Genomic DNA, 56,210 nt, shown 5'->3' on the forward strand with positions numbered 1-56,210 from the left:
CGTCTACTACCTGTGCGGGCCGCTGCCGTTCCTCCAGTCCGTCCGGGGCGCCCTCATCGAGCGTGGCGTCGCCCCGGCCGACATCCAGTACGAGGTGTTCGGCCCCGACCTGTGGCACGCCGACACCGAGTGAGGATCAGCGGCAGGCGGTCTCGTACGCCAGGGTCGGGGCGTACGCCGCCCACTCGGCCTCGGTGAGGCCACCCTGCCGCACGCAACCCTCCGCCAGGGGGTCGCGCAGTGTCATCTGCAGCGCGCTGACGTCCCAGACGGTGGTGCCGCCGGAGTCGGCGACGGCGAGCAGCGGCCCGCGCGGGCTGAACGCCACCGACGACGGCCGGCCCGGCAGCACCGTCACCAGCAGCGGATCGGCTTCCGGGGAGAGGCTCCACAGTTCGGTTCCGGAGAACCCGGCGACCGCCAGCAGCGAGGCGTCGGCGGCCAGGCTGACCGCGCCCGACCCGATCACGGTCCGGCCGCGGCGCTGCACCGACCGCACGTCCCGGCCGTTCCAGGTGACGATGTCGCGGTCCACGGCGACGACCGTCCCGCCGCGGGCGTCCAGGGCCCGGGTGCCGCCCTGGGCGGCGAGCATCGCGGCGGTGACCGGGCCGGTCGGGTCGGCCAGCCGCCACACGGTCAGCGAGGGGTTCGCGCCGCCGTTGTCACCGGCGATCACCAGATCGCCGGTGACCTGGTCGAAGACGGCGGCGGCCAGATAGTCGGCGGGGATCTCGGCGAGCAGTTCCGGGGTGGCGGCGATCCGGTAGACGAGCACCCGCGAGCCCTGGTCGAGGACGGCGGCCAGGCCCCGGGCCGGATCGATGTCGATGACGTCGCCGAGCAGCCTGCGGGGGTTCCCGCCGACGTCGTAGAGGGTTCCGGCGGCGAGGAGGAGGGTGCCGCTCACCCGTACCCGCGAAGCCCCGGAAGCCCCGGCCACCGCCTGCCGTGCCGCCGCCGGACGGCCCGCATCACGCAGATCCCAGAATTCGGTCCGGCCGCCGGCGGCGATCGCCAGCACGTCCGTGGGCGAGACGCCGACCAGGCGCGCCGGATCCGGCGGGGCGTCGAGGCGGGCCCGCCGCACCGGCGTGAACGGGGTGACCCGCCACAGCGCCGCCGACCGGGCCGCGCCCTGCCAGCCCGCGGTGAGCAGCCGGTTGCCGTCCGGGGTGAAATCCAGTGAGGAGATCCAGCCGCCGTCGCGGCGCAGCGTGCGCAGCAGCAGCGGATCGCCCACGTCGGCGAGGCTCCACAGGCCCACCGTCCGCTGTTCGCCGCCGGCCGCCAGCAGCGTCCCGGTCCGGTCGAACGCCACCCGTGTCGTCGTGCCCTCGCCGCCCGCGAACGTCGACAGCAGCCGCGGTTTCGCCGGGTCCGCCAGATCGTAGAGCCGCACCCCGTCACTGACCGTGGCCGTCGCGAGCCGTCTGCCGTCCGGGCTGAAGGCCAGGTTGATCACCGCGTCGGCGTCGGTGATCACCGACGCCTTCCGGGGTGGGCCGGTCACCGACCAGACCGTCAGCAGCTCGCCCTCGGCCACCCCGGCCAGGAGGCGCCCGTCCGGGCTGAGCCGCGCGCCGCCCCGGGTCACCGTCCCGCCCGGGGCGCTCCACACCGATCGCGGCTGTCGGCGATCGCGGACGTCCCACAGCTCGATCCGGTCGGAGACGGTCAGCAGCCGGGAGCCGTCGTGGCCGAACTGCACCGCGTCCCAGGCCTGCCCGGACAGCTCGGCCAGAGGATAGGCGCCGAAGGTGTCCCACAGCTGCAGCCGCGCCCCGGCCGTCGCGATGGTCCGCCCGTCCGGGCTGAACGACAGATCGGTGGTCTCCTCGCCGCCCATGTCCAGCGAACCGGCCCGGGTGAACCGGCTGCCCGCCACCGACCACAACCCGACGTCGCCCGCCCCGGCCGTCGCGACCATGCCGCCGTCCGGCCGGAACTCGGCGGTGTAGACGGCTTCGTCCGGGCTGAGTTGCGCCTCGTATCCGGTGGCCAGCGCCGCGTCCGTCGCCGCCCGGCTGCGCGCCGACTCCTCGATCGTCTGGGCGCTCACCGCCAGCCGCAGCGCCAGACCCGGATCGGTGTCGAGCATCTGCGCCGACCGGTCCAGCAGATCCCGCTGAACGAGGGCCCGGTCCTGCCGTTCGACCCGGTCACCGGCGCGGGCCAGCGCGATCGCGGTGCCCGCGAACAGGCTCGCGACCAGGGCGGCGGCCGTGGCCCAGCCGATCCAGCGGCGGGCCGGGCGGCGGCTGGCCTGCGCGGCCAGGGCGGCCCGGTGCAGTTCGGGGGTGACGTCCGGGCGGCCCGCCGACAGCAGGGCGTCCAGCAGCGCGGACGCCTGCGGCCGGCGGTCCGGGTCCTTCTCCAGCGCCGACGCGGCCAGCCCGCGCAACGGTTCGGGCAGGCCGGCCAGGTCGGGTGGCTGGGTGAGGATCCGGCCGATCGTCGCCAGCGGTGTGTCGGCGGCGAACGGGGTGCGGCCGGTCGCCGCGTACCCGACCAGGACACCCCAGGCGAACACGTCGGCGGGTGGGCCGACCCGGTCACGGGATCCGGTGTCCAGGCACTCCGGCGCCAGGTAGGCGAGGGTGCCGACGACCTGGTCCGGGCCGGTGAGCTCGGCGCTCAGGTCGGCGCCGCGAGCGATGCCGAAGTCGATCACCTTGGGCAGGCCGACGGAGAGCAGCACGTTCGCCGGTTTCAGGTCGCGGTGCACGACACCGGCGCCGTGGATGGCGACCAGGGCGGTGGCGACACCGACGGCGATGGCGTACGCCTCGGACGGGGTGAGGTGGCCACGGTCCCGGACCACCTCGGCCAGGCTCGGGCCGTCGACGTATTCGACGACCAGGTACGGCGGATCGTGCTCGAGATCGTCGTGCAGGACGGCGGCCGTGCAGAACGGCGGGACCTGCCGGGCCCGTTTGACCTCGCTGCGGAACCGGGCCAGGAACTTCGGATCGGGGCGGACCACCTTGATCGCGACCTGGCGGCCCTCGGGGTCGAGGGCGAGGTAGACGGTGCCCATGCCGCCGCTGCCGAGACGACCGGTCAGGACGTGATCGGCGATCTGATCCGGGTCACTCGCGAGCAGCGGGGTGACGGGCACGCTCCGTTACCCGTTTCCCGGATCCACAAGGATCTTCGCGTGCTTGCCCGGCTTGCGGAGCCGGTCGAACGCATCGCCGAGCTGCTCCAGCGTGACGACGCCGGTCAGCAACGGGCGTGGATCGATCCTGCGCCGGGCGATCATCTGCAGGGTCTCGTGGAACTCCGCCGGGTCGTAACAGAACGCGAACCGCAGATCGATCTCCTTGTTGCTCGCCATCGTCGGGCGGAACGTGTCCGGCTCCATGCAGACGCCGACTACCACGACCCGGGAGCGGATCGGGGCGTGCGTGACGATGTCCTCGATCACGCCCGGCACGCCGACACACTCGAAGACGACCGGGCCGCCGCTGAACCGCCGGGCCGCGCGTACCGCCTGCCACCAGGGCAGACCCGGAACCTGACGGAGCCGGTGCAGGGCGTCCAGGCCGGTGCCGTAGATCTCGGTGATCGGCTTGGTCAGCCCCGCCCACGGCTCGCCGGTGACCACGTCCGCCCCGCACCGGCGGGCCAGCTCGCGGCGGCCCTCGACGAGGTCGGTGGCGACGACCCGGCGTACCCCCAGGGCTTTCAGCATCAGGATCACCGCGAGCCCGATCGGACCGCAACCGATCACCACCGCGGTGTCCCGCCTGGTCACCGCGCCGCGGTGAACCGCGTGCAGGGCGACGGCGAGCGGCTCGGTGAGCGCCGCCAGATCGGCCGGCACACCGGCCGGCACCGGCATCGCGGCGTCCTCGGCGACCAGCATGTACTCCGCGTAGGCGCCCGGCGCGTGCTCGGACAGCCCGATCATGTGCACGTCGTCGCCGTGCCGGATCAGCGGCAGCGCGACGATCGCCTGCCCCTTCCGCCAGCGGCGCCGGGTGTCCGGTCCGTACTCGTCCACCACGCCGGTGAACTCGTGACCCATCACGACCCGGTGCTTCGGTCGCATGAAATCCGGATAGCCCACCTCGGCGGCCACGTCCGCGCTCGCGTCGGCATGCACCCGGACGTGCAGATCCGACCCGCAGATCCCGGCCCGCGTCACGCGCAGCCTGATCTGCCCCGGCCCCGGCACCGGCAACGGCACCTCGGCGACCGACAGTTCCCCGTCCTGCACGACCACGGCCCTCATAGGGAGAGTCTCGTGAGGACGGACCGCCCCCGTCAACGTCCCGGAACTGTCATACCCCGATGCGGAGAACCCCCGGCGCCGGGTTTCATCCCTGCGGGAGGACGCCTATCGGCCCGCGTCTGCACAACCTGACGGCATGAGCGCAAGCGAGAACGCCGAGCAGAGGCGCCTGCGGGACGCCGACACCGCCGCCGTGGACTGGCGGCGCTGGGGACCTTATCTGAGCGAACGGCAGTGGGGCACGGTCCGGGAGGACTACAGCGAGGGCGGGGACGCGTGGGACTACCTGAGCCACGACCAGGCGCGCTCCCGGGCGTACCGGTGGGGTGAGGACGGCATCGCCGGGTTCAGCGACGACCGGCAGCGGCTCTGCCTGGCCGTGGCGATGTGGAACGGCCGGGACCCGATCCTCAAGGAACGGTTCTTCGGGCTGACCAACACCGAGGGCAACCACGGCGAGGACGTCAAGGAGTACTGGTATTACGTCGACGGGACGCCGACCCACTCGTACATGCGGATGGTCTACAAGTATCCGCAGCGGGAGTTCCCGTACAACGATCTCGTCGCCACCAACCGGGCACGCGGTTTCGGGGAGTTCGAGTACGAGCTGGTCGACACCGGGATCTTCGCCGAGGACCGGTACTTCGACGTGGAGATCGAATACGCCAAGGCCGGCCCGGAGGAGATCCTCACCCGGATCAGCGTGCACAACCGTGGACCCGAGGAAGCCACCGTGCATCTGCTGCCCACGGTCTGGTTCCGCGCCACCGGCGAGCAGGCCCGGCTGCGGACCACCGGCGGATCGGTGGTCGAGGCCGAGCACGCCGGGCTCGGCACCCGCTGGTGGACCTGTCTCGGTGAGCACCAGCTGCTGTTCACCGAGAACGCGGACGGGCGCAAGGACGCGTTCGGGCGCTACCTGATCGACGGGGAGAAGGAGGCGGTCAACGCCGACGGGACCGGCACCAAGGCCGCCGCGGTGGTCACCCTGACGGTGCCGGCCGGCGGGACCTCCGTCGTCCGGACGAGGCTCGGTGACCAGCCGTCGACCGTGACCGACGAGGCCGTCGACGAGATCGTGGCGGCACGCCGCGCCGAGGCGGACGAGTTCTACGGCGCGCTGTTCGCCCCGGCCCTGAGCGAACCGGAACGTCAGGTGGCCCGGCAGGCTCTGGCCGGGATGCTGTGGAGCAAGCAGTACTTCGGGTACGACGTGGAACGCTGGCTGCGCGAGCACGGCCGGAACCCGTTGAACGCGCCCGGCATCCGCAACGGCGAGTGGTTCCACCTGGACGCCCACGACATCATCTCGATGCCGGACAAATGGGAGTACCCCTGGTTCGCGGCCTGGGACCTGGCCTACCACGCGGCCGCGTTGAGCCTGGTCGACGTGGCGTTCGCCAAGAGCCAGCTGGAGCTGCTGCTGACCCGCCGGTACCTGCACCCGAACGGGCAGATCCCGGCGTACGAATGGAACTTCAGCGACGTCAACCCGCCCGTGCACGCCTGGGCCGCCTACCTGGTCTACGAACTGGAGAAGGCCCGCACCGGCACGGGCGACCTCGACTTCCTGGAGCGGGTGTTCCACAAGCTGTCGAAGAACTTCACCTGGTGGGTCAACCGCAAGGACATGGACGGGCGCAACGTCTTCCAGGGCGGCTTCCTCGGCCTGGACAACATCGGCGTCTTCGACCGCAGCGCGCCACTGCCCACCGGCGGGCACCTGGACCAGGCCGACGGGACCGCGTGGGTTCTACGTCGGCGACCAGCGGTACAGCGTCTCGTATCAGCCCGCCGAGTCCGAGAACGGGATGTTCGGCGGCAACTCGAACTGGCGTGGCCCGATCTGGTTCCCGGTCAACGCCCTGATGATCCGGGCCCTGCTCAACCTGTACGTGGGCTACGGCGACGACTTCACCGTGGAATGCCCGACCGGTTCCGGCCGGCAGATGACGCTCTTCGAGGTGGCCCGGGAGATCTCCGGCCGGCTCACCGGCATCTTCCTGCCCGACGAGCGGGGGCACCGGCCCTGCTACGGCGGCAACGAGACGTTCGCCCGCGAGCACTGGCGGGAGCTGATGCTGTTCTCCGAGTACTTCCACGGCGACAACGGAGCCGGCATCGGAGCGGCGCACCAGACCGGATGGACCGGGCTGGTCGCGGTCTTCCCGAACCTGTTCGCCGGGCTGACCGGCCAGGACCTGATCGACAACGGGATGTCCGGGATCTTCCGCAAGGCGTCGGTGCGGAAGACCGACTAGGGGTACGGGGAGCCGGTGCTCAGAAGACGGTCAGCCAGTCGTCGCGGATGCCGGCGACCGTCCAGCCCTGGCTCTCCGCCTCCTTCAGCGCCTGCTCGGACCCGGCGACGTAGTCGAACTCCCGGATCGCGTCGTCGTGCTTGACGAGCAGGCGCAGGCACGGTTTGCCGGGATGCCGGGTGAAGGTGAGCATGTCGACGTCGCCGTTGGAGTTGCCCGCGGCGAACAGCGGCCGCCGGCCGGTCCGGTTCCAGATCCGGACCGGCTTCTGCGCCCCGTCGTCGAGGTAGTCGAGTGGTTGATCGACCACGCGTCGCGGCCCAGAACCGTTCGACGTCCTGCAGCGCCCGGTCGACGACCTCCGCCGGGGTGGCCGCCGACGAGATCGCGGCGCTGTGCGGCGGATCGTTCGGCCCGCTGCATCCGGCGAGCACGACGAGCGCGACGACGGTCGACAGGATCCTTGCGCGGTGGCCGGTCATCGGGCGTCCTCCAGCGTCGCCGGCTTCGCACGTTGGCACCCGTGGCCGCCGCTCTCTTCATCCCGCGCAGATGAGCCGGAACACCCGGGACGCCTGTCTCCCGGCCGCGGAGCCGGCCATGATCGATAGCCTTCGGGGTATGGCTGGAAAACTGGAGATCCTGCTGATGCGGACGGCGGACCGGGACGGCGTCGGCGTACCGGCTGTTCCACTCGGGGCGGACGGCGAGTGGGCGCTGGTGCCGCTGACCGATGAGATCGTCGCCGCGATCCTGGGCGATGCGGACGAGACCGAGGCCGTCGACGGCTTCTACGACCTGACCGCCGGGATCGCGGAGTGGGCGCGGCAGCGGTCGGTGCACGGTGACGTGGCCTACGCCCATGTCGAGTTCTTCGCCGGGACCGGCTTCCACGCGGCCGTCGCCTGGCGGGCCGGGGCCGTGGCGTGGGGGCCGGTGTTCACCGCGAACGCGACCGGCGAGGCCGAGGACCATTACGAGATCGTCGGTCGCGACGACATGGCGGTCAACGCGCTGCTGCGATGGCTGGGCGTCGACCGGGGAGACGCCTTCGACGAGTTCGCCGCCGTGGGCCTGGACCGGCACCGCTGGACCGACGGATGGGCGGCGGACGTCACCCGCTGATGTCACTCCCCGCGGCTCGGGACAGCAGGCCGTCCACGAGTGCGCGCAGCCCGTCGGGATAGGTGTCGCGGGCGGCGAGATCCGGCCATCGGTTGCCGATGCCGGCCAGATGCGGTGTCCGGGTGGTGTCGAGGCGGCTGAAGAAGGTGTCAGCGGCCGGTTGCTTGGAGTGGGCGCGGACGAGGATCTCGCCGACGGTGTAGTACCAGATGCTCCGGAAGATGTGAACGCCCTGCTCCGGCGTGCACCCGTGCTCGATGGCGCCGCCCACGACGCCTTCCACCATCCGCGCGGCCGCGGGGCCGAGGCGGCCGTGGGCGGTGAGCCGGCCGCCCGGTCAGGCCGGACATGCGGCACCGCGTCGGCAGCATCACCAAGACCTTCACCGCGGCCGCGGTCCTGCGGCAGGTGGAGCGAGGCCGGATCGACCTGGACGCGCCGGTCGGCCGTTACCTGCCACACCTCGTGCCCGGGGAGCGCGGTCGGCGGATCACGGTGCGGATGCTGCTCAACCACACCAGCGGCCTTCCCGACTACCTGCCCTACGCGGTTCCCCTCACTCCAGGCGTTCCCGGCCGCCGGATCGGCCGCCAGCCTGGACGACAACCGCTTCCGGTGGTTCAGCCGGCCCGAGCTGCAGCTACGGTCTCGGCCTGCACCGCTTCGACCTCCCGGAGATCGGAACGCTCTGGGGCCACGACGGCACGGTGTGGGGCGCGCAGACGATGGTGCTTGCCACCGGGGACGGCAGGCGGCAGCTGAGCGTGGCGATGAACCTGGTGCGGTGGAACCGCCCGGGCGGCGCGGAGCACCCGATCGACGCCGCGCCGTCGTCGCTCTACCGGACGGCGATGGCGAGCTGACCCGGGTCAGGACAGTTTCGCCGCGAACCCGTCCGTGGCGGTGATCAGCTCGTGGGTGATGCCGGGCTCCAGGGAGGAGTGCCCGGCGTCCCCGACGATCCGGAGATCCGCCTCCGGCCAGAGCCGGGCCAGGTCGTGCGCGGTCACCGGGGGACAGCACAGGTCGTACCGCCCTTGAACGATCACACACGGCAGATGCCGGATCCGGTCGACGTCGTCGAGCAACCGGGTCTCCGGTTCGAAGAAGCCGCCGTTGACCGCGTAGTGCGCGAGGATCCGGCTGCTCTCCAGCACCGCGTCGTCCGCGGTCAGGGTCGCCAGGATGTCCGGGTTCGGCACCAGGGACGAGATGATCGCCTCCCACCGCATCCAGGCGTCCGCGCAGCGCCGGGCCTCGTCCAGGTCGGCGCCGGTGAGCCGCCGGTGGTACGCCGCGAGGATGTCGTCGCGCTCGGGCTCCGGAATGGGCGCGACGAATCTCGCCCACTCCTCCGGCTGGATGCGGTCGAGCCCGTCCTGGTAGACCCAGCGCCGTTCGGCGGCGCGGACCAGGAAGACGCCGCGCAGCACGAGGCCGGTCACCCGGTCCGGGTGGGTCTCGGCGTACGCGAGGGCCAGCGTCGACCCCCACGACCCGCCGAACACCAGCCACGCCGCAATCCCCAGCGCCTCCCGGATCACCTCGATGTCATCGACGAGATGCCAGGTGGTGTTGTCGTGCAGCGAACCGGCCGGGGTGCTCCGCCCCGACCCGCGCTGATCGAACAGGACGATCCGATAGCGCGCCGGGTCGAAGAACCGCCGGGTGAACGGGGCCAGCCCACCACCCGGCCCGCCGTGCAGGAACACCACCGGGATGCCGTCCGGATCGCCGGCCTCCTCCACGTACAGCCGGTGGCCGCCGCCGACCTCCAGGAAGCGGGTCGCGAACGGCTCGATCGGCGGGTACAGCGTCCGGAGCTCCTCGGTCACGCATCGACCTTAGGGTTTGTCCGAGCCATGCCGCAGCCCTGGTCGATCCACCGGACAAGCCCCGGCGAACGATCACCAGGCGACGACGCCCTGCCGGCTCGGCTGCAGCGTACCGATCTTCAGAGTCTTCATGGTGATGCCGCTGGACTGGGGCGCGGCCGCCCGTGGCGGTTGTCCCGGGCTGGGCGTGAGTGCTGCCTCAACCCCGTTGAGACAGCACTCACGCCCAGCCGGACGGGCCGATGCCGCAGGTCGCCGGACGCAAACGCGGCCGCGGGTCAGAGGAGGATGGTGGTCCGGGCGCGGCGGGACAGGGTGGCGACCGCGGTGAGCAGGGTGAACAGCGCGGCGGCGAACCAGGTCATCACGGTGACGACGCCGGCGACCTGGGTGGCGACGCCGATCGCGAGGGCGGAGACGGCCAGGGCGGCGTAACCGATCAGGAAGATCCCGGCGAGGGCGGCGCCGCGTTCGGCGGGGGCGGCGAATGCGACGACCGTACCGATGGAGGCCTTGAAGAGCACCCCCGCGCCGACGCCGGCCAGCACGCCGCCGGTGAGGAAGACCGGCAGGCTCGCCAGGTGCATGCCGGTGACCAGGGTGAGCACCCCGGCGGCCTGGGCGGCCAGGCCGACGGCGGTCTTGGCGCGGGCGGTCAGGTGCGTGGTCAGCGTCTGCGCGGCCGCCGAGCCGCCGAAGACCGCGAAGACGATCACGCCGGCGAGCAGGCGCGACGAGTGGTGCAGGGTGCCGGCGACGAAACCGGGAGCGACCGAGGCGAAGAAGCCGAACACCGAGAACGCGGCGAACGTGCCGGTGGCGGCGGCCAGATAGCCGGGGCCGCGGCCGGTGGTCACCCGCTGCGGACGGTAACGGTAGGCGCCCGCGGTGCGCACGGTCTCCGGGCTGACGGCGACTGCCGCGATCCCGGCCAGCAGGAGGACCAGGAAGAAGAGGTACGGCGTACGCAAGGGTGAAGTGACGAACTGGGCCAGCAGACCCGCGGCCAGCGTGCCCACCCCGAGCCCGCCGATGTTCGCCGCCGTGGAGACGATCTCGAAGCGGGTGCCGGAGGCGCCCGGCCGGTGCGCCGCATGCAGTTCGTGCAGGTACGCGGTGGCGGTCGCGGTGATCATGCCGACGCCCAGTCCGGTGACGAACCGGGCGGCCAGCAGCACCGGCAGGGACGTCCCGGTCAGGAACAGCACCGCGGCGACCGCTTCCAGAGCCAGCGCCGGGATGAGGACCCGCCTGCGCCCGAGCCGGTCGGAGACGTGCCCGGCCAGCACCAGGCTGGCGACGACACCGACCGCGTAGGCCGCGAACACCACCGTGACCGTGAACGTGGAGAAACCGTAGAGCGGGTAGAGCGGCGCGGGCACGGTGGAGAACGCCATCGCGACCAGGAACGCCGCCGCGACCGCCCAGAAGCCCGTACGCGCCTTGAGAAGTTCCATGCGCCGACTGTGCGCCGACTCGATCATCACCGCCAACGAGAATTCTCGCTCGACCCGATCGCGATCGTTGATGATTGAGCGGTGGAACTGCGCCAGCTCGAATACTTCGTCGCCGTCGCCGAGGAACAGCACTTCACCCGGGCGGCGACCCGCCTGCACGTGGTCCAGTCCGCGGTGTCCGCCGCGATCAAGACCCTGGAACGCGAGCTCGGCACCCCGCTGCTCGACCGCAACGCCAAACGGGTCCGCCTCACCGGCGCCGGCGAGGCGCTGCTGCCACGTGCCCGGATCGCCCTCGACGCGGCCCGCGACGCCCGGGACGCGGTCGCCGAGGTCAGCGGCGGCCTGCGCGGCACCCTGCGGATCGGCACCCTCACCTCGATCCGGGTGATCGACCTGCCGGCGCTGCTCGGCGAGTACCACCGGCGGCACCCCGGCGTGCGCATCCAGACCGTCGTGTCGCCGAAAGGATCCGGCGGACTCCTCGAGATGCTGCTCGAACACCGCCTCGACCTGGCGTTCGTCTCGGTGCCCGGGCCACGGCCGGCCGGGGTGCACCTGACCGGGCTGGCCAGCTCGATCATGGACCTGGCGGTTCCGCTCGGCCATCCGCTCGCCGGGCGTGACGCGGTCGCCATCGAGGACCTGGCGGAGCTGGGGTTCATCGACCTGCCGGCCGGATACGGCAACCGGGACGTCGCGGACCGGGCGTTCGCGGCGGCCGGGGTCCGGAGGCACGTCACGATCGAGTTGACCGACATCGGAACGAGCGCGGAGTACGTACGACATGGGCTGGGTGTCGCTCTTCTCCCGAGATTCCTCCTCACGGGTGTCGAAGGGGTCGCGACGATGCCGGTCACCGGCGCCGACCTGCGATGGCCGCTGTCCCTCGCGGTGAGCGCCGACCGGCCGCCCGGCGCGGCGGCGCGGGCACTGGTGGCCCTGACCGCCGAGTTTCTCGCTAAAGTGGGCGCCCATGAAGTCGTTCCGGGTCTGGATCCTCGCCGTGGCGGTGATCGGGCTGCTCGGCGGAGGAGCCCTGATCGTGGCCGGTATGAGCAGTGACGAGCCGGCTACGGCGTCGGTGACCGGCGGCCCGCTCCCGCAGTCCGCGGCGCCCCGCGTGTCGGTCAAACCGACGCCGACCGGGCCCACCGCCGCTCAGCGCGCCGCTGCCAACCGGGCGAAACAGGTCAAGGCGCTGGACGCCGCGCTGAAGACCCTCGGCGGGAGCACGCCGGACTTCTCGGTCGCGGTCTACGACCGGAAGACCGGTCAGCGGTACGCGTGGCGAGGCACCGTCAAGTTCGACACCGCCAGCATCGTCAAGACCCAGATCCTCGCCTGCATGCTGCTGAAAGCCCAGGACGCCGGCCGCCAGCCGACCTCCGCCGAGATGACGCTGGCCAAGCCGATGATCCGGCTCAGCGACAACAACGCGACCACGTCGCTGTACCAGCGGCTCGGCGGCAAGTCGGCCATCACCAAGTGCAACAAGCGCATGGGCATGACACAGACCGTCGTCAACAGCAGCTGGGGCTTGACCAGGACGACCGCCGCGGACCAGATCGTCCTGCTGGAGTCGCTGGTCAACCCGAAGGGGCCGCTGAACGCGAGCTCCCGCAAGACGGCCTTCACCCTGATGAACACCGTGGACAAGGCGCAGGACTGGGGTGTGCCGGTGCTCGCCAGGACCGGCGAGACCAGCATCGTCAAGAACGGCTGGGACACCCGGTCGGCCGACGGCGGCCTGTGGGCGGTCAACACGATCGGCCGGATCACCTCGAAGGACGGCAGGGTCGACGTGTCGGTGGCGGTCCTCTCCCACAACAACTCCAACCAGCAGGCCGGCATGAACCTGGTCGAGAAGATCGCGAAACTGACCCGCCAGCACCTGAGATACTGATCGCCGAAAATGTCACGGGTGGGTGGGAGTATTCGCCGATGACGTTGAACTTCGCTGAGCACGGGGCCGGTGTCGCGGTGGTCGCCCTGCACGGGTGGACGGCCGATCACCGGCTGATGACCGGGTGCCTGGAGCCGTTGTTCGCTTCCCGGCCGGGCTATCGGCGGATCTACCCCGACCTGCCGGGCATGGGTGGGTCCCCGGCCCCACCCGCCGGCGCCGGTTCCGACGACCTGCTGGCAGCGGTGCACGACTTCATCGCGGAGACGGTCGGCGACGAGCCGTTCCTGTTGGCCGGGGAGTCCTACGGCGGCTATCTGAGCCGGGCGGTCGCCCGGGACCGCCCCGGGCAGGTGCTCGGGCTGGCGCTGATCTGCCCGATCGGGACCGAGGCGGACCGGTCGAAACGGACCCTGCCCGCCAAGCAGGTGCTGCGCCCCGATCCCGAGGGGGTGGCCGAGCTGGACGCACGGACCGCCACCGCGTTCGTGGAGATGGCGGTCGTGCAGAGTCCCGCGGCGGCCCGCCGCTTCCGGGACGAGATCATGGCCGGGCTGGATCTGGCCGACACCCCGGCGCTGAGCCGGGTCGAGCAGCGCTGGGAGCTGAGCCGAGCGCCGGAGGACGGCGATCCGTTCACCCGGCCGGCGCTGATCCTCACCGGCCGCCAGGACCAGGTCGTCGGTTACGCCGACCAGTTCCGGCTGCTCCCGCACTACCCACGGGCCACCTTCGCGGTCCTCGACGTCGCCGGGCACAACCTGCAGATCGACCAGCCGGGCCTTTTCAACGCCCTGATGCACGACTGGCTCGACCGGGTCGCCGCCGAGTCACCCTGACCGGGATCAGCCGGGAAGCAGCCAGCCGCGGGCGGGGGTGACCGGGGTCAGAGGCGAGTGTTCGCGTACCGCAGCATCGCCGTGCCGAGGAACTCCACCATTCGCGGGTGGTAGGAGTCGTGCCACTCGCGCATCTTGTCGTCCTCGCCGTACAGCAGGGCCATGCCCAGGTAGGCGTCCCGGCTCGGGGCGTAGAACCGGCTCGCGATCGCGTAGTGCCGGCCGATCAGCTCCTGCACCGCCTCGTCGTCCGGCTGCGCGCCGGCGGTGATGGCGGCCGCGATCTCGAGGTACAGGTCGTGCCAGTCCCGGTGGACCTGGTCCTTGTCGACGTGGGACCAGCCGTCGGTCGCGGCGAGACTCGCGGTCTGCTCCTCGGTCAGCGCCCGGCGGCAGCGGACGGCGTCGTCCCGGTCGATCGTGGTGATGCTCATGTGCGGTGTCATGCCCTGTCGTTAGACAACGGTGAAACCGCCGGCCTCGGTGGAGTCCGGCGGCAGCGAACCGTCGCACGTGGAGGCGGGGCGGGCAAACGGATTTTCCGGGGTGACGGTGAGTGGGGATCGCAGCCCGCAGCCCGCCGGTCGGCCCGGTGCCGCTGCTGCGTCGGCCGGGGGAGCAGGGACGGGGGTGGTTGCGGGTGGGTGCGGCGAACGGCGTACCGGAAACCGGTTTTGACCTGGGGTTCGGTGATGATTGACACGGCTGGCTGGTTCGAGGTGTAAGGACCCGGGCGTGCTACGGTCCGTCGGGGAGGACGCAGCATGCAAAGGCGCACGGATCTCATCGAAGATCTGATGGGACGGTTCCCGCACATCCCGCGTGAGGCGGTGATCAAGGAAGACCTGCTGCGGGGCGGGCTGGCGTTCGATGATTCGGCGCTCACCGACAACGAGAACGGTGATGTGAAGCCGAAGTCGTACTTCATCTTCTCGTTCGATCACCGGACGTTGCCGGAGCTCGGTGAGGCGGCGCTGCGGCGTCCGCCGGAGGAGATCGTGCTCACCGGCGGGCCGTACGGTCTGCGGCGCACCGTCGTTTCGGTGCGGGTCAATCCCTCGTCGCCGTACCGGGTGAAGCCGGGGGAGAACGGGCAGCTCCAGCTGTTCCTGGACGACCGGCCGATCGGTGACGTCGGGCTGCCGCCGATGCCGGACTATTACCGGCACACGCTCGAGAACGGCAAGTCGGTGATGGAGGTCGCGCCCACCATTCAGTGGGGCTATCTCGTCTATCTGACGGTCTTCCGGGTCTGCCAGTATTTCGGCGCCAAGGAAGAATGCCAGTACTGCGACATCAACCACAACTGGCGTCAGCACAAGGCGGCCGGCCGCCCCTACACGGGTGTGAAGCCGGTCGACGAGGTGCTGGAAGCGCTCGCGATCGTCGACAAGTACGACACCGCGAAGACGTCGCACGCCTACACGCTGACCGGTGGCAGTGTCACCAGCAAGGTCGAGGGTCTGGCCGAGGCCGACTTCTACGGGCGGTACGCACAGGCGATCGAGGAGCGGTTCCCGGGCCGGTGGATCGGCAAGGTCGTGGCGCAGGCGCTTCCGAAAGAGGACGTGCAGCGGTTCTACGATTACGGGATCCGCATCTACCACCCCAACTACGAGGTGTGGGACAAGTATCTGTTCGAGCGTTACTGCCCGGGCAAGGAACGCTATGTCGGCCGCGAGGAATGGCACCGCCGCATTCTCGACTCGGCCGAGGTGTTCGGCCCGCGGAACGTGATCCCGAACTTCGTCGCCGGTATCGAGATGGCCGCACCGTTCGGGTTCAAGACGGTCGACGAGGCGATCGCGTCGACCACCGAGGGCCTGCAATATTTCATGTCCCGAGGGATCACGCCGCGGTTCACCACCTGGTGTCCGGAGCCGACCACCCCGCTGGGCAAGATGAACCCGGACGGCGCCCCGCTGGAGTACCACATCCGGCTGCTCGAGGCGTACCGCGCGACCATGGAGGCGAACGGGCTGACCAGCCCGCCCGGCTACGGTCCGCCCGGTGCCGGTAACGCCGTCTTCTCGGTGAGCTCGTTCATGGACACGCTTCCGGCCGAGGACTGATCGAGGCGTCCCGGCCGTCTCGACAGGAGACGGCCGGGACCACGTCGGCGCCGGTCATCCGGCGTCCTTGGCCTCTTTCGGCCTCGCCCGGACGTGCATCCGCTCGCCCTGACGCCCGAGAATGCTGATGATCTCGACGGCGTGTTCGCCGGTGCTGCCGAACCAGTGCGGCAGCCGGGTGTCGAACTCGGCCGCCTCCCCGGCCCCGATCACGAAATCGTGGTCGCCGAGGACGAGCCGTAACCGCCCGGACAGCACGTAGAGCCACTCGTAGCCTTCGTGCGTCTTCGGCTCCGGCTCGGTCTGATCGGCCGGGATGATCACCTTCCAGGCCTGTAGTGATCCGGCGTGCGGGGTCAACGGCAGCACGATCCGCCCGTTCGCCTTGCGCGGCACCAGACGCACCCGCGGATCGCCGACCTGCTGCGCGCCGATCAGTTCGTCGATCGGCACCCGGTGCGCCTGCGCGATCGGCAGCAGCAGCTCCAGGCTGGGCCGGCGCTGGCCGCTCTCCAGCCGGGACAGGGTGCTCTTGGAGATGCCGGTGACCTCGGCGAGCGCGGTCAGGGTGATGTTGCGCTGGGTGCGCAGCCGGCGGAGCCGGGGCCCCACCTCGGCGAGCGCCGCCGCGATGCCTTCTTCCACGCCGCCATTCCACCCGCTGCGTCCCGTCGTCGGCAACTCCTGTTGCCGAAACCGGGACGTGTTGCGGAAACAGCAAAGATCTTTGCCACTCCGGCCGGGCCCGGCGCACGGTGTGCGGCATGAACGAACACGATGTCGTAGTGGTGGGCGGCGGGGCCGCCGGGCTCAGCGCCGCACTGGTGCTGGGCCGGGCCCGGCGCCGGGTAGCGGTCGTCGACGCGGGCCGCCCGCGCAACGCGCCCGCCGCCCACATGCAGGGTTTCCTGTCCCGTGACGGCATGCCGCCGGCCGAGTTCCTGGCTCTCGCCAAGACCGAGATCGCGGGGTACGGCGTCCGCATGATCGCCGGCACCGTCACCTCGATCACTCCCGGATTCACCCTCCGCCTCGCCTCCGGAAGCGTGCTCCGGGCCCGCCGGATCCTCGTCGCTACCGGCCTGCGTGACGAGATCCCGGACATCCCCGGCCTGGCCGAGCGGTGGGGCCGGGACGTGCTGCACTGCCCGTACTGCCACGGCTACGAGGTCCGGGACCGTCCCCTCGGCGTGCTCGGTGGCAGTCCCGAGGCGGTCCAACACGCCCTGCTGGTCCGGCAGTGGTCGGACGACGTGGCCTTCTTCGCCCACACCCACCGGTTGACCGGCGACGACCGCCGGCGTCTCGCCGCCCGCGACATCCGCGTCGTCGACGGCATCGTGAACCGGCTGATCGTCGACGGCGACCGGTTCGCCGGAATCGAGCTGGACCGGGGCAGTGTGGTCGCCCCGCACGCCCTGTTCGTCCGCCCCCGGCTCGTGCCCGGCGACGACCTGCTGACCGGCCTCGGCGCCGTCGTGGTCGACGAGCGGACCGGGCGTACCAGCGTCCCCGGCGTGTGGGCCGCCGGCAACGCCGTCGACCCCCGGGCCCAGGTGATCACCGCGGCCGGCGCCGGATCCGCCGCCGCCATCGACCTGCACGCCGACCTCGTCGAGCAGGACGTACGCGACGCCCTCCCGTTCTCCGCGGCCCAGGAACGCCGGGTCGCCGCCATCCTCGCCACCGCCTCGAACAAGGAGTGACCACCATGCCGAATCGTCCCAGCCGCCACCAGATGGCCGTCATGATCTGGCTCGCCGTCTTCCCGACCCTGGTCGTCCTGCAACTTCTGCTCGGCGGTCTGCTACAGGACACCCCGATGGTGCTCCGGACGCTGGTCCTGGCGACGATCGCCGTCCCGATCGTCGTCTACGGCCTCCTGCCGCTCCTGCAGAGCCTCCGCGCCCGCCTCTTCTGAGCGTGGTGATCTCGGCCGCTGTGCGCCATAGATCACCACACGGGTTCAGCATCCGGGTGGCGCCGTCGGCTCGCCGATGGCGGCCATCGCCTGGTTGAGCTCAGTGGTGGTGGCGAGCCTGGTGAACTCCCGTCCGAGCACCAACTCGATCGTGTCGTCGTCCCGATGCGGTTCGAAGCGCATGTCCACCTCGCCATGCACCGCCGCCCGCAGCAGCGTGGCCGTGCCGATGGACCGAGGGCCGTAATACAGCGTGGTGCGCGGCCCGAAACCGGTCTTCCCGGCGGGACCGGAGATCGCCGTGGTGCCGACCACCGTGAAGGACCGCGCACGCAGCTCCGTGGCGGTCTCCGCGGCGATCCCGGCGGCGCCGTTCACCTGGACCCGGACGTCGGCCGGGGCGTCCGGGAGGGTGGTCACGCAGGTGAGAGAGCTGCTCGCGGCCGGGGTGATGGACGGCGGTGCGGGCTGCTGCTGCGGCCAGGCGAACGCCACACCCGCCGTGACCACGGCGACCGCGCCGGCTGCCGTGGTCACGGCGGCCAGTTGCCGGCGGGCCCGGCGGTTGCCACGGGCGCGGATCTCGGCGGCGGGCGGCACCGTGAGGTCGCGTACCTCGGTGGCAAGACTCTGCAGTTGATCGTCAACCGGATGTGACATCGCTGGTCTCCTGTTCTCTGAGTAGGTCACCGAGGGCCGCGCGGGCACGCGAGAGCCGCGCCTTCACCGTTCCGCCCGGGACGCCGAGGCTCGTGGCGATCTCCTGGACCGGCATGTCGAGCAGGTAGTGCAGGGCGATGGCCTGCCGCTGCGCCGCCGGCAGCTTCTGAAGGGCCCCGACGACGGCGACCCGGTCCGGGGACGGGCCGCCGATCGCCTCGTCGGGGCGGCCCAGCCGGGACCGGGCGGCCAGCCGGCGCCGCAGCCCACGCCACCGGTTCGCCATCAGCCGCCAGGCGACCGACCGGACCCAGGCCTCCGGGTCGTCGTACGTAGCTATCCGGGACCAGTGCTGCCAGGCCCGGGCGAACGCCTCCTGCGCCAGGTCCTGCGCCTCGGCCCGGTCCCCGCACGCGGCGTACAGGTAGAGCACGACACGGCGGACCGTCGCGATGTAGAAGGCGTCGAAGTCGGCGCTGTCCTTACCCGCCATGGTTCCCGCTTCCCGTCGGTGTTCGCACACCTGAGAACACACCGCAGCCTGACATCGGGTTACATGCGGCACCGGGAAATCTGGTTCCCTTCCCGCAGCGCCGGATGCAGCGGGTCGTGGACCAGCTCGAACACCCCCCGTGACCTGAAGCCCTGTTGAGGTCAACCGGTACTCTTCCGGGCGTGAGGAACAGTCGGTTCGCGCTGGTGAGAGCGGATCTGGAGCACGGTGTCTGCCCCCTGCCGGAGGATCTCGCCGAGAGTCTGAAGGATCGTGGCCCGGTGACGGTGGTGCTGGACCATCGGGTGCGGGGTGTCACCCCGGCGCGGGAGACGTTCGAGTCGGAGGTCGTGCTCGATCCGGGCTGGCGGCTCACCGACGTCGTCTGGCCGCCGGACGCGCGCCCGGGTGTGCTGGTGAGCGTCTCGTGGAAGTCGGCCGAGGACTACGTGCTGCTGCGGACGACGGCGCTGGACGAGCCGATCCGGGTGGACGGCGTCGACTACTACCACCACTACGACCCGACGGTGATCACCCGGGAGTTCGATCCGGGGCTGTCGAACCGGGGTCAGGTGCTCAACGCGGTCCGCCGCCTGGGCCGGGTCTTCGACGACGGCAGCGCCGCCTTCCCGGAGGCCGAGCTGCCGGCGCACTGCGGTCTCGGGCGGGGCAAGAAGGGCACGTTCCTGCTGCGCAACGCCGTCGACCAGCTGCTCCGCGAGGGGTACGTCACCCGCGTCCCCGGCAGCACCGGCCCGGACGGCGAGCTGAACTATCCGGCAGTCGACGGCGAGGAGAACCTCGACCTGCTGTTCTATGCGCCCCTCGTCGAGGAGGCCCCGCTGCCGGGGTCCGGCGGGGAGGGCCACGGCGACGGCGCCGAACGCCGGGACCACTGGGTCAACGGTTTCGTCCGCCGCCTGCCGCCCGGCGCCCACGCCTCACGCAAGCAGTTCACCCTGCACCAGCAGGCGATCGAGAAGGAGGACATCGACGGGTTCACCCTGGAGCCGGGTTACACCTTCGTGAAGCGGCATCATCGCAACGGGTAACCGATCTCCGCGATGTCGTCGGCGAGGTACGCCACGGTCACGTCGGGGTTGAGGCGCTTGACGAGCGGGTCGGTGAGCGGCCGCAGTGCGAAGACCTCGGCGACCGCCTCGAGGTCCACGTCCTCCTCGTAGTAGTCCTCGGCGAACTCCTGGTAAGCCGCCGGTGTCCCGTCGATCAGCAGTTCGAACAGCCAGCCGACGTCGTCGCGGCCCCGCCCGTGCCAGACGTCGCCGCCGCTCCGCCGCCAGAAGCAGATGTTGGCGCCCCAGCTGAACGCGGGCTCGCGGACATGCTCGGCGAACTCGGCGGGCACGTCGTCGAAGAGACCCGGATCGGCGCCGCGCTCGTGGTCCAGCCCGCGGATGTAGGCCCCGGCAGGCGAGAACACGATCGAGTACTCGTCACCGGACCCGTTGCGCATCGACGCCATGTGTTCGCCTGGGCGCCAGCGGGAGTCGTACGAGTAATAGCGTGACTCCCACTCGGGGCTCAGGATCGCGTCGCACATCGCCAGCGCCCGCGACCGTCGCCGCAACTCCTCGATCTCCGGCAGGCCCAGCGCCACCTCAAGAATGTTCACCGGAACATCGTGGCACCCTTGTCCGATGAAAGCCCTCGCCGGTCTCGGTGTCGCCTGCGTGCTCGCCTCTCTCGGGCTGTTCGCGTCGCTGCACCTGCTGCCACCGTCCGCCGACCTGGACTGGTCCCGCCGCACCGTCAGCCAGTACGCGCTGATGCCGAACGGCTGGGCCTTCGACGCCGCGGTCCTGCTGCTGGCCGCCGGTTCCGCCGCGATCCTGGCCGCCCTGCGCCGGACCGCCCGGCTGACCGGGGGAGCGGTGGCCGCGCTGGCGCTGTGGGTGGCGGGTCTGGTCGGCGTGGTCTGGTTCGAGAAGCACGACTGGCAGGTCGGCCCCTCGATCAGCGGCGACGTGCACCGGGTGGCGAGCGTCGTCGCGTTCCTCAGCCTGCCGATCGGCGCGCTGCTCGCCGCCCGGCCGGACCTGCGCCACGGCGGCCCGGCCCGATGGGTCGCGATCGGCGGGGTGATCTCGCTGCTCTGCTTCCTGCCCATTCTGTGGGCGGTGGTGTCCGAGCCGTGGACCGGGGTTCGCTGGTGGCGAGCCATCCCGCTGGGCGGCGTGGAGCGGCTGCTGGGCCTGGCCGAGGTGGTGACCGTGCTGATGCTCGCCCGTTGGGCCGTCGAAGATCAGCCGAAAAGACCTACTTTAGAAACGGCGGTCTCTTGATGAGCCGGACTTTCCCGGCTCACTGGGCGAGGTGGTAAGAGGTCCTATCTTCGTACCTTTTATGAGTGCGGTATCGAACCCTGACTGTAGCCGCGGCGCTGACCGCCGCCTCCCTCTCCGGCGTCTCTCCCGCCGCCGCGGCGGAGGCCACCAGCACCGTGACCATCGGCCTGAACCCGGGCACGACCGCCGCGGAGGCCGTCCAGGCGCTGGACGACGCCCCGGGCGTCCGGGTGCTCGACAGCGAGCCCGCCACCGAGCTGGGCGCGGTCACCGTGACCGTCACCGGTGACGCCGCCGGCGCGCTCGCCGGCGACCCCGGCGTGGCCTACGTCGAGAAGACCCCGGTTGCGCGGATCATGCTGACCCCGAACGACCCGCTCCAGTCCCAGCAGTGGGGCAACCGCCTGGTCAAGGCGCCGGCCGCGTGGGAGGTCACGACCGGCTCGGCGGACGTGACCGTCGCCGTCCTGGACACCGGCGTCAACCCGGTCAGCGAGCTCGCCGGCCGGGTCCTGCCCGGCTACGACTTCGTCAACGACGACGCCGACCCGTCCGACGACCACGGTCATGGCACCGCCGCCGCCTCGGTGGTCGCGGCCGCCGGCGACAACGGGTCCGGTTTCTCCGGGCTCTGCTGGACCTGCCGGATCCTGCCGGTCAAGGTGATGAACGGGTCCGGCGAGGGCGGCCACGACGACATCGCGCAGGGCATCGTCTACGCCGTCGACCACGGCGCCGACGTGATCAACATGTCGCTGGGCGGGCCGGCCGGTTCGCAGATCCTCGCCGACGCCGTCGCCTACGCGGCCGCGCACGGGGTGCTCGTGATCGCCTCCGCCGGTAACGACGGCGTCAGCACGCCGAACTATCCGGCCGCCTACCCGTCCGCCGTCGCCGTCGCGGGATCGACCGAGACCGACGCCCGTTACAGCTGGTCCAACCACGGCGCCTGGGTGGACGTGGCGGCGCCCGGGACCAACGCGGCGCAGTCGAAGGACGGCAGCTACGTCTGGTTCTCCGGCACCTCGTCGGCCGGCCCGGTCGTCGCCGGTGTCGCCGCGCTCGTCCGGTCGGCGAACCCGCAGGCCACCGCCGCGCAGGTGCGGGCGGCCATCGAGTCCACCGCGGACCCGGCCGGTTCCTACGTGGCGACGGGACGGGTCGACGCCGACGGCGCCGTACGAGCGGTCAAGGTCACCGACGTCACCGCGCCGACGATCGCCTGGTCGTCGCCGGCGGTGTCCGGCACACCGCGCCGCGGCCGGATCACCGTCACCGCGACCGCCGCCGACACGTCCGGCGTCGCCACGGTGGAGCTGCTGCGCGCCGGGAAGGTCATCGGCGCGGACACCGCCGCGCCCTGGTCCTTGAGTTTCGACAGCGCCGGCCTCAACGGCACCCAGACCCTCACGCTGCGTGCCACCGACCGGGCCGGCAACACCCGCACCGCGAACCGGGCCCTGCTGGTGGACAACGCGGCCCCGACCATCGCGACGATCAAATCCACGGTGGTACGGAAACGCAACGTCACCATCGCCCCGGCGGTCCGCGACAACCTGGGCGTCCAGCAGGTCAAGGCCGTCGTCACCAACGGCGCGAAGAAGGTCACCCTGACCTCCACCACGAGTCCGTGGACCCTGAAGTGGACGGCACCGCGGGCCGCGACCTACCCCGTCACGGTGACCGTCACCGACCGGGCCGGCAACACCCGGACCCTCACGACGAAGGTGAAGTCGCCCCGGTAAGGGCCGTGTCAGGGCCGTGACAGGCCGGTGTCAGCCCGGCCCGCGAATCTTCGACGCATGACCTCAGCGATCGAAGTCTCCGGCCTCCGGAAGACCTTCGCCAAGACGGTGGTGCTGGACGGCATCGACCTGGACGTCCGGGCCGGCACCATCTTCTCCCTCCTCGGCCCCAACGGGGCCGGCAAGACCACCACGGTTAACGTGCTGACCACCCTGATGCGGGCCGACAGCGGCTCGGTCCGCATCGACGGCCACGACGCGGTCACCGAGGCCAAGGCGGTACGCGCCCGGATCGGCGTCACCGGCCAGTTCGCCGCCGTCGACGACCTGCTCACCGGCCGCGAGAACCTGCAGCTCATGGTCGACCTGCACGGTGGCCGTGGCAAACGGTCCGTCGACGAGCTGCTGAAACGGTTCGACCTGGTGGAGGCGGCCCCGAAACCGGCGGCGACGTACTCCGGCGGAATGCGCCGCAAACTCGACCTGGCCATGACCCTCGTCGGCGACCCGCGGATCATCTTCCTGGACGAGCCGACCACCGGCCTCGACCCGCGCAGCCGGCGGACCATGTGGGACATCGTCCGGGCCCTGGTCGCCGACGGGGTGACCATCTTCCTCACCACGCAGTACCTGGAGGAGGCCGACCAGCTCGCCGACCGGATCGCCGTGCTGGACCAGGGCCGCCTCGTCGCGCAGGGCAGCCCCGCCGAACTGAAACGGCAGGTCCCCGGCACCAACGTGCGGCTCGCGTTCACCGCCGCCGCCGACCTCGACGCGGCCGCGCGCCTGTTCCCCGACGCCGGCCGCGACGACGAGAGCCTGACCCTGCGGGTGCCCAGCGACGGCGGCACCACGTCGCTGCGGGCCCTGCTGAACCGCCTCGACGAACACTCCCTCAGCGCCACCGAGTTCGCCGTGGACACCCCGGACCTCGACGACGTCTTCCTCGCCCTGACCGGCCACAACACGAAGGTGGACGCCGAATGAGCCTCGTCATGCTCCGCCGCAACCTCAAGCACCTGCGCCGGAACCCCACCTCGATCTTCAACGCGGTGCTCATGCCGGTCGTGATGATGCTGATGTTCGTCTACGTGTTCGGGGACGCGTTCGACGTCGGCGTCGACTACATCGACTACGCGACGCCAGGCCTGATCCTGCTGGCCGTCTGCTACGGGCTCGGCGCCACCGCAACCTCGGTGAACACCGACATGACCAAGGGCATCATCAACCGCTTCAAGGTGATGGACGTGCCCCGCGGCGCGGTCCTCAACGGCCACGTCGTGTCGAGCGTGCTGACCAACCTGATCGCCATCGCGGCGCTGATCGGGGTGGCGTTCCTGCTCGGTTTCGACCCGGCGGCGAGCGCCCTGGACTGGCTCGGCGCGATCGGCATCGTCCTGCTGCTCGCCATCGCGGCCGGCTGGTTCACCATCGCCCTCGGGCTGTCGGCGAAGACCCCGGAGACCGCGGGCATGGCCGCCGTGCCGCTGGTCATGCTGCCGTTCTTCAGCAGCGCGATCGTCCCGGCCGAGATGATGGGGCAGGGCGTCCGGCAGTTCGCCGAGTACCAGCCGTTCACCCCGATCATCGAGAGCCTGCGCGGGTTCCTCAACGGCGCGCCGCAGACCGCCGACCTGGTCGCCGCGGTCGCCTGGTGCGCCGTGATCACCCTGATCGGCTACTTCTGGGCGTCGTCGACGTTCAGGAAGCGAGCGTGACCCCGGTCAGTTGCCGCCAGTCGGCCTGACCGCCCTGACGAACCGCCTCGGTGAACCCCGCGTCGCCGAGGCGGTTTCGTGCCGCCTGCTCGATCCGGGCCGCGTCCACGCTGGACCGATCCGGCAGGCCACGGACCGCGTTCGCCGCGCCGAGCAGCCGCGCCGCCTGATCCGGCCGGTCCAGGCGCAGCGCCAGATCAGCGACACCCACCACGATCATCGCGACCATGTGGGTGTGACCGGCCTCGGCCGCCGCCGCACACGCCGCCACCCGATGGGCCCGCGCCTCGTCGACGTCGGCGGCGAGATAACCGCTGCGGTCGTGCAGGTGCGCCCGGACGTTCGCCTGCTCCGCCTTGCCGCCGAGCATCGACACCGCGGCGTCCAGCTGCCGGCGGGCCTCGGCCAGGTCACCGTCCAGGCGGGCCAGTTCCGCCTTCGCCAGGGCCAGCTCCGACAACGCGTCCGGCCAGTTCACCCGCGCCGCGAGCCGGTCCGCGTCGGCCATCGCCGCCGCGCCGGCCGCCGGATCGCCCATCCGCCGGAACAACAGCGCCTGCCGGGACCGCATCTCGATCACGTCCTCGATCGAACCGACCTCGCTCACCGCGGCGATCGCCTCGTCGTAGTACTCGCAGGCGGCCGCCAACTCACCACGGATGGCGATCCGGTCCGCCAGCTCGGTCAGCGCGAAATAGATGCCGAAACGCTCGCCCAGCGCCCGGAACTCGGCCAGAGCCGTCTCCAGGTACGCGTCCGCGTCCCGGCCGCCGTGCCCGGCCGCCACCCGCATCTTGCCGAGATGCAGGCGGGCGAGCGCCCGTACCCAGGGATCCTGATTCTCCAGAAGCGGTTCCCAGGCGAGCAGGAACTCCGACGGCTCCCGCAGCAGGCGCTCCAGCGGCTCGACCAGACCCAGGATCGGATGGCTGAGATCACTGCGCCGCGTCAGCTCAGCTGCTTTGTGGATCCACTCCGCGGCCTGCCGCTCGTCGGCCCGCCCCGAACCGGCGAACAGCACGATCAGCGCGTACACGTACGCCTGGATCTCGTCGGCGACCTCGCCGGGCATCTCGGTGGCCGCGGTGATCAGCTCGATGCCCTCGGCCTTGTGCCCGCTCAGCCACCAGTACCAGCCGGCCCTCGCCGCCAGCCGCATCGCCGGTTCCGCCTCGCCGGCCGCCAGCGCGCCCCGCATCGCCGCACCGATGTCGTCGTGCTCGGCCGCCAGCACGGCCAGCCACTCCAACTGCTCACCACGGCGCAGATGCGGGTCGGCGGTCTCGGCGAGCTCGGTGAAATACGCGAGATGGGCGCGGCGGGCCGCCTCCGACCCGCCGGCCTCGGCGAGCCGCTGGGCCGCGTACTCCTTGATCGTACCGAGCATCCGGTAACGCGGCGCACCCTCGCCACCGACCACCACCAGCGACTTCTCCACCAGCGAGGAGAGCAGATCGAGAACGTCGTCCGCACCCGCACAGACCCGCTCGGCGGCTTCCAGGCTCGCCCCACCGGCGAACACCGACAGCCGGCACAGCACCGACCGTTCCGCGTCGCTGAGCAGCTCCCAACTCCAGTCGACCACCGCGCGGAGCGTCCGATGCCGTGGCAACGCCGTGCGGCTGCCCCCGGTGAGCAGCCGGAACCGGTCGTCGAGCCGGTGCGCGAGCTGCTCCAGCGACATGGTGCGCAGCCGGGCGGCGGCCAGTTCGATCGCGAGAGGCATACCGTCCAGCGCCCGGCAGACCCGGGCCATCGTCGCCCACGCGGCGTCGTCGAGAACGAGATCCTTACGGACGGCGGCCGCCCGCTCCCGCAGCAGCCGGACGGCGGGGGAGGAGGCCGGATCGTCGCCGGGGTCCGGGACGGTCAGCGGCGCGACCGGCCACAACGCCTCGCCGGTGATGCCCAGCGGTTCCCGGCTCGTCGCCAGGATCCGCAGCCGCCGGCACTCGCCGAGCAGCCGGTGCGCGAACGCCGCCGCCGACTCGATCACGTGCTCGCAGTTGTCCAGGACCAGCAGGGCGTCTCGATCCCGGATCGCGGTGATCAGGCGTTCGGTGAGATCCGCGTGCGGCGCCTCACCGATCAGCGCGTCCCGCAGCCCCAGCCCGGTGATCGTCGCCTGCGCCACATCCCCGGGCCCCGACCCCGCCGTCTTCCTCTCGTCCAGTCCGCCCGAAATGCCCGATCCACCTGGATCGCCCGACCCGTCTGAATCGGCAGCTGCCCTTGAACGGCCGGATCCGCCTGAACCCCCGGATCCGCCTGAACCCCCGGATCCGCCTGAGCCGCCGGACCCGTCTGAACCACCGGATCCGCCTGAGCGGCCGGATCCGACTGACTCGCCAGGGCCGCTTGGTTTCGCCGGCCCGGCGCCGGGGCCACTGCCTTCCGGGCCGATCGCCGCGAGCTCCACCAGCCAGGCCCCGTCCGGCAGATCGTCCAGCATCGACCGCGCGGTCTCGGTGGCCAACCGGGTCTTCCCCGAGCCGCCCGGCCCGATCAGCGTGGTGAGCCGATGCCCGGCGACCAGGACGCGGACCGCCGCGACATCGGCCTCCTTGCCGACATAGCTGGTCAACTCCGCCCGCAGGTTTGTCCGCCGGTCCTCGTGCTGCCGTCCCGAAGCGGCGCGCAGCAGCGCCACGTGCAACGCCGACAGCTCCGGCGACGGATCCGCGCCAAGCGTGTCGGCCAGAGCCTCCCGGGTGCGCTGGAACAGGGCGAGCGCCTCGTTGCCGCGCCCCGCCGCGCCCAGCGCCCGCATCAGCGCGGCGACGAGCCGTTCCCGCACCGGATGCGCCGCCACCAGACCTGTCAGATCGTCGACCAGATCCGCACCGTGACCGAGATTGATCTCCGCGTCGAACCGGTCCTCCTGCGCCGTCAGCCGCAGCCCCTCCAGGCGGGTGACCGCCGCACCGAACGCGGCGCTGTCCGGCAGACCGACATCCTGCATGGCCGCGCCCCGCCACAACGCGAGCGCGTCCCGCAGCAGCCCCACCCGATCCGGATGACCCTTGCTCGCGGCGATCAGACGCTCGAACCGCACCGCGTCCACGTCGTCCGGCTCCGCCATCAGCCGATAGCCGTCGGTGTGCCCCTCGATCGAACCGTCCGGCAACGCCTTGCGCAGCCGCGACACCAGCCGATGCAGAGCGTTCGCGGCATCGGCAGGTGGCTGCTCCCCCCAGATCCAGTCGACGAGCATCCCCTTCGGGACGACCCGCCCGGTCTCCAGCGCGAGTGCGACCAGCAGGCCCCGCAGTCTGGCCCCCGGCACATCCACGGGAGTTCCATCGTCCGCACGAACCTCGAACGACCCGAGCATCCCGATCTGCACCCGCAGAGTCTGTCACATATGAATCCTCATCATTTCCCGTGCTTTCCCGCTGTCGTCCCGCGCTTCTCCACACGCCCTCGCGTACCTTCCCACCCCGGGCCGGAGTGGCTTGGCGCTCGTGTGGGTCGTCCGCGCGGGTTCAGGAGCAGCTTGGCGCTTTCGCGCTTCGGCGCGCGCTGGTTCGGAAGTGCTTCGACGTTTCCGCGGGTCGTCGCGCCGGTTCAGGGGTGGCTTGGCGCTTGTGGGTTGTCGGGCGCTGGTTCCGGTGGGGTTTGACGCTTTCGTGGGTCGTCGCGCGTCGGTTCAGGAGCGGCGGCGCAGACAGGGCAGGCGTCCGCGTTTGAGAGTCCGGTCCCGCGGCGGCCATGATCCACGCCTCGCATGCCGGAGACCTCTCGTCCGGGCCGCCGCATGATCCGTCACACGCAGCCGGTCCGCCAGCGGCACGACATCGCCCGCCGTCACGGCCCTCTCGTGCCCGGCGATCCCGGCGACCCCGGCGAATCCCCGCCCAGCCGACCAGACGAATCCGTGTCCAGCCGACCAGGTGGATCCATGTCCGGCTGGCCAAACGAATTGACGTCCCGCAATCCCGGCCCACAGATCCGGAATCGTCCGGCTCACCTGGCGAGACCTCTGCGGGAACGCCATGCCCCCGCCATGTCCAGCCGTCATCCGATCGAACAGCTTCCATGCCGATTCACGCACGCCGCTATTCGACGCGATCACACCGGGCCACGGCAAGCGATTATCCTCCGGCTACGTCTCTCCCTTTCGTACGGGCCACGAACAGCCCCGAGCCTGTCCTCCGCGAGGTGGCTGCCCACTCCCGGCCGAAACGCGGCCGCCGGGCTGAGGCGACCGGTCGCGGTCACCCCCAAGCGTGCCGATCCGAGGTCGACTACGGGGGGGATGTCCCATCAGCGCTGTAGGCGCCGGCTGTCGGGCGGGCATGTCGTGTGTGAGAGCCAGCCGGGGGGTTTCTGGCCGCCGTCGTCAGCGATGTCGCGGTTCGGATCGAGATCGTCGAGCTCGACGCGGACACGATCACCCGGCACCTCAGCGCCGAGTCGCCGTTGCACGCCGAGCCGCCGTTGCACGCCGAGCCGCCGTTGCACGCCGGGGAGCCGGTCACGGTCGGTTGCCGATGCGAGAGACGTGTGGTTGTCCGTGGCCGGAACGGTTCGGTGGCCCGTACCAGCAAGGGGGGAAGCGGGAGAAGGGCGCGGACGTCTTGACGGGAGCCGTGGATGTGGGGCTGCGGGTTGGTGGTGATCGGGGCAGGATGCCGGGGTGAACGTTTCCGACGGGAAATATGAAACGGCCTATGCGGGGCGGGTGCTGGGTGGGCGCTATCGGCTGATGGAGCCGATCGGCGCCGGTGGGATGGCGGTGGTCTGGCAGGCGCATGACGATGTGCTGGGCCGGGCGGTGGCGGTCAAACTGGTGGCGCCGTCGCAGGCCGGGGATGCCGGGTCGCGGGATCGGATCCGCAGGGAGGCTCGTGCGGCGGCGGCGTTGTCTCATCCGAACGTGGCGCAGGTGTACGACTACGGCGAAGTGGACGGTTCCGGTGGGGTGCTGCCGTTCGTCGTGATGGAGCTGGTGCCGGGCGGGACGCTGTGGGAGCGGCTGGCGGCGGGGCCGCTCGCCCCGCGGTTCGGGATGCGGATCGGTGCGGAGATCGCGGCGGGGCTGGCGGCGGCGCATGCGGAAGGGCTCGTGCACCGGGACGTCAAGCCGGGGAATGTGATGCTCGCGCCGACCGGGGCGAAGGTGGTGGACTTCGGTATCGCGGCGGCGGTCTCGCCGGAGCGACCGGAAGTGATCGGTGAGGTGCTGGGTACGCCGGAGTATCTGGCGCCGGAACGGCTGCTCGCCGACGCGGTCGTGCCGGCTTCCGATGTGTACGCCCTCGGGGTCGTGTTGTACCGGATGTTCTCCGGGCGGTCGCCGTGGAGCAGCGAGAACACCCGGCAGATGCTGAACGCGCACCTCTATGTGCCGGCGGCTGCGCTGCCGGATGTGCCGGATGTGCCGGAGGAGGTGGCGCGGCTCTGCGATCGCTGTCTGGCGAAGCACCCGGGGGACCGGCCGAGTGCGCGTGAGGTGGCGGCGGTGCTCGCGCAGGCGGCGGGCATGCGGGTCGTGGCGGACGAGCCGCATTCGTCTGCGGTCGCCGTCTCGGAGCCGACTGTCCTGGTCCGAGGGCTGCGCACCGAACCGTACAGCCCGCTTCAACGCCCGCCGGGTTCGGCGCCTCCCCGGATCCCGCCCCTTGATGCGCCCCTGCCACAGGCCGTCGACCCGGGATCGAGTGCCGCCGCCGCTGCCGGACCAGCCCAAGACCGCGCCGGTGGTTCCGTCTCGGCCCCGGTTGGTGGGTCGGTTCTGGACGCGGCGAGCAGTTCGGTCTCGGGTCCGGCTGGTGGTTCGGTTGTGGGTGCGGCGGGCGGTCCGGCTGCGGGTCCGGTTGGTGGATCGGCTTCGGGTGCGGCGGACGGACCGGTCGCGGGCGGGGCTGCGGAGCGGGCGCGCACACGGGTGATGTTGGAGCGGATCGGATCGGCGGGGGAGGGCGACGGTGGCGGGGGACGGCCGCCGGCGCGGCGGTGGGCGGCGGTGGCGATGGCGGCGGTGCTGGTGGCCGCCGGAGCCGCGGCCGGGGGATGGCTGCTGTTGAAGGATGCGCCGGAGAACGCCACGGCGCAGATGGTGACGGCTCCTTCCGCGTCGGCGCTGGCGCCGTCGCGTGCGGCGAAGGCTCCGGTGAACGTCCGGTCGGGTGGCACGGACGGGAAGGTGACCGGGACGCGGACCGCCGCTGCCGCTTCGCCGCGGACGTCGAGTCCGGTCGTCGCGGTGACCTCCACGACTGCCGGGGCGACGACTCCGCCGACCGCTGCCGCCACGACCACGACCACGACCGTGCCCACGACCGCCGCACCGGTCGAGCGGACTTTCACCTCGGCCGGGGGCACGGTCGTGGCGATCTGCCCGGCGCCGGACACGGCCCGGCTTCTGTCCTGGCCGGCGACGAAACCATACAAGGTGCAGTCGGTTCAGGCGGGTCCGGCGGCAGCGCCGGCGGTGACCTTCAAGCACGGCGGCGATGTGGTCACGATGACGGTTACTTGTGCCGGTGGGGTTCCCTCGCTCACCTAATGGCAGTCATAGTGCAATAATCATGACTGTCAATCGGGAGGGTCGATGGGGATTACTCGCCGAAGTTTGATCGTGCTACCGGCGGGCGCCGCACTCGCCGCTGCGCCCGCACTGCCGGCCGCCGCTGGGCGTCGAGCCCGACCACGGCCGGTGATCTTCATCCATGGCAGCGCCGGTTCCGCGATGCAGTTCCGCATCCAGGCGAAACGGCTGGCCGGCAACGGCTATCCGATCGGGATCATCGAGGCGCACGAGTACGATTCGCCGAACATCCTCACGATCCTCCAGCAGGTGTACGCCGGTCTGGACGCCCGGATCGAACGGCTGCTCGCCGCCTCCGGTGCCGACCGGGTCGATCTGCTCGCGCATTCGCTCGGCACTTACGTCACCCAGGGTTATCTCAACAGCTCTCCGGAGCGGGCCGCCCGCGTCGCCCACTACGTCAACCTGGACGGCCGGCCCGCCGCGGCTCTGCCGGGCGGCGTCGAGACCCTGGCGATCTGGGGCGAGGGTGATCCGGCCCGGACGGTGGTGGGCGCGACGAACGTCTACTTCCCGGACCAGTCGCACACGCAGACCGTGTCGTCGGCCGAGTCGTTCCGCGAGATCCACCGTTTCCTGCGCGGCCGCGACGCCTCCGCGCGGGTGACACCGACCGGGGTCGCCCACGTCTCCGGGCGCGCGGTCCTCTTCCCCAGCAACGCCGGCGTCACCGACGCGGTGCTGGAGGTTCACCGGGTCCAGGCGTCGACCGGTGGCCGGGACCGCCGGGTCTGGCGTGGCCCGCTCGGTGACGGCGGCACGTTCGGCCCGATCCCGCTGTCACCCCACGACCGGTACGAGTTCGCCCTGATCCGGGCGGAGCAGGCCACCCACCATTTCTACTTCGAGCCGTTCCGCCGGTCCGACTCGTTTGTCCGGCTGCTCACCAGCAGGCCGGGCGAAGGGCTCGGGGCCCTGGTCGACACCAGCGACCGGCACACCGCGCTCACCTTCCAGCGGCAGAAGGAGTGGTGGGGCGGCGAGGGCGACAACCTGTGGATCAACGGTCAGGACGTCCTGAACCCGGCGACGGCACCGCACAACCGGCGCATCATCGGGGTGTTCGCCTTCGACGACGGCGTCGACGGGGTGAGCGACCTGTCCGCGCCGTTGCCCGAGTTCATCGCCCAGACGTTCATCTCCGGGGTGGACCTCTTCATCCCGTCCTGGCACAGCGGGGCGCGCACCGTGTCGGTGGTCGCCCGGGAGCGCGGGGGCGGCATCACGAAGCTGCCGGTGCCGGCCTGGCCCTCCAGCGAGCACCGGGTCAGCCTGGAATTCGGCTGAGCGTCTCGACCGCCTCCACCACCTGGGGGAACTTGTCGACGGACGCCGTCACGTAACGGGAATCGAACTCGTCGAGGCGGCGGACACCGCTCTGCAGGCAGGCGATGAAAGCGATCCCGGCGCCGCCCGCCGCGACCGCGTCACCGGGCGAGTCGCCGACGTAGACACACTGCGCCGGCGACAACCCGGTGTGCGCGAGCAGCTCGTCGAAGGCCCGGGGGTCGGGTTTGCCGTGCCGGGTGTTGTCCCGGTGCCAGGCGCCGCTGATCCGGCCCGCCAGCACGTGATCGGGCTCCAGCATGTGGCGCAGCTCCACCTCGGCCCGCGAGGTCAGCAGCATCACGGTGCGGCCGGAGAGGACCAGCCGGTCGAGGGCCTCCAGGTTCTCCGGCGGGATCACGTCGAGGCGGCCTTCGGCGATGTGCCGTCGCATGGTGGAGTGGAACAGCGGCAGGAACCGCTCCAGATCCAGCCCCGGCGAGCGTCTCGGCATCGCCTCCAGCAGCGGCTCGCCCCAGTTGGCCAGGTGCAGCTCGCGAGACATCGGCGGCCGGCCCATCTCGGCCAGCACCTCGTTCTCCAGGTCGAACGACGTCGCCTCGGTCAGGCAGAGCGTGTCGTCCACATCGACGATGACGGCCTTGATCATGCCTAGAGGTTATCCGCCCGGCGGCCGCCGGCAGTAGCGCCGGCCTTGACCTCGAGTGCGCTGGAGGTTCTACGGTCGCGTCCATGAGTGTCGATCAGTTGAGTGACGAGGAGCTGGCCGGGCAGCCGGCCGCCTACTGGACCGGAATGGCGTACGAGGCGTTGATCGCCTTCACTCGCGCCCGGCAGGCCGAGGCGGGGTTCACCCAGCCGCAGTTCTGGATCCTGCGCAATCTGTCGGCCGGCGATCTGTGGCCGGACGGTTCCGCCCGGACGATCCCCGAGCTGCGGCAGGCGATGAGCACCTATCTGCGGGCCGAGGACGACCTCGACGCGGAGGCGTCGGGGCTGGCCGCGCAGGGCCTGATCGCGCGCGAGGGCCCGGATCGCTGGCGCATCACGGAGGCGGGGGACGCGGCCCGGCTGAAGATCAGCAAGCTCGCTCTGGGGATCCGGGCCCGCATCCACGACGGGGTCGACGACGCCGACTACGTGACGGCCTTGAAGGTCCTCCGCCGGATGATCGCCAACGTGCGGTCCTGAGGACGGCTTGAGAAAGGCAGTCGAATGACTGCATAATGCTGGTCATGGCCGGGGACATGGACAGGGTGTTCAGGGCGCTCGCCGATCCGACACGGCGGCGGCTGCTCGACAGTCTCCGCGTGGCGAACGGGCAGACCCTCGGGCGGCTCTGCGGCAGCCTGGACATGACCCGGCAATCCGTCACCCAGCACCTCGACGTGCTCGCCGAGGCGAACCTGATCAGCACGGTCCGGCGCGGCCGGGAGCGACTGCACTACCTCAATCCGGTTCCGATCCACGAGTTGCAGCAGCGATGGGTCGCCTCGTTCGAGGAGCCGCGATTGCGGACCCTCGACGCGATCCGGCGGCATGCGGAGGAGTCACCGATGAAACCGACCTTCGTGTACGTGACCTACATCCAGGCCACGCCCGAGCGGGTCTGGGAGGCGCTCACCTCGGCCGACCTGACCGGGGAGTTCTGGGGGCACAGCAACGTCTCCGACTGGCGGCCCGGCTCACCCTGGGAGCACCGGCGCATCGACGGCTCCGGGGACGCCGACGGGGGCGGCGTCGTCCTCGAGGCGGAGCCGCCGACCCGTCTCGTGATGACGTTCGGGGAGGCCGGATCCGGGCCGGGGCCGGCGGCGACCACGGTGACGTTCCTGATCGAGCCGTTCCACGACATCGTCCGGCTGACCGTCACCCACGAGAACCTGCAGACCGGCGACGACGTCACCGCCGTCTCGGCCGGCTGGCCCGCGGTGATGGCCAACCTGAAATCCCTGCTGGAGACCGGCCGTGTCCTCTCGCACGCGCCCTGGGAGATGCACGCGGACCTGCGCGCCGCCGGCTGACGGCGCGCAGGCCCGTGCGGTCAGGCGGGCTCGACGGGCATCCAGAGCTCGCACGTCGCGGTGCTGAAGTCGGCGGCGATCTCCAGCATCGCGACGATGGACGGGCCGGGCCGCAGCCGCCACGGGTTGGACGGGAACCACTCGGTCGCGGTGGCCGCCCAGGCGTCCTGCAGCGCCGACGGGTACGGACCGGAGGTCCGGAAGACCGCCCACTTGCCGGCCGGGACCTCGATGACGTCGAGACCGGCCGGGACCGGCGTGTCGGCGGTGATCGCGGCGCCGTGCAGGTAGGTGAGCTCGCTGCCCTCCGGGGCGTCCGGCTCGATGCCGTCGGTGACCTGCAGCAGTCCGGCCGGTTCGGTGCCGCTGAGGTCCTTGAGACGCTGGTGGGCCTCGGCGGGCAGCCCGGTGACGAACTGCCGGATGTGCGGATTCTCGCCGACGTGGATCAGCGGAACCCGAGTGGCGTAGCCGGCGAGCCGGACGGCGGGGCGGTCGGCGATGCGGGTGTCCATGGGGACACTCCCTTCGACGGTCAGGCGGAACCTGATCTGTGGTTGGGTGCGAAGGGGGCCTCCGTCACGGCGTACCTCACCCGGTCCTGCTCCGTGAACCGCGCGGAACGCGCGGCCGAACGCCTCAGCCGAGCCGTAACCGTGCCGGACCGCGATCGTCAGCAGGTCGTCCTCGGCGCGGACGACCTCACCGGCGGCGACGGTCATCCGGCGCCGCCGCACGTACTCCGACAGCGGCATCCCGGCCAGCGACGAGAACATCCGGCGCAGGTGGTACTCGGTGGTGCCGAGCTCGCGGGCGACCGCGGGCACGTCCAGTTCCGTGGTGAGCCGCTCTTCGGCGATGTCGACGAGACGGTTGAGTGCCGAGATCACGAGGCCTCCTTTCGACTACCAGCCTGGCCGTCCGGGCCGGCCCGCCGCCCGATCGTTGCTGCCCGATCCGGTCAGGCGGGGGAGTCGTAGACCCGGCGGGACTCCTCGACCTTGGGGAGATTGTCGTTCGCCCAGGTGGCGAGGTGGGCGAAGAGGGGGCCGAGACCGCGCCCGAGGTCACTGATCTCGTATTCCACCCGGGGCGGGACCTCCGGGTGGTAGGTGCGGGTGATCAGCCCGTCGCGTTCGAGCTGGCGCAGCCGCTGGGTCAGCACCTTCGGCGTGATCGTGGTGATGCGGCGTTCCAGTTCGACGAACCGCATCCGGCCGAACTCGTGGAGCGTCCACAGGATCGGGGTGGTCCAGCGGCTGAAGACGATGTCGACCACGGGAGCGATCGGGCATGCCAGTTCGGGGGCGGGGGAGGACTCGGTCACGCGCATCCCCGAAGGATAGTCACTTTCCTCTAGGTACCTACTATCTCCAGGCTGTTAGCGTCTGCCCGACGTTGATCCATCGACGACAGGGAGTCGATCGTGTACGTGGTGACGGGGGCGACAGGCAATGTGGGCCGGCCGCTGGTGCGGGCGCTGGCAGCCGGCGGCGTACCGGTGCGTGCGGTGTCCCGGCAGGCGCCCGGGAACCTCCCGGCCGGAGTGGACCATCACCGGGCCGACCTGGCCCGACCCGAGAGCCTGCGGGACGTGGTGGCCGGCGCCGACGCGTTCTTCCTGCTGGTCTCCGGGGCGGGCGCGCACCTCGACGCGCCGGCGATCCTGGACGTGGTGAAGGCCGGCGGCGTTCGCCGGATCGTGCTGCTGTCCTCACAGGCCGCGGGCACCAGACCGGATTCGGTGTCGCACGCGCCGCTGCGGGCGCTGGAGGACACGGTCCGGGAATCGGGACTGGACTGGACGGTGCTGCGGCCCGGCGGCTTCGCCTCGAACGCGTTCGCCTGGGCGCCGCAGGTGCGCGAGACACGTACCGTCACCTCGCCTTTCGGGAATGTCGCTCTTCCGGTCGTGGACCCCGCCGACATCGCCGAGGTCGCGGCGGCGGCCCTACGCGACCACCAGCACGGCGGCCGGGTGTACGAGTTGACCGGCCCCGAAGCGGCCACCCCGCGTGATCGCGCGGCCGCCATCGCGGCGGCCCTGGGCGAGCCGGTCCGGTTCGCCGACCAGCCGGCCGAGGAGGCCCGGGCGCAGATGCTCACCGTCATGCCCGCGCCGGTGGTCGACGGCACGCTCGACATCCTGGGCCACCCGACCGAACGGGAACAGCAGGTCAGCACGGACATCCCGGAGATCCTGGGCCGCCCGGCCCGCCCCTTCGGCGACTGGGTGCGCCGTCACCTCGACGTGTTCCGCTGACAGTTCGGCGCGGATGACCGGGCCGGGCCGAACCCCCCCCGCCCTGGTCTTCCTCCTCGCCGCCGCCGTCACGGCGGTGTCAGCGGTCCTGCTGGCCGTCCAGCCACACCCGCAGCGGATCCAGAACGGCCCGGAGATCGCCACTGTCGACGACGACCCGGGCCGCTGACCGGGCCGCCGGGCCAGCGTTGAACGCGATCGGCAGTCCGGCCACCGCGAACAGCGGCAGGTCCGACCGGCTGTCCCCGATCGCCGCGCACCGGTCCATCGGAACCCCGTACTCGGCGGCGAGCGCCAGCGCGTAGTCTCGTTTGCCCTGTTCGTCGAGGTGCTCGGCGACCGTGCCGATGTAGCGGCCGTCGAGCACCTCGAGGCGTGGCCCGCAGGCGCGGTCGAATCCGTACCGCTCGCACAGGTAGGCGCCTGTCGCGTCCCACGCCAGTGTCGCCAGCGCCGGCACCAGACCGTGCGCACGGCACCAGGCGACCGTCTCCTCGATGCCGTCGACCAGCGGCAACGTCGTCAGGAAGCCGCGCACCTCGGCCGGGGTGCGCCCGGCCCACCCCCGCGCGTCGACGATCGACGCCTCCTGGTTGGTCATGGTGCCGGCGTCGTACGCCGCCTCCACCTCCCGGCACGCCTCGGCATGCCCGAGCAACTCGGCGAGATGCTGCCCGCTGCTGCCCGGCGTGAGGGTCCCGTCGACGTCGAAGAACACCATCCCCCGCATCGCCCGTTGCGGCCCGGTGTGATCGATCACCGCCACCACGCTACGGGCTGCAGGTGATGATCACACGATTACGAGTGCCCGGTCGCCGACCCGATCTCGTCCCGGGACTCCTCGTCCGCCTTCACCTTCGCGGCCGGGTGCCGCGGCAGCCGCGCGACCTCGTCGTCCCGCTTCCGGAACGCCGCCGCCAGCTTGTCCCCGTGGATCTTCTTGGACTCGTCTTGCAAGTGCGCCTCTCCCATACCCCCATCGTGAGCCCGTCCCGCCCCGGAAACCGGCGAATCACCGCAACGCCTGCTCCAACCTGAGGCCCCTTCATACGCTTCCTCAGAGGTCGCCCGTGTCGTTGAGGAACAGGCAGGTCAGGGCGGACTGGGCGGGCTTGCCCTCGACGGAGGCGAGGATCCGCGGGTCCGCGCCGGCCGGCATCACGCAGGAGCGGCGGGCGTGGTCGATGCGTTCCAGCGCGGACGTGATGTCGTCGCGGCGGTCCGGGCAGCGGTAGCTGACGTCCAGGTGCACCTTGCCGAGGCTGCCGTCGTCGGCGTTGAGCGCCACCCAGTCGGCGAACTCGTCGCCGTCCCAGCCGCACGCCATCCCCGCCACGTCCTCGATCCTCGCGAAGCTCGCCGCGGTCAGTTCGTGCCCGATGTCCGCTTCGAGGGCATGCCGGTAGGCGGCCGGGTCGTACACGAACGGGGTACCGGCGGCAGGCGACGGCAGGCCCGGAGCGGCCTCGGTGTGCTCCGCGTACAGGACACCGCCGGTCAGGGCCGCGGTCACCCCGGCGATCCCCAGTGCGCCGAGCATCGCCGCCGCCAGTGGGCCGCGCCGCTCCCGCGGACGCACACGAACGCCTCGGTAGCGTCCCTCCATACCGTCGCATCCTTCCGTCGCCCGGCCGATCCCCCTACTTTCAGTCGGCCGAAGTGCTCAACGACTAAGCCCCGGGTTGAGGATCACTAGGCGTTCCGTCCCCGGAGTGCTGCAATGTCCGGATGGAGGACGACGTCAGTCGCCCTTGACGTTGACGACCTGGCGGAGGGTGTGGCGGATGTCGACCAGGTCGGCGGCGTCCCGCATGACCACGTCGATCGGCTTGTAGGCCTGCGGGATCTCGTCCAGGAACGCGTCGGTGTCCCGGTACTCGATGCCCTTCATGGCCGTGCGCAGCTGCTCGCGGGTGAAGGTCTTGCGGGCCTTCGACCGGGAGTACGCCCGTCCGGCCCCGTGCGGTGACGAGTTCAGCGACGCGGCGTTGCCCTTGCCGACCACCACGTACGACGCGTCGCCCATCGAGCCGGGGATCAGCCCGGCCACGCCCTTGGCGGCGTTGATGGCGCCCTTGCGCGACAGCCACACCCGCTCGCCGTAGTGGGTCTCCTGCTCGGTGTAGTTGTGGTGGCACTGCACCCGCTCCAGCTGCCGCACCGCGGTCCCGGTGTGGGCGGCGACGCAGGCGATCAGCCGGTCCATCATCTCGTCCCGGTTGACCAGGGCGAAGGTCTGCGCCCACCGCAGCTCCCGCAGGTACGCGTCGAACTCGTCGGTGCCCTCCTCCAGGTAGGCGAGGTCCCGGTCGGGCAGGTCGATGCGCCGCTGTTCCATCAGGTTCTGCGCGACCCGGATGTGATGGCTCGCGATCTTGTTGCCGACGCCCCGGGATCCGGAGTGCAGGAAGAGCCACACCGCGTCCTTCTCGTCGTGGCACACCTCGATGAAGTGGTTGCCGCTGCCGAGGGTGCCCAGTTGCAGGGCCCAGTTCTTCGCGTACGTCCCCGGATCGAATCCGGCGGCCACGGCCTGGGCGGTCAGCTCGTCCACCCGCTGCCGCGCCGACGCGGTGAGCTTCGTGTTGTAGGCGCCGGCCGACAGCGGCACCGCCTGCTCGATCGACGTCCGCAGCCGGCTCAGATCGCCGCGCAGGTCGTCGCGGTGGAACTGGGTGCGGACCGCCGCCATGCCGCAGCCGATGTCGACGCCCACCGCGGCCGGGATGATCGCCCCGAGGGTCGGGATGACCGATCCGACGGTGGCGCCCTTGCCGAGGTGCGCGTCCGGCATCAGCGCGATGTGCGGATGGATGAACGGCAGCCGGGACGCCTTCTCGGCCTGCCGGAGAGTCTCCTCCTCGAGGATGCTGGCCCAGTTGATCAGACGCTGGTTGATCTGCTGCATCCCCGTACCGTACGGGTCCGCCGAAGGGATCCGAGACCGATTTATGCCGTCCGCGACCACTGCTGGTTGGCGCCCGTGTTACAGGTGTACTGCTGGACGTCGGCGCCGTCGGCGGTGTTCGACGAGACCACGTCCAGGCACTTGCCGCTGTGTCGGGCCCTGAGCTGTCCCCCGCTGAGCGACCATTGCTGGTTGGTGCCGTTCCCGCACGCCCACTGGATGACGTTCGCCCCATCGGCGGCCGACGCGTTCGCCACGTCCAGGCACTTGCCGCTGTGCTGGGCGACGATCCGGAAGTATCCGCTGCCGGCGTCCTGGAACTCCCAGCGCTGGTTGCCGCCACCGTTCCAGGCGTACTGCTTGACCTCGGCGTTGTCGGCCATCGACGCGCTCACCACGTCGAGGACCTTGCCGCTGTTCTGGTTGGTGAGCCGGTAGTAGGTGGCCGGGTTTCCGGTGACGGCGCCGGCCGCGGCGTCGATCGTGACCGTCGGATACCAGGAGAGCGACATCGACGTGCTCGACGGGAAGGCGATCGGCAGCCACACGTACCGGGAGTCGTTGACCGGCCCGGACCAGGCGCCCGCCCACCGGTCGCCCATGTAGAGGAAGCTGTTCCCGACCGGCAGCACGTAGGCCGGCTGGGAACCGAAGGTGGTGGAGTCGCCGACGTTCGTCCACCCCGACCAGGGCCCGCCGATGCTGGTGGCGGTCGCGTACTTCGCCTGGTTCGGGTTCCACCCGGAGGTGCCCGAGGTGAGCAGGAAGTAGACGCCGTTGCGTTTGAACATCGCCGGCGCCTCCCGGGTCGCGTTGTCCCAGAAATTGCCGACCAGCGTCGCCACCTGCAGATAGTCGGCGGTGAGCCGGTAGATCTGCAGGTCCCGGTTCTCATCCGCCGCGGAGATCATGTAGGCCGTGCCACCGTCGTCCCAGAGCGTGATGTCCCGGGACATGTGGTTCAAAGGCCGGAAGCTTCCGTGGTACGTGTAGACGCCGTCCACTGTCGCCGACGAGGCGACCGCGGCCCGCGCTTCGCCGTAATCCGTCCCGTTCTCCTTGTGCATCCACATCACGTACCGGCCGGTGGCCGGGTTGTAGATCACCTTCGGCCGCTCGATCTTGGCGCTGCCCAGCTCGGCCGCCGACGACGAGGTCAGCACGTTGTTGCGGAACTCCCAGGTGCGCAGATCCGCCGACCGGTAGACCGAGACGGCCTTGAACGTGTCGTCGGCGTTCCGGTTCTCCCCGAACCAGTACCAGTAGGCGCCCACCCTGATCACCCCGCCGCCGTGGGCGTGCACCCCGGCGCCGGACGTGTCGGTGAACTGGACCCCGTTGGTGACGGTCACCGGCGCGGCCTGCGCCGGCGCGGGAAGCAGCGCCACGACCAGTGCGGTCACCGCGGCGACAGCGAGAAGCCTCATCCGGACACCCCATCGATGCGTAAGAATGTGCGTAACGTCTTCGTAAACGGTCGGAAACGGTGATGCCATGGTGCGATCCCGCTCGGTCGCAAACGCAACCAATCGAACAGCCCTGTTCCAGGTCCAGCGGCACGAGCGGCTGCTCACCGAACTCCGGCGCAACGGCGCCGTCCGGGTCAGCGACCTGGCCCGTGACCTGGGCGTCAGCGAGCTGACCATCCGCCGCGACATCACCGCCCTGGCCGCCCGGAACCTGGTCCAGCGCGTGCACGGCGGCGCGACGCTCCCGATCCCGCTGCCGGCCCGGCCGGCCGCGCGGCGGACCGCGTTCACGATCGGGATGGTGGTGCCGTCGCTGGACTTCTACTGGCCGCCGATCGTGGCCGGGGCACGGGCGGCCGGCGCGGCGCTCGGGGTGAACGTGCAGTTGCGCGGATCCAGCTACGACCCGGCGGAGGACCGGCGGCAGATCGGCCGGCTCATCGACGCCGGCCAGGTGCAGGGGCTGCTGCTGGCGCCCCGCCTGGACGGCGACGACGCGGACCGGATGCCCGGCTGGATCGCCCGGCTGCCGGTGCCGGTGATCCTGGTCGAGCGGCAGCCGCGCCGGTGGACGGGCGGGCCCCGGCCGGTCGAGTGGGTGCGCAGCGACCACGAGCTGGGCCTGGAGATCGCCGTTCACCACCTCTACGAGCAGGGCCACCGGAGGATCGGCCTGCTGGTGTCCGAGGGGAGCCCGACCTCGGCGTACCTCCGCACGGGCTGGCGCCGCGCCTGCGCGGACCTGGACCTGCCCGCCGACCTGGTGAACGTGCCGGTGAAAGGGTTGACCGCGGTGGTCGTGCACAGTGACCCGGAAGCGATCGCGGTCGCGCGCGACTGCGCCGACCGGGGCATCCGGGTGCCCGACGACCTGGCGATCGTGTCCTACGACGACGAGGTGGCGCACCTGGCCGAGCCGGCGCTGACCGCGATCCGGCCGCCGAAGAACCACGTCGGCCGGCTGGCCGTCGAACTCATGGTGTCGCGGCTGCTCGACGGCGACCGCCGGCCCGCCCAGGGAGTGCTGGTCGCGCCGGAACTGGTGGTGCGGCAGTCGTCGCTGTCCCGCCGTGTTCGGGTGTGAACGGTTCGGTTCGGTTCCTGGCGGCCGGTGCCGTCGCGGCGGTCCCATGTCGCCATGAAGCGGATCTGCGCGGCGCTGGCCGCGGCCCTCCTGGCCCTGATCACCCTCGACGCCCCGGCGCAGGCGGCCACCACCGGCTTCCGCGGCGTGAACTGGGCCGACGAGCGGGACAACTTCGTCGACGGGGTGCTCGTGCTCGGCGGCCTGACCACCAGCGACAGTTACGCCACCACGGTGGCGAAGGCCAACGGGATCCTGACCGGTTTCCAGAACAACCTCGGCGCCAACACGGTACGGCTACCGGTGAACCACGCGACCGTCACCGGCGCGTACTGGAACTCGTACACCGGTGTGATCGACGCGGCCACGGCCAAAGGCATGAAGGTCATCCTCAGTTACTGGGAGAGCGCGAGCTCCCGCAACGGCACGATCGACGATCTCGGCCAGTTCTGGTCGCTGTGGCAGACCATCGTCACGAAGTACGGCGGCAACGCGCTGGTCCACTTCGAGCCGATGAACGAGCCGTACGCCTACACCGACGACGCCTGGAAGAACCTGGCCGCCCAATGGCTGGCGAACCACTCGTCGGTCCCGCGCGGCCGCGTGATCATCTCCGGGGCCGGTTACAACCAGCGGCTCACCACGATCGGCAGCGACAGCCGGTTCGACGGGACGCTGATCTCCCGGCACACCTACCAGTTCTTCGACACCGCCCGCACCACCGAGGACTCCTGGCGGGAATCGCTGCGAACCAGCGTCGGCCCGTACGCCGACCGGGTCGTGATCACCGAGTTCGGCGCCCCGATGACCGACGGCCGCAACTACGACGCCCCCACCACCGGCGACAGTTTCGTGGCGTTCATCCGCGGCACCGCGGCCGAGGCCCGCTCGCTGGGCCTGGGTACCGTCTACTGGCCCGGCGTGCGGCCGAACGACTGGTACCGGCTCCAGGACATCACCGGCTCCGGCACCGCGCTCGGCCTCACCACGACCAGCGCGTCCGGCCGGGACCAGCTGCGGTACTCGTGGGGCCTGGACGGCGGCGGCAACGCGCCCACCGTGCATTACCGGGTCACCGGCCAAGGCGGCGGCAAGGTCCTCGACCTGGTCGGGGCGTCCCTGGCGAACAGCGCCGAGGTCAAGCAGTACACCTGGAACGGCGGCCTGAACCAGCGCTGGGCCTTCGAGGACCTGGGCGCCGGCTGGCTCCGGATCGTCAACCAGAACAGCGGCAAGTGCCTGGATGTCGCCTCCGCCTCGACCGCCGACGGCGCCAACATCATCCAGTACACCTGTGGCGGCGGCACGAACCAGCAATGGTCGTTCAGCGGCGGACAGCTCAAGGCCCGGCACAGCGGCAAGTGCCTGGACGTGGTCGGCGCGTCCACCGCCGACGGCGCCGACATCCACCAGTACACCTGCGGAACCGGCGCCAACCAGCAGTGGACCCGCACGGTCGTCTGATCGGTGTGTGTAGTCCGGTCGTCCTACGCGAATTGTGGGTGCGAGCTTTCGCTGACATGACCAGGCGAATCCCCTCGCAGGATAGGACGACCGATCTCCAGCGATCACGGGATGCGTTCGGGCCGGCCCGAACGACCGTCCGGGTGAAACCGCGCCGGGAACCTGCGGTCAGCGGCCGGCGCCGACAAGGTCCCGGTACGGGGCGACGGTGACGCCCTCGACGAGCAGGCGCGGGTCGTCGTCGAAAGCGTCCGGGTCGATCTCGGACGGCTCGACCGCGCCCATCGACCAGATCCGGAAGCCGGACCGGAAGACATAGCCCATGTCGTGACGCTCGGCGCGATGGCCGCGCGCCTCCAGCTCGGCGACCACCTCATCCATGAACCGGTAGGTCACCTGGACCCCCTGGAAGAACACCTCCTCGGCGCCGCCGTCGTTGCCGACCTCCACCATCTCGGCGGTGTCGTCGGCCCCGTAGGTGACGATCAGCACCGGATGCGACGGGTAGACCGCCAGGCGTTTGCCGCCGGGACGCAGTGCGGGCCCCACGCGGCTCTCGATGACCGCACGACTCTCGCCGACCCGCGCCGATGTCACACCCACACCCGCCAGAATCTCCATGTCGGGCATCATGGCAGCACCCCCTGACATTTTTCGGTGGGCGCTTTTCAGAGCATCGTGACCGTACGGGATCCGGTGTCGTAGCTGCGGGCGGCGATCAGCCGGCCCGCAACCGGCGGGATGTCGGCGAGCAGCGCGCACGCGGCCTTCTGCTGATCCGGCGGGACGTTCAGGGCGAGGCTGACGTGCGGGATCCAGCGGCCCGGGGCGTAGTGCGGATGTTCCGAGCCGACGGCCTGCCAGACGTCGTTCTGCAGGCGGCGCAGAGCCGGCGTGTCCGCCACCTCACGGGCCAGCGCCCGGCCCAGCAGCCGGACCGGTCCCAGGACGGTGTCGAGGGGCAGCGGCAGGACTGGCAGGCCGGCCAGCGAGACCGCGGACACCAGCGTGACGTGCGGGCGGTTCGTGACGTGCCGGTGCCGGGCCAGGCTGGCCAACCCGGCGGCGTGCAGCCGGTCCCACAATGACCGGACACCGGCTTCCAGGGCGTCGTCGAGAAGGAGTTCCACGGTGTGCATCGCCAGCCAGTGTCACCCGGGCACGGAACGTCAGCTCACGTAATACCGGATCTGCACGGCGCCGGCGCTCGTCGGGCTCGAGGCCATCCGTCATCAAGGCGGAACCCATGGCCGGAAGGGAACACCTCAGCGGGCGAGGTCGGCCAGCGAGAGCAGCAGGTGCATCGTCTCCGGGTGCCAGAAGTCGGAGTGGGCTCCGACCGGGAACGTCCTGCTGTCGTACAACCACGTCGCGTCCACGTTGGTGAGGCGGGTGGGAAAGTCCCGCTGCCGGTACGCCTCGGTCACGGGTTTGAGCCGCGTCCGGTGGGCCGCTGCCGGCCAGGTGGATCCGACGGCGCCCACCGCCGGCCGGCGTTCCATGACCCGGTGCCAGAGCAGGTTCGCCATGTCGTGCCGGGAGTGGGTGAGCGCCACCGGGCCACGGATCGGGGCGCTCCCGTTGAGCAGGGGCGCGAACCTGTCGCTGAACACCACCGACGGGGCCGCGACCTGCAGGCCGAGGTAGGTGTCCACGTTGAACGGGTACGCGCTGGTCCACCGCCAGCCCAGCCGGGGAGCCGTATCGGGCCAGCCGGCCTGGATGATGGCCTCCCCGAGGAAGCGGCCGCCGAAGGAGTGCCCGACACAGTGCAGGTATTGGCCGCGGCTCGTGGTGAGCACCGGACCGGATCTGCCGGGCTTCTCCCGTATCGCGTCGATATATCCCAACATGCTGGCCAGAACGTTGCCGGCCGATCCGTCGCGGCTCATGGCGTGGGCCCGTTCTCTCATCTTCCGGTACGGCCCGAGAGAGGGCCACCGGACTCCGACGAAGGCCGGCTTGAACCGGGTGAGGTGCGGATAGCGGCCGGGGTCGTCCCGGTGTGCCGCCATCACCATCTGCCGGAAGCGGAGCGCCGCGTGCTGCGCCCGCTTGGTGGGCACCAGCCACCCGTGCACGAAGACGAAGATGTCACTGACGTCCGCGTCCAGGGTGAGATGGGTGGCGAGGAAGTCCGGCGCCTTGGCTCGTGGCACCACCCGGCCGCCCGGCTGGAGCAGGCTCCCGTGTCGGTCCAGCGAAACCGTCAGGAACGTCATCGGGCTTCCTGTCCCCGCTCGCCGGCGGTTTCGAGATCAAGATAGGTGTCGAGCCCTCGATGCATGGTCAACGTGTAACCGAAGGGGTTGCGGTACTCGTCGGCGAACTCTCGGACCGTCCGCAGCATGACGTCGCCGACCATCTCGCCGGCGAGCACACCGATGAAGAACCTGCGCGCGAACTCACCCGCGAACGCCACCGGGAGGTCGACATGGGGCCCGATCAGGCATCGCGCCCCCAGCATCAGCAGGATGCCGCTGAAGGACTTATGGAACGCGGAGTGCATCTGGCCACCACGGCACGCGTTCATGAAGATCAGCGGACCGTTGTCACGGGGGTGGTCGTCGTGCCATCGCCGCAGGTCGAGCGGGGAGATGGGATTCTCCCGATCGGTCAGGGTCAGTCGGGGCGGCTCGGTCACGTGAAAGTCGTCGACGTGGGCGTGAACCCCGAAGTAGGCGAGGTGCTCGCTGAGGCCGTCCCTCTCCATCGCGGCCCGCAGATCGTCGCGTTCCTCCCGCAGATCACGGTGGGACGTCGTCTCGAAGAACCGCACCATGTCGGCCACGAAGTGGCACCGGAACTGCTTGTCCAGACCGGTGTCGACATTGATCGCGGCACGCAGGACACCCCGGACGGTGATCACCGGCGGAGAACGTCTCGGCTTCGCCGGGGAGTGTTCGACGTAGTGGCCGTACCCGAGGAAGTTCGTGTGCTCCCAAGGCGCGCCCGCATCCGCCATGTTCACGCCCGGCGGAGGGAGGTACATCATCCCCCAGGGGGCGAAGAAGTCGTCGCTGATCACGATGAGTTTCTGTTCCCCACTGCGCAACGCGGCCCGTAGCGCCTCCCCGAGCTTCCGCATGTCGTCCGTCCGCTCGTATGCCAGGAAGATGTCTCGGAAGAGTTCCCAGCCTCCGCGCGCCAGTGCCCTCATCGCGGCGTCGAGATCGGCCACTCGATCGCACCGGGAAAGGTCGTAGACACTGGCGAAAGGGTAGAAATCGGGCGAATCATTGTCTCCTTGATACGTCACCAGGCGGTCGTTCCACAGACTCTGCAGCTTCGTGACCTCGGTGTACAGATCTCGCTCGCTGAGCTCGGACTCACCCTCGTAGTAGTGGACGCCCGCGGCGTTTTTGACGGTCAGATGGAAGCCGAACTCATTGCCGCCACTGTGGATCTTGGTGATCCTCAAGATCAGGGAATGGTCCCGGTCGGCGCACCGCCGGGGCCCGGGGGTCGGAACCCGGGCAGGGGGACTCAGATCCCTGGAGTTGATGCGCTTGAGCACGGGGTCGAGTCACCTGTTTGGGCCGAGGACATCCATCGGAAAGCACTGCAGGTCGTGCAGCAGAGTCCCGTCCCGTAGCGACAAGACCTGGCATCGCATGATCAGCGAGCCGATCCGCTCGGGAGCCACCTCGAAGGACACGGATACGGGCTCGCCTCTTCCGCCGATGTTAGCGCTGCGGCCGGCCGGGCGCACCGACGCCCCCTCGGCGGTCAGCTGGATCGACACATCGAAGTGCTCCAGCGACGCCGGGTCCTCGAACAGCCCGCCGGGGTCGACACGGATGGTGACCGGGAAACCGGAGCCGACCCGGGGCGTCGCGGCGCTGGCGTCGTCGCTGTCGACGAGCAGCTCCACGGCCCCACCGGGGCCGCTGTGATCTCGTACGATCCTGTCGCGTTCCGCCGGGGTCAACCCGAGTTCCGACTCGAGTTCCCGCACCGAACGGTGATCCATCAACCCGTGGTAGGCCGCCAGGGCTCGCCCGAGCATCTCCTTCCCCTCCGGCTTGTTCCTCTTGCTCGCGATCTCGCCGCGCAGCCTCAGCAGGCGGGTGTGCAGGGGCCCGCCGATGGCCGTCGCGAACGGATCGAGATCCGCGAAGACCTGCTCGGCAGCGGCCAGCTCGTAGACCGCCGCGTCGAGGTTCCCGGAGTGGAGCAGGGTCCGCGCCAGCAGGTACCGGGCTCGAACCTCACCCATGCGGTTGCTCAACCGGATCTGTGACCGCAGCGCGATGACCGCCGACAAGGTGGCACGTCTCGCCTTGTCGACGGCCTCCTTACGGGAGGAGTGGATCGTACGGCCGGACCCGTCGCCGCGCAGGTGCGCTGCCCAGTCCAGGTGGAGCCGGGTCGTCCGGTAACCGATGGTCGCCATCTTGCGCGCGTCGGCCCGGAACTCCTCGGTCGCCGACTCGAGCTCCGTCGCCGCGTTCATCCACCGGTTCTGGTCCCGATGTGCCTGGGCGTACGACAACCCCAGCCGGAAGGCGAGGCCGTCACTCGAATGCGGGAGCAGCTTGATCTCCAGTACGCCGTCGGTGTCCAGCGACACCTCACGCTCGAGCAGTTCATGCCGCATGATCAGGTCGTCTTCCCCGGTGGCGGCCACCGTCTCCCGCGCCTCGGCCAGCCGGGCGGCGGCGTGCCGGTACTCACCGGCCTGGATCAGCGACTCGGCGATGGTCAGTTCGGCGACGGCCCGACGCAACGCCAGCCGCGGATCCGAGGCCACGGCGTCCGTCGTCCTGGCGACGGCTTCGAACAGGTCCTGGAAGGCGCGGGGATACCGCTCGATGGCGGAGAAGAAGGTGCCGCGGGCGAGCAGCACGTCGATCACCGCGGTCCGGGCCGACGAGGACTCGGCAGCGCGTAACGCCCTGCCGAAGGCCGCCGTGACCACCGGCACCTCGACCCGGTCCGGCACACAAGTGCCGAGCCAGCGCGCGATGCGCCAGGTCATGCCGGCCCAGCCGCGCTGATAGGACTCCTCCATCGCGGCGACGAGACTGCGGTACTCGGCCCGGACCCAGGGTTCCGGCCGGTAAGCGATGTCGCGCAGCACCGGGGGATCGACGATGAAGTAGCGTGATTCCATGTCGGGGCGCTCGGCGTCGTAGCCGTCCCGGTAGATCCGGAACAGCACCCGGTCGATCGCTTCGAGGTAGGCCTGGAGCAGTTCCTTCCGGGCTTTCTCGATGGTTCGCTCGTCCGCGGACCGGTCCAGTTCCCAACGAGCGTAGAGGCGGACGAACGGGTTGAACGCGTATCTGTCGATCCCGGTGACCGGGTCCGGCCCGACGGAGTCGACCAGGTTCATCTCCTTCAGTTCGGCGACGATGTTCTCCGCCTCGGCGTAGGGCACCTGGAGCAACGGGCAGATCACCCAGGGGACGAAGGTCTCCGACTGCACGAGGGACAGAAAGCGGAACGCCTCGGCGGCGCGGTCCAGCAGCACGCGGTACTGGCTGCTCAGCCGTTCTGCCGGGATGCGGCCGCCACCGCGGAGCGCGGTGAGACGGGTGCGCGGGTCACGGATCCGCTCGGCGAGGTCCCGGACGTCCAGCGAGTGCCGCGCCGCGAGGTCGGCGGCGGCCCGGAGGGCGATCGGCAGGTGGCCGCACGACTCCGCTACCTCGATCGCGTATTCGAGGTCGCGCCCGCCGGTCCGAACACCGCAGGCGTTGAGCAGCGCCACGGCCTCGATGTCGCTGAGGTCGTCGACCTCGATCCGCTTGGCCTGGGTCAGGGCGGGCAGGTTGATCCGGCTGGTGATGACGAGAAGGGAATGTGGCGCGCTGACCAGAAGGTCTCTGAGCTGCGACGCGTCCCGGGCTGCATCGAGCAGGATGATCATCCGGCGGCCGGCGACGGTCGAGCGGTACTGACGGACCCGATCCTCCACCCGGCCCGGAATGTCACTCTCCGGGATCCCGAGCGACAACAGGAAGGCGTCGAGGATCTCACCGGGCGCCCGAACCTCCCCGGCCTGCCCGAGGTTCGCGTACAGGCTGCCGTCCGGATAACTCTTCCGCAGTTCCTGGCACACCTTCAGCGCCAGCGCGGTCTTTCCCACGCCCGGTTTGCCGTGCAGGATCAGCAGGCGAGGACTCCGCTCGCCGGGAGTGTCGTCCGCCTTCACGAGTTCGTCGTGCCACCGGCGCACCGCGCCGAGCGCCGCCCGGCGACCCCGGAAGGTACGCGACGGTGGCGGGATGGGGCGCACACGCGCCGGTCCGGTGGGGCGCCGGGTCATCGGCCCGGTGAACGGATGCACGCTGTGCTGCTGCCGCCTGGCTATGTTGATCGCGTGGATCATGTTGATTGTCGCGACGGCCGCGGTGGACAGCACGAGCGTCCAGGACAGACCGAAGACCGGCACCGCGACGGCCGCCAGCACGGCCACGATCAAATAAGCCGCCCATGCCTCCCGAGCGCCCGCCGGGCGTTTGCTCCGGATCTCTGACGGCAGCTCAGGCATGCCCGGAGGATTCCGCGGATCGACGGCTGGGCAGCGCGCCCAGCAACACGGACCGGGCTCTCGGGAGGTAGAGGAGTAGGGCGGCACCCCGGACCCGCGCCGCCCGCCACCCGTCACCCACCTGGCCGAGTAGACGTGCGGCGGTCCGCAGCGTGGCTTGCGCGTCGCCGGGACGCCGAGATCGTCGCTGGATGTCGGCCAGCACCAGCGCCGCGTCCGCGTCGATCCAGGCATCCCCGCAGGTACGGAACGTCTCTACGGCCTCTTCCGCGGCGGCCTCCGCGTGCAGCAACTGGCCGGTCATCACATGGATCCGGGCGAGGAGGGAGCGGCAGTGGCCGACGCCGTAGCGATGCCCGATAGCGGTGAACTGTTCCAGCGCGGTGTAGAGCGTGCCCTGAGCCTCGCGAACACGACCGGCCGTCACCGCGGTCTCGGCCCGGCGGTACTGGATCCACGCCTGCCACAGCGCGAACTTCAGCCCCTCGGCCACCTCGGCGGCCCGGCACATCTCCGACTCCGCCGCCTCGAAGTCGCCGAGACCGGCGTGCACCATTCCTTTCGCGAGGAGCACACGTGGGAGGAGACCCTTGCCGGCGGGCCCCTTGGCCTCACACTCTCGCAGTACGGCCACGCTGAGTTCGAGCCCCTCCCGCAGGCGGGAATCGAGGGCGTAGACCAGGACCAGTTCGGCACGGATCCGGATGCCCTCGGAATCATCCGCGCCGCCGAGCAGTTCCAGGCCGAGCCGGAGCGCTTGTTCCGCGTCGCGGAGCCGGCGGACCCGCCGGTAGAGATGGCCCTGCACTCGGCAGACCCGTGCCCGCACCTCGGGTACGTCGATGTTCCACGCCATCTCGGCCAGATCTCGCACGACGTCGGTCTCGCCGGCCTCGGCACGCAGCTCGGCGAGCGCCATCAGGGCCAGCCCCTCAGGCGTCTTCTCTTCCTTTTTCCGTGCGACAGCGAGCGACTGCCGCGCCTTCTGGAAGGCGCTGGCCAACTCGCCCTTGTCGATGTCGCCATAGACCGTGTCCTGGATGGTGGCGGCCGGCATCGAGGAGCTGAGGTGCCGATTCGCGGCGCGCGTGATCTCATCCTTCTCGTTGCGCCGCTCAGCTGTCGGCGTCCCGCGGTCGAGCACGTCCCGCGCGTACTGGCGGACCCAGTCGTGGGTCCGGTAGACGGGCACGCCCGCCGAGTCCGCCGTGATTCGCTCGACCAGCTGGACGGCGACGAGGCGGTTCACGATCCGCATCGCCTCCGGTTCGTCCACCTTCAGCAGCGCTTGGAGCATCCAAGGGTAGAAGTGGGGTTCGATCAGCCCGAGCCGGCGTACCGCGTTCCTCTCCTCCTCGGTGAGGAGGGCGAACCCGAAGTCGAGCGCGTAACGCAGTTCGGCCGACTTGGCCGGTTCGCCGGCCGGGGGCGGGGACGGAGGCCGGTGTGCGGTCCAGAACTCGCTCGCCCGGAGCACCGCGATATTGAGCGCCGACCTGGGGCGGTCCACCAGTGAAGAGGCGGCGAATTCGAGCGAATACGGATGGTAGGCGCAGAGTTCGGCGATTCTCGTCGCCGCCGACTCCTGATCGCCCTGCACCCGTTTCGATCCGATCAGGTTCCCCAGCAGCTGGACGGAATACTCGGGCTCGAGCGGCCGTAGGGTGACGGTGCTGCCCTGGCCGATGTCGAAGTCTTTCCGTGACGTCACGATCGCGGCGCAGCGCGGACCACGCGGCAGAAGCGCCTGAACGTTCTCCGGCGGAATGTTCTCGACGGCGTCGAGAACGATGAGGACCGCCCTGTCCCGCGTGACTCTGTGGTATCGCGCGGCCAGGGTGGTCTCGTCATCGACTTCGCGGGCGCCGATGCCGTCGAGCGCCTGAAGGAAGTCGCCGAGGATGTGCCGGACATACTTGTCGCCGTAGAGGTTCTGTTCCAGCGAGATGCTCAACCGGCCGTCCGGGAAGTCCTTCGCCATGCGGTGCGCGGCATGGACGGCCAGGGCGGTCTTCCCCATCCCCGCCTCGCCACGGATGACGACGATCCGCGCGGTGTCACCACCGGGGGAAGTGCAGAGCCGCACGACCTCGGCGAGCTTGTCGTCCCTGCCGAGCAGGGGCCCGACCTGGGGCGGCAGGTCGACCGGTGTGCGGGACCGCTTCACCGGAACGGAGGTGCCGGATCGTCGTTCCCGGGAAAGGACGACGAGTCCGAGGATCAGAAAGAAGATTCCCACCGCGGCCAAAAGGGGTTTGAATTTCGCATCCGCGAGGATGCCGACCAATGCGGCGATGACCGGAAGGAACAACAGGACGGCCTGACGGAATCGGCTGAACACACCGTCGGATCGTCGCGCGTTCCAGTCAGCCACACGAACCCCCTCCGAACCCGTCGCCCGGTGCAGCAATGATGCCCCAGGCATGATGATCAACTCGACCGTGAGCCTGTCGGATCCAAGCTAGCCTGCCTGGTTGCCACCCGGGAGAGGAGATCCACGAGGCGTCTTCGCTGCTCACAGCCGCATTCGCCCAGCCTGCCCACATTACCCGAAGGGGGAGATCGGCCGGGTGAATGGCGGTGATCCCCTTTCACCAGGGGCGGGTCCAGCCGGGCCGGGTCACGCGGGTGAGGGCTTCCAGGTAGAAGTAGTCGCCCCACAGGTTGCCCTCGTCGACGCCGACGCCTTTCGGTTTGTCGTAGACGCCGTGCAGGAGCAGGGCGTTGGAGTCGGGCCGGCCGATCGTCGAATAGCCGTCGATCAGTGCGCGCAGGATGCGCCCGGCAGCGGTCCGGTAATGGCCGGCCCGGCGGGCGGGAACGGCGGCCGCGAGTTCGAGCAGCCCGTTCACCGCGATGGCCGCCGCGGAACTGTCCCGTTCCTCCCGCGAGGCGAAATCCCAATGGGCGACGCCGTCGGCGGGCAGGTGGGCGAGGAAGTAGTCGGCACAGCGGACGGCCGCGGTGAGCAGTGTCGGATCGCCGGTGTAATGGTGGTTGAGGGTGAATCCGTAGATGCCCCACGCCTGCCCGCGCGCCCAGCAGGAATCGTCGGCGCTGCCCTGTTCGGTTTCGCCGCGCAACGGTTCGCCGGTCGCCGGATCCCAGTAGAACGTGTGATAGGTGGTGTCGTCCGGCCGCAGAATGTGCTCCCGGAGTTGGCCGGCGTGCCGTCGCGCCGCCGCCGCGAAACGGGGATCGCCGGTGGCCCGGCCGGCCCAGAACAGCAGTGGCGTGTTCATCAGACTGTCCACGATGGTGCGGCCCTGCTGCCGTGGATCGGAGAGATCACCCCACGCCTGAATGATTCCGGCCGCCGGCAGCACCCGGCTGAGCAGGTGTTCCGCGGCCACCAGCGCCGCGCGGCGGGCTTCCCGGTCACGATCGCGGCGCCACGCCGTCACGCACGACAGCGTGTAGAGGAAGCCCAGATCGTGCGTGTCGAGGTCGATTCCCCTGTCGACGCGGTCCACGAAGGACATCACGTGCGAACGGGCCGCTTCCCGATAGTGCGGCTCGCCGGTCAGATCGTGCGCGAGCCACAACATTCCCGGCCAGAAACTGGTGGTCCAGCCGGTGTTCGCGGGCCGTGGGGAATAGCGGTCGCCGGTGGTGGTGTCGGCGGGATAGCGGTCGCCGAATGCGGCGATGTTGGCGTCGATGGTGCGCAGGGCGGCGGTCACGGCAGTTCCGGTCCGGTCGGCGATCGCCGTCATGTCGTCCTTCCCAGAGGCGGTGCCAACGATGCGAGCGTGAATCGGCTGTTGGCGAGAATGATGTAGAGCAGTGGGCTGGCGGCGACGCCGATCGCGATCGCCGGGCGGGCCGCCAGCAGGGCTTCGAAGACGACGAGGACGAGCAGTGAGAAAAGGCTCAGATACCAGCGGCGTACCGCGAGAAAGAGGCCGGCGCGGGCGGCGTCGCGTAACCGGATTCCGGGGTGTTCGGCGAGCGCCACCAATACCAGCAGTGTGGTGACCACGACCAGCGTCATCGCCACGACGATCACCGGAAGCAGGAGAGCTCCGGTTTCATGAAGGCCGAAGAAGGAGGCGTCGACGCCGAGGACCAGGAGCGCGGCGCAGGCGATGGTTGCGGCGGTCAGCGCGCGTCGGGCGCAAACGCGCCAGGCGTTCCAGAAAGTGCGCACGACACCTTGGGGGTACGCCGTGAGCACCGTGAACGCCGCCACCAGGGCCGGCCCGCCGAGCGGCGCGAACAGCACCAGCAGCGGCCAGGTCCGCCCGGGATCGGTCAGCAGCACGACGGCGAGCAGCGGCGCGCAGGCGACCGCGAGCATCAGGTTGGTGACGAGCGCCAGGTGCACGCCCTGGAAGATCCGTTCGTACCTCATCCTTTGAGTCCCGTCGTCGCGATGCCTTCGACGAAGTACCGCTGCCCGGCCAGGAAGATCACCACGATCGGCAGCACCGACAGCACCGACCCCGTCATGATCAACGCATGCTCGGCGTTGTACTGGCTGATGAACGACTTGAGGCCGAGCTGGATCGTCCACAGGTCGGGGCTGCGCAGGTAGAGCAGCGGCCCGAGGTAGTCGTTCCACGTGGTCACGAGGGTGATCAGGGCGAGGCTGGCGAGGGCGGGCGCCGACAGCGGCAGCATGATCCGCCGGTAGATGCCGTATTCGCTCATCCCGTCGATGCGGGCCGCGTCGAGCAGCTCGTCCGGGACGGTCTCGTAGAACTGTTTCATCATGAAGACGCCGAGCGCCCCGAACGCCTGCAACGCGACGATCGACCACAGGGTGTCGGTGAGTTGCAGCTTCGACATCATCACGAACTGCGGGACCATGTAGGACTGCCACGGCACGGCGAGGGTGCCGATGTAGGCGAGGAACAGCGCGTCCCGCCCGGGGAAACGGATCTTCGCGAACCCGTACGCCGCGAAGCTGCCCGTGAAGACCTGGAGGAAGGTGACCGTCGCGGACAGCAGGACGGTGTTGCCCAGCCAGGTCGTCATGTCGGACTTGGCCCAGATGTCGGCGTAGTTGCTCCATACCGGATCGGCCGCGATCCATTCCACCGGCAGCGTGAAGACGTCGTTGTTCGTCTTCAGTGACGACATGACCATCCAGTAGAACGGCAGCAGCACCCCGGCCGAGGCCGCCGCGAGCGCCAGATAGCCGAGAAGCCGCCAGGAGCGGGAGCGGCGGGGAGTAGTGGGTCGAAGCACCACGGGAATGGGTCGGGAGAGGGTTGTCATCATGAGCTCCCGCGCTTGTTGACGACGAACTGCACGACCGTCACCAGGAAACAGATCGCGAACAGCACGATGGAGACCGCCGACGCGTACCCGAACTCGTTCTCCTGGAAGCCCTTCTTGTAGATGTACTGCGACAGCACCAGCGTCGATTGCCCGGGCCCGCCGTCGGTCATCACCAGGATCAGGTCGAACACCTTGAAGCTGCCGATGGTGAGCAGAACGGTGATGAAGAACGTGGTGGGCCGCAGCCCGGGCAGGGTCACCGCCCGGAACCGCTGCCAGGCGTTCGCCCCGTCCACCCGCGCCGCCTCGTAGAGCTGCCCCGGGATGGTCTGCAGCCCGGCGAGGAACAGCAGCATGTAGTAGCCCATGTCGCGCCAGGTGCCGACCAGGATGACGGCCGGCATCGAGGCGTCCGCCGACGTGGTCCACCCGGGCGGGTTGGCCACGCCGAGCCACCGCAGCACCTCGTTGACCGGCCCGAACCCGGGGCTGAACAGCATGTTCCAGATCTGCGCGATCGCCACGACGGAGGTGATGTACGGGAAGAACGCCACCGTCCGGAAGAACCCGACGCCCCGCAGCTTCCGATTGAGCAGCAGCGCCAGCCCGAGCGACACGGCGAGGGTGAGCGGGATGTGGAACACCGCGTAGTAGCCGGTGTTCCCCAGCGCCGTCCAGAAGCTCGCGTCGCCCCACATCCGCCGGAAGTTGTCCAGCCCGCTCCAGGTCGCCCCGCCGAACACGTCCCATTCGGTGAACCCGTAGTAGAACAGCAGCACCACCGGGACCAGGGTGAGGATCAGGAAGCCGAGGAAGTTCGGCAGCAGGAAGGACAACCCCACCGCGGTGGTACGC

At 70.5% G+C, this 56,210-nt stretch carries 52 protein-coding genes and 1 pseudogene (2 of these 53 only partly in view); 23 read left to right on the forward strand and 30 right to left on the reverse strand.

Annotated features, from left to right (window positions below; genetic code table 11):
* A protein-coding gene (locus tag Aut01nite_RS18230; RefSeq protein WP_043523261.1) for a globin domain-containing protein crosses the window boundary here: on the forward strand, positions 1–133 show its 3' end. Its footprint begins 1,070 nt before the window's first position; the window shows 133 of its 1,203 coding nt (coding positions 1,071–1,203); its start codon lies off the left edge, out of view; it ends in the stop codon at positions 131–133.
* Positions 134–136: 3 nt separating this feature from the next.
* On the opposite strand, the gene Aut01nite_RS18235 is transcribed toward Aut01nite_RS18230, so the two are convergent.
* Both Aut01nite_RS18235 and Aut01nite_RS18240 read right to left on the reverse strand, forming a co-directional pair.
* Positions 137–3,121 carry a WD40 repeat domain-containing serine/threonine-protein kinase gene (locus tag Aut01nite_RS18235; RefSeq protein ID WP_052163318.1) on the reverse strand — a complete coding sequence of 995 codons (2,985 nt, stop codon included), beginning with the start codon at positions 3,119–3,121 and terminating at the stop codon, positions 137–139.
* Positions 3,122–3,127: 6 nt separating this feature from the next.
* Positions 3,128–4,240 carry a zinc-binding dehydrogenase gene (locus Aut01nite_RS18240; protein WP_043523262.1) on the reverse strand — a complete coding sequence of 371 codons (1,113 nt, stop codon included), beginning with the start codon at positions 4,238–4,240 and terminating at the stop codon, positions 3,128–3,130.
* Between the two features lie 136 nt (positions 4,241–4,376).
* Between Aut01nite_RS18240 and Aut01nite_RS18245 the strand changes: the two genes are divergently transcribed.
* On the forward strand, positions 4,377–6,614 hold the full coding sequence (locus tag Aut01nite_RS18245; protein WP_307837516.1) for an MGH1-like glycoside hydrolase domain-containing protein: 2,238 nt from the start codon (positions 4,377–4,379) through the stop codon (positions 6,612–6,614).
* On the opposite strand, the gene Aut01nite_RS18250 is transcribed toward Aut01nite_RS18245, so the two are convergent.
* Positions 6,521–6,811: a hypothetical protein gene (locus tag Aut01nite_RS18250; protein ID WP_043523264.1), complete on the reverse strand. Its 291-nt coding sequence runs from the start codon at positions 6,809–6,811 to the stop codon at positions 6,521–6,523. The genes Aut01nite_RS18245 and Aut01nite_RS18250 overlap by 94 nt on opposite strands.
* A 311-nt stretch (positions 6,812–7,122) precedes the next feature.
* On the opposite strand from Aut01nite_RS18250, the gene Aut01nite_RS18255 reads away from it, so the two are divergent.
* Positions 7,123–7,626 carry a hypothetical protein gene (locus tag Aut01nite_RS18255; protein ID WP_052163319.1) on the forward strand — a complete coding sequence of 168 codons (504 nt, stop codon included), beginning with the start codon at positions 7,123–7,125 and terminating at the stop codon, positions 7,624–7,626.
* On the opposite strand, the gene Aut01nite_RS18260 is transcribed toward Aut01nite_RS18255, so the two are convergent.
* A complete protein-coding gene (locus tag Aut01nite_RS18260) occupies positions 7,616–7,897 on the reverse strand; it encodes a hypothetical protein (RefSeq protein ID WP_052163320.1) in 282 nt (93 codons plus the stop codon). The two genes, Aut01nite_RS18255 and Aut01nite_RS18260, sit on opposite strands and share 11 nt — an antisense overlap.
* A 59-nt stretch (positions 7,898–7,956) precedes the next feature.
* Here Aut01nite_RS18260 and Aut01nite_RS44335 point away from each other — a divergent pair.
* Together Aut01nite_RS44335 and Aut01nite_RS18270 are read left to right on the forward strand one after the other, a co-directional pair.
* A pseudogene (locus tag Aut01nite_RS44335) lies at positions 7,957–8,388 on the forward strand (serine hydrolase domain-containing protein); the annotation flags it as partial.
* Positions 8,334–8,489: a hypothetical protein gene (locus tag Aut01nite_RS18270; protein WP_201775455.1), complete on the forward strand. Its 156-nt coding sequence runs from the start codon at positions 8,334–8,336 to the stop codon at positions 8,487–8,489. The pseudogene Aut01nite_RS44335 and the gene Aut01nite_RS18270, both read left to right, overlap by 55 nt.
* Before the next feature lie 6 nt (positions 8,490–8,495).
* On the opposite strand, the gene pip is transcribed toward Aut01nite_RS18270, so the two are convergent.
* Both pip and Aut01nite_RS18280 read right to left on the reverse strand, forming a co-directional pair.
* A complete protein-coding gene (gene pip, locus Aut01nite_RS18275; RefSeq protein ID WP_043523265.1) occupies positions 8,496–9,461 on the reverse strand; it encodes a prolyl aminopeptidase in 966 nt (321 codons plus the stop codon).
* 278 nt (positions 9,462–9,739) lie between these two features.
* A complete protein-coding gene (locus Aut01nite_RS18280) occupies positions 9,740–10,918 on the reverse strand; it encodes an MFS transporter (RefSeq protein ID WP_236642565.1) in 1,179 nt (392 codons plus the stop codon).
* An 81-nt stretch (positions 10,919–10,999) separates the two neighbouring features.
* Here Aut01nite_RS18280 and Aut01nite_RS18285 point away from each other — a divergent pair, with 81 nt between their 5' ends.
* Genes Aut01nite_RS18285 through Aut01nite_RS18295 form a run of 3 tightly spaced genes read left to right on the forward strand, consistent with a single transcriptional unit; the run spans position 11,000 to position 13,663 of the window.
* Complete coding sequence (locus Aut01nite_RS18285; protein ID WP_083998557.1) at positions 11,000–11,983, forward strand: LysR family transcriptional regulator; 984 nt, start codon at positions 11,000–11,002, stop codon at positions 11,981–11,983.
* Positions 11,895–12,824: a serine hydrolase gene (locus Aut01nite_RS18290; protein WP_052163322.1), complete on the forward strand. Its 930-nt coding sequence runs from the start codon at positions 11,895–11,897 to the stop codon at positions 12,822–12,824. Before Aut01nite_RS18285 ends, Aut01nite_RS18290 begins: the two co-directional genes overlap by 89 nt.
* Before the next feature lie 38 nt (positions 12,825–12,862).
* The gene (locus Aut01nite_RS18295) at positions 12,863–13,663 is read left to right on the forward strand and encodes an alpha/beta fold hydrolase (RefSeq protein WP_043523267.1); all 801 of its coding nucleotides are present in this window, start codon (positions 12,863–12,865) and stop codon (positions 13,661–13,663) included.
* A gap of 47 nt (positions 13,664–13,710) precedes the next feature.
* Here Aut01nite_RS18295 and Aut01nite_RS18300 read toward each other — a convergent pair whose 3' ends face one another.
* Positions 13,711–14,109 (reverse strand): TipAS antibiotic-recognition domain-containing protein, encoded by a 399-nt coding sequence (locus Aut01nite_RS18300; RefSeq protein ID WP_043523268.1) that lies wholly within the window; start codon positions 14,107–14,109, stop codon positions 13,711–13,713.
* A 318-nt stretch (positions 14,110–14,427) separates the two neighbouring features.
* On the opposite strand from Aut01nite_RS18300, the gene Aut01nite_RS18305 reads away from it, so the two are divergent.
* Complete coding sequence (locus Aut01nite_RS18305; protein WP_043523270.1) at positions 14,428–15,735, forward strand: radical SAM protein; 1,308 nt, start codon at positions 14,428–14,430, stop codon at positions 15,733–15,735.
* Between the two features lie 54 nt (positions 15,736–15,789).
* Here the strand turns inward: Aut01nite_RS18305 and Aut01nite_RS18310 are convergent, their stop codons facing one another.
* Positions 15,790–16,380, reverse strand: a complete 591-nt coding sequence (locus Aut01nite_RS18310; RefSeq protein ID WP_043523271.1) for a helix-turn-helix domain-containing protein — start codon at positions 16,378–16,380, stop codon at positions 15,790–15,792.
* A 119-nt stretch (positions 16,381–16,499) separates the two neighbouring features.
* Here Aut01nite_RS18310 and Aut01nite_RS18315 point away from each other — a divergent pair, with 119 nt between their 5' ends.
* Together Aut01nite_RS18315 and Aut01nite_RS18320 are read left to right on the forward strand one after the other, a co-directional pair.
* The gene (locus tag Aut01nite_RS18315) at positions 16,500–17,441 is read left to right on the forward strand and encodes an NAD(P)/FAD-dependent oxidoreductase (RefSeq protein ID WP_043523273.1); all 942 of its coding nucleotides are present in this window, start codon (positions 16,500–16,502) and stop codon (positions 17,439–17,441) included.
* A 5-nt stretch (positions 17,442–17,446) separates the two neighbouring features.
* Entirely contained in the window at positions 17,447–17,656 is a 210-nt protein-coding gene (locus tag Aut01nite_RS18320) for a putative antibiotic biosynthesis monooxygenase (protein WP_043523379.1), read from the forward strand.
* Positions 17,657–17,701: 45 nt separating this feature from the next.
* Here Aut01nite_RS18320 and Aut01nite_RS18325 read toward each other — a convergent pair whose 3' ends face one another.
* A complete protein-coding gene (locus tag Aut01nite_RS18325; protein WP_083998558.1) occupies positions 17,702–18,316 on the reverse strand; it encodes a LytR C-terminal domain-containing protein in 615 nt (204 codons plus the stop codon).
* Positions 18,300–18,809 (reverse strand): SigE family RNA polymerase sigma factor, encoded by a 510-nt coding sequence (locus Aut01nite_RS18330; RefSeq protein ID WP_043523274.1) that lies wholly within the window; start codon positions 18,807–18,809, stop codon positions 18,300–18,302. The genes Aut01nite_RS18325 and Aut01nite_RS18330 overlap by 17 nt, the downstream gene beginning before the upstream one ends.
* Positions 18,810–18,991: 182 nt before the next feature.
* On the opposite strand from Aut01nite_RS18330, the gene Aut01nite_RS18335 reads away from it, so the two are divergent.
* Positions 18,992–19,861, forward strand: a complete 870-nt coding sequence (locus Aut01nite_RS18335; protein ID WP_043523275.1) for a hypothetical protein — start codon at positions 18,992–18,994, stop codon at positions 19,859–19,861.
* Here Aut01nite_RS18335 and Aut01nite_RS18340 read toward each other — a convergent pair.
* Entirely contained in the window at positions 19,846–20,442 is a 597-nt protein-coding gene (locus Aut01nite_RS18340; protein ID WP_043523381.1) for a hypothetical protein, read from the reverse strand. The two genes, Aut01nite_RS18335 and Aut01nite_RS18340, sit on opposite strands and share 16 nt — an antisense overlap.
* A gap of 25 nt (positions 20,443–20,467) precedes the next feature.
* Between Aut01nite_RS18340 and Aut01nite_RS18345 the strand changes: the two genes are divergently transcribed.
* The 4 genes from Aut01nite_RS18345 to Aut01nite_RS18360 all read left to right on the forward strand — a co-directional run bounded on the left by Aut01nite_RS18345 (position 20,468) and on the right by Aut01nite_RS18360 (position 24,578).
* Positions 20,468–21,112, forward strand: coding sequence for a DUF998 domain-containing protein (locus tag Aut01nite_RS18345; RefSeq protein WP_063958726.1), 645 nt, complete (start codon positions 20,468–20,470; stop codon positions 21,110–21,112).
* Between the two features lie 65 nt (positions 21,113–21,177).
* Positions 21,178–22,860: a S8 family serine peptidase gene (locus Aut01nite_RS18350; RefSeq protein WP_052163325.1), complete on the forward strand. Its 1,683-nt coding sequence runs from the start codon at positions 21,178–21,180 to the stop codon at positions 22,858–22,860.
* 57 nt (positions 22,861–22,917) lie between these two features.
* The gene (locus Aut01nite_RS18355) at positions 22,918–23,847 is read left to right on the forward strand and encodes a daunorubicin resistance protein DrrA family ABC transporter ATP-binding protein (protein WP_043523276.1); all 930 of its coding nucleotides are present in this window, start codon (positions 22,918–22,920) and stop codon (positions 23,845–23,847) included.
* Positions 23,844–24,578 carry an ABC transporter permease gene (locus Aut01nite_RS18360; RefSeq protein ID WP_043523277.1) on the forward strand — a complete coding sequence of 245 codons (735 nt, stop codon included), beginning with the start codon at positions 23,844–23,846 and terminating at the stop codon, positions 24,576–24,578. The genes Aut01nite_RS18355 and Aut01nite_RS18360 overlap by 4 nt, the downstream gene beginning before the upstream one ends.
* Here Aut01nite_RS18360 and Aut01nite_RS18365 read toward each other — a convergent pair.
* Complete coding sequence (locus Aut01nite_RS18365) at positions 24,562–27,924, reverse strand: ATP-binding protein (RefSeq protein ID WP_043523278.1); 3,363 nt, start codon at positions 27,922–27,924, stop codon at positions 24,562–24,564. The two genes, Aut01nite_RS18360 and Aut01nite_RS18365, sit on opposite strands and share 17 nt — an antisense overlap.
* A 1,293-nt stretch (positions 27,925–29,217) precedes the next feature.
* Between Aut01nite_RS18365 and Aut01nite_RS18370 the strand changes: the two genes are divergently transcribed.
* Together Aut01nite_RS18370 and Aut01nite_RS18375 are read left to right on the forward strand one after the other, a co-directional pair.
* Entirely contained in the window at positions 29,218–31,089 is a 1,872-nt protein-coding gene (locus Aut01nite_RS18370) for a serine/threonine-protein kinase (RefSeq protein ID WP_236642566.1), read from the forward strand.
* A 183-nt stretch (positions 31,090–31,272) separates the two neighbouring features.
* Positions 31,273–32,418, forward strand: coding sequence for an alpha/beta hydrolase (locus tag Aut01nite_RS18375; protein ID WP_236642567.1), 1,146 nt, complete (start codon positions 31,273–31,275; stop codon positions 32,416–32,418).
* On the opposite strand, the gene Aut01nite_RS18380 is transcribed toward Aut01nite_RS18375, so the two are convergent.
* Positions 32,399–33,067 (reverse strand): HAD family hydrolase, encoded by a 669-nt coding sequence (locus Aut01nite_RS18380; protein WP_043523282.1) that lies wholly within the window; start codon positions 33,065–33,067, stop codon positions 32,399–32,401. The genes Aut01nite_RS18375 and Aut01nite_RS18380 overlap by 20 nt on opposite strands.
* Positions 33,068–33,150: 83 nt before the next feature.
* On the opposite strand from Aut01nite_RS18380, the gene Aut01nite_RS18385 reads away from it, so the two are divergent.
* Together Aut01nite_RS18385 and Aut01nite_RS18390 are read left to right on the forward strand one after the other, a co-directional pair.
* On the forward strand, positions 33,151–33,609 hold the full coding sequence (locus Aut01nite_RS18385; RefSeq protein ID WP_043523284.1) for a winged helix DNA-binding protein: 459 nt from the start codon (positions 33,151–33,153) through the stop codon (positions 33,607–33,609).
* A gap of 44 nt (positions 33,610–33,653) precedes the next feature.
* Positions 33,654–34,442: an ArsR/SmtB family transcription factor gene (locus Aut01nite_RS18390; protein ID WP_236642568.1), complete on the forward strand. Its 789-nt coding sequence runs from the start codon at positions 33,654–33,656 to the stop codon at positions 34,440–34,442.
* A 20-nt stretch (positions 34,443–34,462) separates the two neighbouring features.
* Here Aut01nite_RS18390 and Aut01nite_RS18395 read toward each other — a convergent pair whose 3' ends face one another.
* Entirely contained in the window at positions 34,463–35,332 is an 870-nt protein-coding gene (locus Aut01nite_RS18395) for an AraC family transcriptional regulator (protein ID WP_043523285.1), read from the reverse strand.
* Between the two features lie 71 nt (positions 35,333–35,403).
* Complete coding sequence (locus Aut01nite_RS18400; protein ID WP_043523286.1) at positions 35,404–35,775, reverse strand: winged helix-turn-helix transcriptional regulator; 372 nt, start codon at positions 35,773–35,775, stop codon at positions 35,404–35,406.
* A gap of 93 nt (positions 35,776–35,868) precedes the next feature.
* On the opposite strand from Aut01nite_RS18400, the gene Aut01nite_RS18405 reads away from it, so the two are divergent.
* The gene (locus Aut01nite_RS18405) at positions 35,869–36,705 is read left to right on the forward strand and encodes an SDR family oxidoreductase (protein WP_043523287.1); all 837 of its coding nucleotides are present in this window, start codon (positions 35,869–35,871) and stop codon (positions 36,703–36,705) included.
* A gap of 79 nt (positions 36,706–36,784) precedes the next feature.
* On the opposite strand, the gene Aut01nite_RS18410 is transcribed toward Aut01nite_RS18405, so the two are convergent.
* The 5 genes from Aut01nite_RS18410 to Aut01nite_RS18430 all read right to left on the reverse strand — a co-directional run bounded on the left by Aut01nite_RS18410 (position 36,785) and on the right by Aut01nite_RS18430 (position 41,040).
* The gene (locus Aut01nite_RS18410) at positions 36,785–37,465 is read right to left on the reverse strand and encodes an HAD family hydrolase (protein ID WP_236642569.1); all 681 of its coding nucleotides are present in this window, start codon (positions 37,463–37,465) and stop codon (positions 36,785–36,787) included.
* A 38-nt stretch (positions 37,466–37,503) separates the two neighbouring features.
* A complete protein-coding gene (locus Aut01nite_RS18415) occupies positions 37,504–37,677 on the reverse strand; it encodes a hypothetical protein (RefSeq protein WP_161790589.1) in 174 nt (57 codons plus the stop codon).
* Between the two features lie 85 nt (positions 37,678–37,762).
* Positions 37,763–38,311 carry a hypothetical protein gene (locus Aut01nite_RS18420; RefSeq protein ID WP_152628526.1) on the reverse strand — a complete coding sequence of 183 codons (549 nt, stop codon included), beginning with the start codon at positions 38,309–38,311 and terminating at the stop codon, positions 37,763–37,765.
* Positions 38,312–38,446: 135 nt separating this feature from the next.
* A complete protein-coding gene (locus Aut01nite_RS18425) occupies positions 38,447–39,613 on the reverse strand; it encodes an RtcB family protein (RefSeq protein WP_043523289.1) in 1,167 nt (388 codons plus the stop codon).
* 41 nt (positions 39,614–39,654) lie between these two features.
* Positions 39,655–41,040: an RICIN domain-containing protein gene (locus Aut01nite_RS18430; RefSeq protein WP_043523290.1), complete on the reverse strand. Its 1,386-nt coding sequence runs from the start codon at positions 41,038–41,040 to the stop codon at positions 39,655–39,657.
* Between the two features lie 67 nt (positions 41,041–41,107).
* On the opposite strand from Aut01nite_RS18430, the gene Aut01nite_RS18435 reads away from it, so the two are divergent.
* Both Aut01nite_RS18435 and Aut01nite_RS18440 read left to right on the forward strand, forming a co-directional pair.
* Complete coding sequence (locus tag Aut01nite_RS18435) at positions 41,108–42,166, forward strand: substrate-binding domain-containing protein (RefSeq protein WP_052163328.1); 1,059 nt, start codon at positions 41,108–41,110, stop codon at positions 42,164–42,166.
* A gap of 54 nt (positions 42,167–42,220) precedes the next feature.
* The gene (locus tag Aut01nite_RS18440; RefSeq protein WP_052163329.1) at positions 42,221–43,630 is read left to right on the forward strand and encodes a ricin-type beta-trefoil lectin domain protein; all 1,410 of its coding nucleotides are present in this window, start codon (positions 42,221–42,223) and stop codon (positions 43,628–43,630) included.
* Positions 43,631–43,798: 168 nt separating this feature from the next.
* Here the strand turns inward: Aut01nite_RS18440 and Aut01nite_RS18445 are convergent, their stop codons facing one another.
* The 10 genes from Aut01nite_RS18445 to Aut01nite_RS18490 all read right to left on the reverse strand — a co-directional run.
* Entirely contained in the window at positions 43,799–44,251 is a 453-nt protein-coding gene (locus Aut01nite_RS18445; RefSeq protein ID WP_043523388.1) for a hypothetical protein, read from the reverse strand.
* A gap of 47 nt (positions 44,252–44,298) precedes the next feature.
* Entirely contained in the window at positions 44,299–44,769 is a 471-nt protein-coding gene (locus Aut01nite_RS18450; RefSeq protein WP_043523292.1) for a 2'-5' RNA ligase family protein, read from the reverse strand.
* Positions 44,770–44,895: 126 nt separating this feature from the next.
* The gene (locus tag Aut01nite_RS18455; protein WP_043523293.1) at positions 44,896–45,852 is read right to left on the reverse strand and encodes an alpha/beta hydrolase family protein; all 957 of its coding nucleotides are present in this window, start codon (positions 45,850–45,852) and stop codon (positions 44,896–44,898) included.
* Positions 45,849–47,051, reverse strand: coding sequence for a hypothetical protein (locus Aut01nite_RS18460; RefSeq protein ID WP_043523295.1), 1,203 nt, complete (start codon positions 47,049–47,051; stop codon positions 45,849–45,851). Before Aut01nite_RS18460 ends, Aut01nite_RS18455 begins: the two co-directional genes overlap by 4 nt.
* Positions 47,052–47,156: 105 nt before the next feature.
* On the reverse strand, positions 47,157–50,129 hold the full coding sequence (locus Aut01nite_RS18465; RefSeq protein ID WP_161790590.1) for a Cdc6/Cdc18 family protein: 2,973 nt from the start codon (positions 50,127–50,129) through the stop codon (positions 47,157–47,159).
* Positions 50,122–52,470, reverse strand: coding sequence for an NB-ARC domain-containing protein (locus Aut01nite_RS18470; protein ID WP_043523297.1), 2,349 nt, complete (start codon positions 52,468–52,470; stop codon positions 50,122–50,124). Before Aut01nite_RS18470 ends, Aut01nite_RS18465 begins: the two co-directional genes overlap by 8 nt.
* A gap of 250 nt (positions 52,471–52,720) precedes the next feature.
* The gene (locus tag Aut01nite_RS18475) at positions 52,721–53,845 is read right to left on the reverse strand and encodes a glycoside hydrolase family 88 protein (RefSeq protein WP_043523298.1); all 1,125 of its coding nucleotides are present in this window, start codon (positions 53,843–53,845) and stop codon (positions 52,721–52,723) included.
* Positions 53,842–54,456, reverse strand: coding sequence for a ferredoxin-NADPH reductase (locus tag Aut01nite_RS18480; protein WP_152628529.1), 615 nt, complete (start codon positions 54,454–54,456; stop codon positions 53,842–53,844). The genes Aut01nite_RS18475 and Aut01nite_RS18480 overlap by 4 nt, the downstream gene beginning before the upstream one ends.
* Positions 54,457–54,479: 23 nt before the next feature.
* The gene (locus Aut01nite_RS18485; protein WP_236642570.1) at positions 54,480–55,322 is read right to left on the reverse strand and encodes a carbohydrate ABC transporter permease; all 843 of its coding nucleotides are present in this window, start codon (positions 55,320–55,322) and stop codon (positions 54,480–54,482) included.
* Positions 55,323–55,351: 29 nt separating this feature from the next.
* Positions 55,352–56,210, reverse strand: partial view of a carbohydrate ABC transporter permease gene (locus Aut01nite_RS18490; protein ID WP_043523301.1) — the 3' portion only. The gene runs 23 nt beyond the window's last position; only the last 859 of its 882 coding nucleotides appear in the window; its start codon lies off the right edge, out of view; it ends in the stop codon at positions 55,352–55,354.

The organism is Actinoplanes utahensis (genome assembly GCF_016862455.1).
In the GTDB taxonomy this organism is placed as follows: Bacteria; Actinomycetota; Actinomycetes; order Mycobacteriales; family Micromonosporaceae; genus Actinoplanes; species Actinoplanes utahensis.

What these genes read in the sequence shown, in the direction of transcription:
- Aut01nite_RS18380 (WP_043523282.1), bottom strand. Translation starts at nt 33,067, where the DNA reads ATGATCAAGGCCGTCATCGTCGATGTGGACGACACGCTCTGCCTGACC.
- Aut01nite_RS18425 (WP_043523289.1), bottom strand. Translation starts at nt 39,613, where the DNA reads ATGCAGCAGATCAACCAGCGTCTGATCAACTGGGCCAGCATCCTCGAG.
- Aut01nite_RS18415 (WP_161790589.1), bottom strand. Translation starts at nt 37,677, where the DNA reads ATGGGAGAGGCGCACTTGCAAGACGAGTCCAAGAAGATCCACGGGGAC.
- Aut01nite_RS18245 (WP_307837516.1), top strand. Translation starts at nt 4,377, where the DNA reads ATGAGCGCAAGCGAGAACGCCGAGCAGAGGCGCCTGCGGGACGCCGAC.
- Aut01nite_RS18360 (WP_043523277.1), top strand. Translation starts at nt 23,844, where the DNA reads ATGAGCCTCGTCATGCTCCGCCGCAACCTCAAGCACCTGCGCCGGAAC.
- Aut01nite_RS18280 (WP_236642565.1), bottom strand. Translation starts at nt 10,918, where the DNA reads ATGGAACTTCTCAAGGCGCGTACGGGCTTCTGGGCGGTCGCGGCGGCG.
- Aut01nite_RS18465 (WP_161790590.1), bottom strand. Translation starts at nt 50,129, where the DNA reads ATGCCTGAGCTGCCGTCAGAGATCCGGAGCAAACGCCCGGCGGGCGCT.
- Aut01nite_RS18375 (WP_236642567.1), top strand. Translation starts at nt 31,273, where the DNA reads ATGCAGTTCCGCATCCAGGCGAAACGGCTGGCCGGCAACGGCTATCCG.
- Aut01nite_RS18355 (WP_043523276.1), top strand. Translation starts at nt 22,918, where the DNA reads ATGACCTCAGCGATCGAAGTCTCCGGCCTCCGGAAGACCTTCGCCAAG.
- Aut01nite_RS18320 (WP_043523379.1), top strand. Translation starts at nt 17,447, where the DNA reads ATGCCGAATCGTCCCAGCCGCCACCAGATGGCCGTCATGATCTGGCTC.
- Aut01nite_RS18430 (WP_043523290.1), bottom strand. Translation starts at nt 41,040, where the DNA reads ATGAGGCTTCTCGCTGTCGCCGCGGTGACCGCACTGGTCGTGGCGCTG.
- Aut01nite_RS18455 (WP_043523293.1), bottom strand. Translation starts at nt 45,852, where the DNA reads ATGACGTTCCTGACGGTTTCGCTGGACCGACACGGGAGCCTGCTCCAG.
- Aut01nite_RS18325 (WP_083998558.1), bottom strand. Translation starts at nt 18,316, where the DNA reads ATGTCACATCCGGTTGACGATCAACTGCAGAGTCTTGCCACCGAGGTA.
- Aut01nite_RS18385 (WP_043523284.1), top strand. Translation starts at nt 33,151, where the DNA reads ATGAGTGTCGATCAGTTGAGTGACGAGGAGCTGGCCGGGCAGCCGGCC.
- Aut01nite_RS18345 (WP_063958726.1), top strand. Translation starts at nt 20,468, where the DNA reads ATGAAAGCCCTCGCCGGTCTCGGTGTCGCCTGCGTGCTCGCCTCTCTC.
- Aut01nite_RS18300 (WP_043523268.1), bottom strand. Translation starts at nt 14,109, where the DNA reads ATGACACCGCACATGAGCATCACCACGATCGACCGGGACGACGCCGTC.
- Aut01nite_RS18240 (WP_043523262.1), bottom strand. Translation starts at nt 4,240, where the DNA reads ATGAGGGCCGTGGTCGTGCAGGACGGGGAACTGTCGGTCGCCGAGGTG.
- Aut01nite_RS18390 (WP_236642568.1), top strand. Translation starts at nt 33,654, where the DNA reads ATGGCCGGGGACATGGACAGGGTGTTCAGGGCGCTCGCCGATCCGACA.
- Aut01nite_RS18290 (WP_052163322.1), top strand. Translation starts at nt 11,895, where the DNA reads ATGAAGTCGTTCCGGGTCTGGATCCTCGCCGTGGCGGTGATCGGGCTG.
- Aut01nite_RS18420 (WP_152628526.1), bottom strand. Translation starts at nt 38,311, where the DNA reads ATGGAGGGACGCTACCGAGGCGTTCGTGTGCGTCCGCGGGAGCGGCGC.
- Aut01nite_RS18475 (WP_043523298.1), bottom strand. Translation starts at nt 53,845, where the DNA reads ATGACGGCGATCGCCGACCGGACCGGAACTGCCGTGACCGCCGCCCTG.
- Aut01nite_RS18305 (WP_043523270.1), top strand. Translation starts at nt 14,428, where the DNA reads ATGCAAAGGCGCACGGATCTCATCGAAGATCTGATGGGACGGTTCCCG.
- Aut01nite_RS18445 (WP_043523388.1), bottom strand. Translation starts at nt 44,251, where the DNA reads ATGGAGATTCTGGCGGGTGTGGGTGTGACATCGGCGCGGGTCGGCGAG.
- Aut01nite_RS18295 (WP_043523267.1), top strand. Translation starts at nt 12,863, where the DNA reads ATGACGTTGAACTTCGCTGAGCACGGGGCCGGTGTCGCGGTGGTCGCC.
- Aut01nite_RS18435 (WP_052163328.1), top strand. Translation starts at nt 41,108, where the DNA reads ATGGTGCGATCCCGCTCGGTCGCAAACGCAACCAATCGAACAGCCCTG.
- Aut01nite_RS18330 (WP_043523274.1), bottom strand. Translation starts at nt 18,809, where the DNA reads ATGGCGGGTAAGGACAGCGCCGACTTCGACGCCTTCTACATCGCGACG.
- Aut01nite_RS18400 (WP_043523286.1), bottom strand. Translation starts at nt 35,775, where the DNA reads ATGCGCGTGACCGAGTCCTCCCCCGCCCCCGAACTGGCATGCCCGATC.
- Aut01nite_RS18450 (WP_043523292.1), bottom strand. Translation starts at nt 44,769, where the DNA reads ATGCACACCGTGGAACTCCTTCTCGACGACGCCCTGGAAGCCGGTGTC.
- Aut01nite_RS18440 (WP_052163329.1), top strand. Translation starts at nt 42,221, where the DNA reads ATGAAGCGGATCTGCGCGGCGCTGGCCGCGGCCCTCCTGGCCCTGATC.
- Aut01nite_RS18255 (WP_052163319.1), top strand. Translation starts at nt 7,123, where the DNA reads ATGGCTGGAAAACTGGAGATCCTGCTGATGCGGACGGCGGACCGGGAC.
- Aut01nite_RS18315 (WP_043523273.1), top strand. Translation starts at nt 16,500, where the DNA reads ATGAACGAACACGATGTCGTAGTGGTGGGCGGCGGGGCCGCCGGGCTC.